Annotated in this window: 53 protein-coding genes, 1 tRNA gene, 1 rRNA gene and 2 riboswitches (1 of these 57 running past the window's edge); of the genes, 36 read left to right on the top strand and 19 right to left on the bottom strand. The window is 54.5% G+C overall.

Translation table 11 applies throughout. From position 1 onward, the window contains the following. Positions 1-31 precede the first annotated feature (31 nt). The 10 genes from rrf to thiH all read left to right on the top strand — a co-directional run bounded on the left by rrf (position 32) and on the right by thiH (position 9,045). Positions 32-147, top strand: a 5S ribosomal RNA gene (rrf, locus tag EIZ48_RS20580). A 298-nt stretch (positions 148-445) separates the two neighbouring features. Further along, complete coding sequence (locus tag EIZ48_RS29775; protein ID WP_275690384.1) at positions 446-571, top strand: hypothetical protein; 126 nt, start codon at positions 446-448, stop codon at positions 569-571. Positions 572-764: 193 nt separating this feature from the next. Then, positions 765-841, top strand: a tRNA-Trp gene (locus EIZ48_RS20585). Positions 842-1,141: 300 nt separating this feature from the next. After that, positions 1,142-1,205, top strand: a riboswitch (Fluoride riboswitch). Positions 1,206-1,290: 85 nt separating this feature from the next. Next, positions 1,291-2,661 carry a voltage-gated chloride channel family protein gene (locus EIZ48_RS20590; RefSeq protein WP_160655638.1) on the top strand — a complete coding sequence of 457 codons (1,371 nt, stop codon included), beginning with the start codon at positions 1,291-1,293 and terminating at the stop codon, positions 2,659-2,661. A gap of 103 nt (positions 2,662-2,764) precedes the next feature. Continuing rightward, positions 2,765-2,862, top strand: a riboswitch (TPP riboswitch). A gap of 138 nt (positions 2,863-3,000) precedes the next feature. Next, entirely contained in the window at positions 3,001-4,923 is a 1,923-nt protein-coding gene (gene thiC, locus EIZ48_RS20595; RefSeq protein ID WP_160655641.1) for a phosphomethylpyrimidine synthase ThiC, read from the top strand. Next, positions 4,923-6,173 carry a thiamine phosphate synthase gene (locus tag EIZ48_RS20600; protein ID WP_160655644.1) on the top strand — a complete coding sequence of 417 codons (1,251 nt, stop codon included), beginning with the start codon at positions 4,923-4,925 and terminating at the stop codon, positions 6,171-6,173. The genes thiC and EIZ48_RS20600 overlap by 1 nt, the downstream gene beginning before the upstream one ends. Then, entirely contained in the window at positions 6,163-6,924 is a 762-nt protein-coding gene (locus EIZ48_RS20605; RefSeq protein WP_160655858.1) for a HesA/MoeB/ThiF family protein, read from the top strand. Before EIZ48_RS20600 ends, EIZ48_RS20605 begins: the two co-directional genes overlap by 11 nt. Positions 6,925-6,930: 6 nt before the next feature. Then, a complete protein-coding gene (thiS, locus tag EIZ48_RS20610; RefSeq protein ID WP_160655648.1) occupies positions 6,931-7,152 on the top strand; it encodes a sulfur carrier protein ThiS in 222 nt (73 codons plus the stop codon). Continuing rightward, positions 7,153-7,923: a thiazole synthase gene (locus EIZ48_RS20615; RefSeq protein ID WP_160655651.1), complete on the top strand. Its 771-nt coding sequence runs from the start codon at positions 7,153-7,155 to the stop codon at positions 7,921-7,923. A 9-nt stretch (positions 7,924-7,932) separates the two neighbouring features. Further along, a complete protein-coding gene (gene thiH, locus EIZ48_RS20620; RefSeq protein ID WP_160655653.1) occupies positions 7,933-9,045 on the top strand; it encodes a 2-iminoacetate synthase ThiH in 1,113 nt (370 codons plus the stop codon). A gap of 135 nt (positions 9,046-9,180) precedes the next feature. On the opposite strand, the gene EIZ48_RS20625 is transcribed toward thiH, so the two are convergent. Together EIZ48_RS20625 and EIZ48_RS20630 are read right to left on the bottom strand one after the other, a co-directional pair. Then, positions 9,181-10,968, bottom strand: coding sequence for an aminopeptidase P family protein (locus tag EIZ48_RS20625; protein WP_160655655.1), 1,788 nt, complete (start codon positions 10,966-10,968; stop codon positions 9,181-9,183). A 156-nt stretch (positions 10,969-11,124) separates the two neighbouring features. Beyond that, positions 11,125-12,081, bottom strand: a complete 957-nt coding sequence (locus tag EIZ48_RS20630) for a LysR substrate-binding domain-containing protein (protein WP_160655658.1) — start codon at positions 12,079-12,081, stop codon at positions 11,125-11,127. A gap of 116 nt (positions 12,082-12,197) precedes the next feature. Here EIZ48_RS20630 and EIZ48_RS20635 point away from each other — a divergent pair, with 116 nt between their 5' ends. Continuing rightward, entirely contained in the window at positions 12,198-13,400 is a 1,203-nt protein-coding gene (locus EIZ48_RS20635; RefSeq protein WP_160655661.1) for a multidrug effflux MFS transporter, read from the top strand. 75 nt (positions 13,401-13,475) lie between these two features. On the opposite strand, the gene EIZ48_RS20640 is transcribed toward EIZ48_RS20635, so the two are convergent. Further along, positions 13,476-14,369, bottom strand: coding sequence for a DMT family transporter (locus EIZ48_RS20640; RefSeq protein ID WP_160655861.1), 894 nt, complete (start codon positions 14,367-14,369; stop codon positions 13,476-13,478). A 311-nt stretch (positions 14,370-14,680) separates the two neighbouring features. Here EIZ48_RS20640 and rmuC point away from each other — a divergent pair, with 311 nt between their 5' ends. The 9 genes from rmuC (at position 14,681) to hemB (ending at position 22,703) form a co-directional block, all read left to right on the top strand. Beyond that, entirely contained in the window at positions 14,681-16,231 is a 1,551-nt protein-coding gene (rmuC, locus tag EIZ48_RS20645) for a DNA recombination protein RmuC (protein WP_240153046.1), read from the top strand. 73 nt (positions 16,232-16,304) lie between these two features. Beyond that, positions 16,305-17,060 (top strand): bifunctional demethylmenaquinone methyltransferase/2-methoxy-6-polyprenyl-1,4-benzoquinol methylase UbiE, encoded by a 756-nt coding sequence (gene ubiE, locus EIZ48_RS20650; protein WP_075762130.1) that lies wholly within the window; start codon positions 16,305-16,307, stop codon positions 17,058-17,060. 7 nt (positions 17,061-17,067) lie between these two features. Beyond that, positions 17,068-17,673: a ubiquinone biosynthesis accessory factor UbiJ gene (locus EIZ48_RS20655; protein WP_160655664.1), complete on the top strand. Its 606-nt coding sequence runs from the start codon at positions 17,068-17,070 to the stop codon at positions 17,671-17,673. Between the two features lie 6 nt (positions 17,674-17,679). Next, positions 17,680-19,314 (top strand): ubiquinone biosynthesis regulatory protein kinase UbiB, encoded by a 1,635-nt coding sequence (gene ubiB, locus EIZ48_RS20660; RefSeq protein WP_160655864.1) that lies wholly within the window; start codon positions 17,680-17,682, stop codon positions 19,312-19,314. A 68-nt stretch (positions 19,315-19,382) separates the two neighbouring features. Continuing rightward, a complete protein-coding gene (gene tatA / locus EIZ48_RS20665) occupies positions 19,383-19,631 on the top strand; it encodes a Sec-independent protein translocase subunit TatA (RefSeq protein WP_160655667.1) in 249 nt (82 codons plus the stop codon). A 3-nt stretch (positions 19,632-19,634) separates the two neighbouring features. Next, positions 19,635-19,973 (top strand): Sec-independent protein translocase protein TatB, encoded by a 339-nt coding sequence (gene tatB / locus EIZ48_RS20670; protein WP_075762133.1) that lies wholly within the window; start codon positions 19,635-19,637, stop codon positions 19,971-19,973. A gap of 11 nt (positions 19,974-19,984) precedes the next feature. After that, on the top strand, positions 19,985-20,740 hold the full coding sequence (gene tatC / locus EIZ48_RS20675; RefSeq protein WP_160655670.1) for a Sec-independent protein translocase subunit TatC: 756 nt from the start codon (positions 19,985-19,987) through the stop codon (positions 20,738-20,740). A gap of 70 nt (positions 20,741-20,810) precedes the next feature. Next, positions 20,811-21,605: a 3'-5' ssDNA/RNA exonuclease TatD gene (gene tatD, locus EIZ48_RS20680; RefSeq protein WP_160655672.1), complete on the top strand. Its 795-nt coding sequence runs from the start codon at positions 20,811-20,813 to the stop codon at positions 21,603-21,605. Positions 21,606-21,656: 51 nt separating this feature from the next. Next, on the top strand, positions 21,657-22,703 hold the full coding sequence (gene hemB / locus EIZ48_RS20685) for a porphobilinogen synthase (protein WP_160655676.1): 1,047 nt from the start codon (positions 21,657-21,659) through the stop codon (positions 22,701-22,703). A 58-nt stretch (positions 22,704-22,761) separates the two neighbouring features. Here the strand turns inward: hemB and asnC are convergent, their stop codons facing one another. Further along, on the bottom strand, positions 22,762-23,223 hold the full coding sequence (asnC, locus tag EIZ48_RS20690; RefSeq protein ID WP_075762137.1) for a transcriptional regulator AsnC: 462 nt from the start codon (positions 23,221-23,223) through the stop codon (positions 22,762-22,764). A gap of 163 nt (positions 23,224-23,386) precedes the next feature. Here asnC and EIZ48_RS20695 point away from each other — a divergent pair, with 163 nt between their 5' ends. The 3 genes from EIZ48_RS20695 to EIZ48_RS20705 all read left to right on the top strand — a co-directional run bounded on the left by EIZ48_RS20695 (position 23,387) and on the right by EIZ48_RS20705 (position 27,921). Further along, entirely contained in the window at positions 23,387-26,524 is a 3,138-nt protein-coding gene (locus tag EIZ48_RS20695; RefSeq protein WP_160655679.1) for an EAL domain-containing protein, read from the top strand. Between the two features lie 77 nt (positions 26,525-26,601). After that, positions 26,602-27,372 carry a class I SAM-dependent methyltransferase gene (locus EIZ48_RS20700; RefSeq protein ID WP_160655682.1) on the top strand — a complete coding sequence of 257 codons (771 nt, stop codon included), beginning with the start codon at positions 26,602-26,604 and terminating at the stop codon, positions 27,370-27,372. Between the two features lie 90 nt (positions 27,373-27,462). Then, the gene (locus EIZ48_RS20705; RefSeq protein WP_160655685.1) at positions 27,463-27,921 is read left to right on the top strand and encodes a hypothetical protein; all 459 of its coding nucleotides are present in this window, start codon (positions 27,463-27,465) and stop codon (positions 27,919-27,921) included. Between the two features lie 369 nt (positions 27,922-28,290). On the opposite strand, the gene EIZ48_RS20710 is transcribed toward EIZ48_RS20705, so the two are convergent. From EIZ48_RS20710 to hemC, 4 genes are read right to left on the bottom strand one after another with little or no spacing between them, the layout of a single operon-like run. Further along, on the bottom strand, positions 28,291-29,478 hold the full coding sequence (locus EIZ48_RS20710; RefSeq protein WP_160655688.1) for a heme biosynthesis protein HemY: 1,188 nt from the start codon (positions 29,476-29,478) through the stop codon (positions 28,291-28,293). Beyond that, positions 29,475-30,689 (bottom strand): uroporphyrinogen-III C-methyltransferase, encoded by a 1,215-nt coding sequence (gene hemX, locus EIZ48_RS20715; RefSeq protein WP_160655691.1) that lies wholly within the window; start codon positions 30,687-30,689, stop codon positions 29,475-29,477. Before hemX ends, EIZ48_RS20710 begins: the two co-directional genes overlap by 4 nt. 4 nt (positions 30,690-30,693) lie before the next feature. Continuing rightward, complete coding sequence (locus EIZ48_RS20720; RefSeq protein ID WP_160655694.1) at positions 30,694-31,455, bottom strand: uroporphyrinogen-III synthase; 762 nt, start codon at positions 31,453-31,455, stop codon at positions 30,694-30,696. Then, a complete protein-coding gene (gene hemC / locus EIZ48_RS20725; RefSeq protein WP_160655697.1) occupies positions 31,455-32,387 on the bottom strand; it encodes a hydroxymethylbilane synthase in 933 nt (310 codons plus the stop codon). The genes EIZ48_RS20720 and hemC overlap by 1 nt, the downstream gene beginning before the upstream one ends. A 412-nt stretch (positions 32,388-32,799) precedes the next feature. Between hemC and EIZ48_RS20730 the strand changes: the two genes are divergently transcribed. Next, entirely contained in the window at positions 32,800-35,364 is a 2,565-nt protein-coding gene (locus tag EIZ48_RS20730) for a class I adenylate cyclase (protein WP_160655700.1), read from the top strand. Between the two features lie 88 nt (positions 35,365-35,452). Here EIZ48_RS20730 and cyaY read toward each other — a convergent pair whose 3' ends face one another. Continuing rightward, a complete protein-coding gene (cyaY, locus tag EIZ48_RS20735; RefSeq protein ID WP_075762146.1) occupies positions 35,453-35,767 on the bottom strand; it encodes an iron donor protein CyaY in 315 nt (104 codons plus the stop codon). A 78-nt stretch (positions 35,768-35,845) separates the two neighbouring features. Between cyaY and lptM the strand changes: the two genes are divergently transcribed. The 6 genes from lptM to yigB are packed head-to-tail and all read left to right on the top strand — an operon-like array spanning position 35,846 to position 40,456. Further along, positions 35,846-35,959, top strand: a complete 114-nt coding sequence (lptM, locus tag EIZ48_RS20740; protein ID WP_160655703.1) for an LPS translocon maturation chaperone LptM — start codon at positions 35,846-35,848, stop codon at positions 35,957-35,959. Between the two features lie 30 nt (positions 35,960-35,989). Continuing rightward, complete coding sequence (gene lysA, locus EIZ48_RS20745; protein WP_160655706.1) at positions 35,990-37,243, top strand: diaminopimelate decarboxylase; 1,254 nt, start codon at positions 35,990-35,992, stop codon at positions 37,241-37,243. Positions 37,244-37,257: 14 nt separating this feature from the next. Further along, positions 37,258-38,088 (top strand): diaminopimelate epimerase, encoded by an 831-nt coding sequence (gene dapF / locus EIZ48_RS20750; RefSeq protein ID WP_160655708.1) that lies wholly within the window; start codon positions 37,258-37,260, stop codon positions 38,086-38,088. Beyond that, positions 38,085-38,786, top strand: a complete 702-nt coding sequence (locus EIZ48_RS20755; protein ID WP_160655711.1) for a DUF484 family protein — start codon at positions 38,085-38,087, stop codon at positions 38,784-38,786. Before dapF ends, EIZ48_RS20755 begins: the two co-directional genes overlap by 4 nt. Beyond that, the gene (xerC, locus tag EIZ48_RS20760; protein ID WP_075762151.1) at positions 38,783-39,697 is read left to right on the top strand and encodes a tyrosine recombinase XerC; all 915 of its coding nucleotides are present in this window, start codon (positions 38,783-38,785) and stop codon (positions 39,695-39,697) included. Before EIZ48_RS20755 ends, xerC begins: the two co-directional genes overlap by 4 nt. Before the next feature lie 42 nt (positions 39,698-39,739). Beyond that, positions 39,740-40,456 (top strand): 5-amino-6-(5-phospho-D-ribitylamino)uracil phosphatase YigB, encoded by a 717-nt coding sequence (yigB, locus tag EIZ48_RS20765; RefSeq protein ID WP_160655713.1) that lies wholly within the window; start codon positions 39,740-39,742, stop codon positions 40,454-40,456. Between the two features lie 89 nt (positions 40,457-40,545). Here the strand turns inward: yigB and EIZ48_RS20770 are convergent, their stop codons facing one another. From EIZ48_RS20770 to EIZ48_RS20790, 5 genes are read right to left on the bottom strand one after another with little or no spacing between them, the layout of a single operon-like run. Beyond that, a complete protein-coding gene (locus EIZ48_RS20770) occupies positions 40,546-41,001 on the bottom strand; it encodes a DoxX family protein (RefSeq protein ID WP_160655716.1) in 456 nt (151 codons plus the stop codon). 2 nt (positions 41,002-41,003) lie between these two features. Further along, positions 41,004-41,789: an HvfC/BufC N-terminal domain-containing protein gene (locus EIZ48_RS20775; protein ID WP_160655719.1), complete on the bottom strand. Its 786-nt coding sequence runs from the start codon at positions 41,787-41,789 to the stop codon at positions 41,004-41,006. Beyond that, positions 41,767-42,603 carry an MNIO family bufferin maturase gene (gene bufB, locus EIZ48_RS20780; protein ID WP_160655867.1) on the bottom strand — a complete coding sequence of 279 codons (837 nt, stop codon included), beginning with the start codon at positions 42,601-42,603 and terminating at the stop codon, positions 41,767-41,769. Before bufB ends, EIZ48_RS20775 begins: the two co-directional genes overlap by 23 nt. 24 nt (positions 42,604-42,627) lie before the next feature. Further along, positions 42,628-42,891 carry a BufA1 family periplasmic bufferin-type metallophore gene (locus EIZ48_RS20785; protein ID WP_160655722.1) on the bottom strand — a complete coding sequence of 88 codons (264 nt, stop codon included), beginning with the start codon at positions 42,889-42,891 and terminating at the stop codon, positions 42,628-42,630. A gap of 44 nt (positions 42,892-42,935) precedes the next feature. Continuing rightward, complete coding sequence (locus EIZ48_RS20790) at positions 42,936-43,202, bottom strand: BufA1 family periplasmic bufferin-type metallophore (RefSeq protein ID WP_075762156.1); 267 nt, start codon at positions 43,200-43,202, stop codon at positions 42,936-42,938. A gap of 337 nt (positions 43,203-43,539) precedes the next feature. Between EIZ48_RS20790 and uvrD the strand changes: the two genes are divergently transcribed. Then, positions 43,540-45,711 carry a DNA helicase II gene (gene uvrD, locus EIZ48_RS20795; RefSeq protein ID WP_160655725.1) on the top strand — a complete coding sequence of 724 codons (2,172 nt, stop codon included), beginning with the start codon at positions 43,540-43,542 and terminating at the stop codon, positions 45,709-45,711. Positions 45,712-45,804: 93 nt separating this feature from the next. On the opposite strand, the gene ggt is transcribed toward uvrD, so the two are convergent. The 4 genes from ggt to rarD all read right to left on the bottom strand — a co-directional run bounded on the left by ggt (position 45,805) and on the right by rarD (position 50,269). Next, complete coding sequence (gene ggt / locus EIZ48_RS20800) at positions 45,805-47,571, bottom strand: gamma-glutamyltransferase (RefSeq protein WP_160655729.1); 1,767 nt, start codon at positions 47,569-47,571, stop codon at positions 45,805-45,807. 116 nt (positions 47,572-47,687) lie between these two features. Beyond that, positions 47,688-48,344, bottom strand: a complete 657-nt coding sequence (locus tag EIZ48_RS20805; protein ID WP_160655732.1) for a LysE family translocator — start codon at positions 48,342-48,344, stop codon at positions 47,688-47,690. 82 nt (positions 48,345-48,426) lie between these two features. Next, a complete protein-coding gene (locus EIZ48_RS20810) occupies positions 48,427-49,215 on the bottom strand; it encodes an AraC family transcriptional regulator (RefSeq protein WP_160655735.1) in 789 nt (262 codons plus the stop codon). A gap of 142 nt (positions 49,216-49,357) precedes the next feature. Next, positions 49,358-50,269 (bottom strand): EamA family transporter RarD, encoded by a 912-nt coding sequence (gene rarD / locus EIZ48_RS20815; RefSeq protein WP_160655737.1) that lies wholly within the window; start codon positions 50,267-50,269, stop codon positions 49,358-49,360. A gap of 293 nt (positions 50,270-50,562) precedes the next feature. On the opposite strand from rarD, the gene recQ reads away from it, so the two are divergent. From recQ to EIZ48_RS20835, 4 genes are all read left to right on the top strand, one after another. Next, on the top strand, positions 50,563-52,407 hold the full coding sequence (gene recQ, locus EIZ48_RS20820) for an ATP-dependent DNA helicase RecQ (protein WP_160655740.1): 1,845 nt from the start codon (positions 50,563-50,565) through the stop codon (positions 52,405-52,407). Between the two features lie 305 nt (positions 52,408-52,712). Continuing rightward, positions 52,713-53,018 (top strand): DUF3630 family protein, encoded by a 306-nt coding sequence (locus EIZ48_RS20825; protein WP_160655743.1) that lies wholly within the window; start codon positions 52,713-52,715, stop codon positions 53,016-53,018. 171 nt (positions 53,019-53,189) lie between these two features. Next, positions 53,190-53,867, top strand: coding sequence for a 7-cyano-7-deazaguanine/7-aminomethyl-7-deazaguanine transporter (locus EIZ48_RS20830; protein ID WP_160655746.1), 678 nt, complete (start codon positions 53,190-53,192; stop codon positions 53,865-53,867). A 74-nt stretch (positions 53,868-53,941) separates the two neighbouring features. After that, the gene (locus EIZ48_RS20835; protein WP_160655870.1) at positions 53,942-54,379 is read left to right on the top strand and encodes a GNAT family N-acetyltransferase; all 438 of its coding nucleotides are present in this window, start codon (positions 53,942-53,944) and stop codon (positions 54,377-54,379) included. Between the two features lie 244 nt (positions 54,380-54,623). Here the strand turns inward: EIZ48_RS20835 and elbB are convergent, their stop codons facing one another. Then, positions 54,624-55,274 carry an isoprenoid biosynthesis glyoxalase ElbB gene (gene elbB, locus EIZ48_RS20840; RefSeq protein ID WP_160655749.1) on the bottom strand — a complete coding sequence of 217 codons (651 nt, stop codon included), beginning with the start codon at positions 55,272-55,274 and terminating at the stop codon, positions 54,624-54,626. 324 nt (positions 55,275-55,598) lie between these two features. Between elbB and polA the strand changes: the two genes are divergently transcribed. Then, a protein-coding gene (polA, locus tag EIZ48_RS20845; RefSeq protein WP_160655753.1) for a DNA polymerase I crosses the window boundary here: on the top strand, positions 55,599-56,795 show its 5' end (the start). It continues 1,575 nt past the right edge of the window; the window shows 1,197 of its 2,772 coding nt (coding positions 1-1,197); its start codon is at positions 55,599-55,601; its stop codon lies off the right edge, out of view.

Consider the following 56,795-nt stretch of genomic DNA (forward strand, 5'->3'; position numbering starts at 1 on the left):
ACTTGCTACGGCAGGTAATAAAACGAATTTGCTTGGCGACCATAGCATTATGGACCCACCTGATCCCATGCCGAACTCAGTAGTGAAACGTAATAGCGCCGATGGTAGTGTGGGGTCTCCCCATGTGAGAGTAGGACATCGCCAGGCTCCAAATATAGAGAGAAGGCCACCTGAAAAGGTGGCCTTTTTTCGTTTCTCTATGCGGTACTGAGATATACATCAGCCTTTCCCTTCGCATCCTCATCATAACCGTGTATTAGCAACGCTGCTAATTTATACAATTCTATATATTTATCTTTGGTCTATTCATATTTATGCTCGGTCTGTTAATTGTTAACCGATTGTTTTGTTTGTTTTTCTTGTTATCATTTTGTACCTGTAACGTATAAATAACAGGCTCTGAATAAAGGCCGATAACTACAAAGTAAAGTCAATGAGGTTCAATATGTCTGAGTTCGAAATGTTGGTAATGACAGCACTTGCCTGTCTGGGAATGGGAATGCTGGTTGTCGGTCCTGCAGTTGTGGCGTTCGCCGTCTACAAGAAGAAAAAGGCACAAGCGGCACTGTAGCCTGTGGATGAGTACCTTGAGAAAAATCAGAGATTGAACGCTAAATGAATGATTTGATTGTTATCCGTGCATTTGGATGTAAATTTTAATTATTCTTGAATTAACTCTGGTAATTCTCGGCTAGCTGTATAAAATACTCATCACTTCCTAAGGAATGAGTTAAATTCTGGGAAGTCGCTGAAAACAGCACTACAGGGGTGTAGCTCCAATTGGCAGAGCAGCGGATTCCAAATCCGCGTGTTGGGAGTTCGAATCTCTCCACCCCTGCCACATTCAAGGCTCTAGCAGAAATGCTGGAGCCTTTTTCGTATATGCAGTATCGAAGTTTGATTTACTTCGTAATTTCATCTGTTGCTTCTGCGAAGCAATGTTGGGAGCTGGATCGCCAGCCCGGTCGAATCTCTCCACCCCTGCCACATATAAAAGCCTCGACAGAAATGTCGGGGCTTTGCTGTATCTGGACGATGTGAAAGTTGTTCAAGGTCAACCCAAATGGGTAAACATGCATTTTACGCTTGTTGCATCTGGGAATTACCGATAGCATACGACAGTTGTTGCTAACAGCCACTGTTAGTAACGGGTGATGGAGTTCCACCTTTAACCGCTCGACTGAGATGATGACTCCTGCTGTAGTAGGATAGATCCGTCTATGGTGGGGCCCGGTCATTTGCCATAGCATCTATCCTTGAACATATTCCCAAATGAGATAGAAACTTGGTATGGCACACCCACTAAGCGCTAATCCTAAAACTTTTGTCCAGATCCTGAGATGGACGCTTCTTATTATCCCTGTTGCCGTTATTGTCGGCTCTCTAAATGCCTTTTTCCTGTGGATCCTTAGCCTCGCCACTGAAACACGAATCGATAATGCGTGGTTGATTTACCTATTGCCGCTAGCAGGCATTGTCATTGTGTATTGCTACCGTAACCTCGGTAAGAACTCCGAAGGTGGAAATAACCTGATCATGGACGAAATCCATGAGCCTGGCGCAGGCATCCCTACACGTATGGGGCCGCTGGTATTAATCACGACAGTGATCACTCATTTGTTTGGCGGTTCAGCCGGGCGTGAAGGGACCGCAGTGCAGATTGGCGGGGCGACAACACATTGGCTAGCCCGAGTGTTTAAACTGAACGAAGCCGATACGCGTCTGATATTAATAGCCGGTGTCGCTGCTGGCTTTGGTGCGGTGTTTGGTACACCGCTGACAGGGGCTATTTTTGCCCTTGAAGTATTGGCGATTGGTCGCTTGCGCTACGATGCTATTATTCCTGCTCTATTTGCTGCCATTCTGGCAGATGTTGTATGCAGCGCGTGGGGGGCGCACCATACGCATTACCGGATAGACTTCCTGGAGACCATCACGCTGTTCGAGCATGCCATCAAAGTCGATATCGTGATGATCGCGAAGATTGTGCTGGCGGCCATTGCTTTTGGTTTGGCTGGGTACCTGTTTGGTGAGCTGACCCATGTGTTTAAAGACATTTTCAAAGCGACGCTGAAGAACCCTTACCTGATTGTTGTCGTGGGTGGCTTGATCGTGATTGGCGCAGTGCAGTTGATCGGTAACTATGACTATATCGGCCTCGGTGTTTATTCGAGCCGGGAAGGGGGAGTCAGTATCCTTAGTGCATTTACCGAAGGCGGCGCGGAATGGTATAGCTGGTTGCTAAAGCTACTGCTGACGGCGATTACTCTGGCTGCCGGTTATAAAGGCGGTGAGGTAACCCCGCTGTTCTTTGTCGGGGCGACACTCGGCAATACCATGGCTTGGCTGCTGGGTGCTCCTGTCGATCTGTTTGCAGCACTAGGGTTCCTGGCTGTGTTTGCTGCGGCCACTAATACACCGCTGGCTTGTACCATTATGGGGATCGAGCTGTTTGGTGCCGACCATATGCTGTATTTCGCCATTGCCTGTTATACCGCCTATTACTTTAGCGGTCATACCGGTATTTATTCTTCCCAAAGAGTGGCTGTGCCGAAATTGTTTGACCTGGATGGAGCGCCGACAATCACCCATAAGTTAGGTGAGTTACGAGATACGCATTCGTCCTTGCTTAAAACAGTGGTGAAAAAGTACACCAGATAATTATCGGGCCGCATGACAGTGCGGCCCGAATTGTTTTTACATCCGCTAAACATTTTCTGTCGATTGCTCTTGCTGCTGATAGCCTGCTTACCTATACTCTTCTCTCAACTTGTCGGAGTGCCAACTGGCTGAGACCGCATTGCGGGATCCGTAGAACCTGATCAGGCTAATACCTGCGAAGGGAACAAGAGAAAAATCTTCTGTTTAGCTGCACCTTTATGAACCATAAAACTGTAGCTGCGGTACCAGATGACGCTGCACACCCTACGTGTACGCCTCTTGTTTAAGCACCAATCCGTCAAGCAACTTCCCCCTATATGGAATATAAAGGAAATTGCTATGTCGAGTCGCAAACAAGCGAGACTGGAAGCTAAACAATTTATTGATTCACTGACTGCCCAACCTTACCCCAACTCCCAGAAAGTCTATGTGCAAGGGAGCCGTTCTGATCTCCAGGTGCCAATGCGCGAGATATCGCTGTCGGATAGTTTGGTCGGCGGTACAAAACAAGAGCCTGTCTTCGAGCCGAATGAGCCGGTGCGTGTTTATGACACCTCGGGCTATTACACCGACCCGGCGCAAGCGGTTGATATCTATGCCGGGCTACCGAAAGTACGCGAAAACTGGATTGCCGAGCGTGCCGACACCGAGTTACTCGATGAGCTCAGCTCCGCTTATTCCAAAGAGCGCCTGGCCGATGAAACGCTGGATGAACTGCGTTTTGCCGAGGCGAACCGTATACGCCGTGCCAAAGCGGGTAAGTGCGTAACCCAATTGCACTATGCTCGCCAGGGGATCATTACGCCGGAAATGGAGTTTATCGCGATCCGAGAAAACATGGGCCGGGCCAAGTATCGTGACGAAGCCCTGAACCAGCAGCACCCGGGGATCAGCTTTGGGGCCAACTTGCTGGAAGAGATCACGCCGGAATTTGTTCGCCGGGAAGTGGCAGAAGGTCGCGCTATTATTCCTGCCAATATCAACCACCCGGAAATCGAGCCTATGATCATTGGCCGTAACTTTCTGGTAAAGGTGAATGCCAATATTGGTAATTCCGCCGTGAGCTCGTCTATCGAGGAAGAGGTGGAGAAGCTGGTATGGTCGACCCGCTGGGGCGGCGATACGGTGATGGATCTGTCTACCGGTCGTAACATCCATGAAACCCGAGAGTGGATCATCCGCAATAGCCCGGTACCGATCGGTACGGTTCCTATGTATCAGGCACTGGAGAAGGTGAACGGGATCGCCGAGAACTTGAACTGGGAAGTCTTCCGCGACACGCTGCTGGAGCAGGCTGAGCAAGGGGTCGACTACTTTACGATCCATGCCGGTGTCTTGCTACGTTATGTCCCGATGACAGCCAAGCGAGTCACGGGGATTGTCTCCCGTGGTGGTTCTATCATGGCCAAGTGGTGTCTGGCTCATCATCAGGAAAGCTTCCTGTATGAGCATTTTCGCGAGATCTGCGAAATCTGTGCCCAGTACGACATTGCCTTGTCACTGGGTGACGGCTTGCGTCCGGGCTCGGTGGCTGATGCCAATGACGAAGCTCAGTTTAGCGAATTACGCACTCTCGGTGAGCTAACCAAAATTGCCTGGGAATATGATGTGCAGGTGATGATTGAAGGCCCGGGTCATGTCCCGATGCACATGATCAAAGAAAACATGGAAGAGCAGCTCAAGCATTGCCATGAAGCGCCCTTTTATACCCTTGGTCCGCTGACTACCGATATTGCGCCTGGCTATGATCACATCACCTCGGGGATTGGTGCGGCGATGATTGGCTGGTACGGCTGTGCCATGCTTTGTTATGTCACACCGAAGGAACATTTGGGATTACCTAATAAAGACGATGTAAAAGTGGGTCTGATCACGTACAAGCTATGTGCTCATGCGGCAGACTTGGCAAAAGGTCATCCGGGTGCCCAAGTTCGTGATAATGCATTGTCTAAAGCGCGCTTTGAATTTCGCTGGGAAGATCAATTTAACCTAGGTTTAGACCCGGATACGGCGCGCGCCTATCATGATGAAACTCTACCTCAGGAGTCCGGAAAAGTGGCTCACTTCTGTTCAATGTGTGGACCCAAATTTTGTTCGATGAAGATCTCGCAGGAAGTGAGGGATTATGCCAGCGATCTGGAAAAGAACGAGGAGCAGGCCATCAAGCTGCTTGATGATCCTCTCGAAGGTATGCAGCAGAAAGCCGATGAATTCCGGGCTCGAGGTAGTGAGTTATATCACCCTGTTCAAGAGGATAGTTAATGAGCTCTTTATGTTTACCCGATAGTTTAACGCCACTGCTGATGCATGTGGAACCTTTGCTTGCCGCGGCTGATAAATATCAGCTGGGCGAGCAGGTGAGTGTGGAGTGGAGCGAGTCGGAGACTGTCGATATTCAGATCGAAGAGCGTCAGTTCAGCCTGGTGTTTAACCAGGCTGAGGCTGATATTGCCGGTTATAAGGTGCTGGATCAGTGGATTGCACCTTATCCGGAACTTTGCGAGATACAGCAGCAAGTGGCTGCTGACCCGTCTTTGGTGATTTGCGGTTTGCCGACCGAAAAGGGCTGTGTCGATATCTGGCACCACAATGGCGAGGCGAGAGCCGTCTATTGCCACCATGCCGGTGCCAGTGAACCACAGCGTGCCATGTTGCTGGCCGCGTTGGCGCTGGATTATCCGTTGGAAGATGCGGTCACGCTGTCTCGTGCCCATGCCCGCGGTTACTTTGAAAGTCATGCGGATGGCTATGGTGAAACGGGCTGGCCAATGAACCGTGAGTTGTTCCCGCGTCCGCTCACCGCCAATCATCAGGAAGTGGATAAACTCGGCTGGAGTAGCAAGGAAGTGGCGGTAGCACCTTTTGCCGCGACAGATCCTGCCAAGCTGGCACTGTATCCGGTAGTGGATTCGGCGGAGTGGGTGGAGCGCTTGCTATCGATGGGAGTGACCACCACTCAGCTGCGGATCAAGGATCCGGCCGAGCCGACTCTGGAAGCCCAGGTTAAGCAAATCATTGCTGCCGGAAACCAGCATCAGGCCCAGGTGTATGTGAATGATTACTGGCAGTTGGCTATCAAGCATCAGGCCTACGGGGTCCACCTTGGGCAGGAAGATTTGGAAACGGCTGATTTGCAGGCAATCCAGCAGGCCGGTTTGCGCCTGGGGCTGTCGACCCATGGCTATTATGAAATTTTGCGGGCGGTCGAGTTCGCGCCGAGTTATATCGCGCTGGGACATATCTTCCCGACTACGACCAAAGAGATGCCGTCCAAGCCACAGGGGCTGAATCGTCTGGCGCTATACCAGAAGCTGATTGGTGATCAGTTCCCTACCGTGGCCATTGGCGGCATTGACTTGGCTCGGGCTGAAAAAGTCTGGCGCACCGGTGTCAGCAGCGTGGCGGTGGTTCGCGCGGTGACTCAGGCCGACGATACCCAGGTTGCGGTTGACGCCTTTAACCAGTTGTTGGTTCGCCATGAGCATACCAAGGGTGGCGATGATGCTCAGTGATCAGGCGTTTCTACGCTATAACCGCCAGATCATGCTGCCTGAGATCGGCGAGCAGGGTCAGCAGTTATTGGTTGAAGCGCAGGTGTTACTGGTCGGTGCCGGCGGGCTGGGTTCGGCGGCTGCGCTGTATCTGGCCGGGGCCGGTGTCGGCAATATTATTATTGCTGACGATGACGAGGTCGACAGCTCGAACCTGCAGCGTCAGGTGATCTACCGTGACAGCCACAAGGGGCAAAGCAAGGTACAGGCGGCGGCAGAACAGCTCAAGGCGCTGAATCCGGAAATTCGGGTTCGTCCGGTCCAGGTTCGGCTTGCCGATCAGAGACTGGCGATGGAAGTAGCGCTGGCAGATGTCGTGCTTGATTGCTCCGATAACCTTGAAACGCGCCATGCGGTTAACCGCGCCTGTTTTCGTGCCAACAAAGCCTTGATATCAGGCGCCGCGATTCGCTGGCAGGGACAGTTGATGGCCTTTGATTTTCGTCAGGGCCAGGGGCCTTGTTATCACTGTCTGTTTCCATGGCAGCCAGATGCGCCGCAGGAGCCGCAGAACTGCAGCAACTCCGGTATTGCCGGCCCGGTTGTTGGCATGATGGGAACCATGCAGGCGCTGGAGACGATTAAGCTGATCACCGGTGCTGGCGAGGTCGCTTTTGGTGCCCTGCAGCAGTTCGACGGGCTGACGATGGCATGGCAGAGGTTCAACCTCGCTCAAGATAAACGGTGCCCGGTATGTGGCACAGGAGAATAACGAATTATGACAGACACAACATCCGTCATTCAGGTACAGGTCAATGACAAACCTGTGAGATGCCCGGAAGGACAGAGCCTGACAGCGTTGCTAACCATGCTGGAAATGCCGTTGCAGGCAACGGCGGTGGCGCTGAATGACGATATTGTTGTCCGCAGCGAGTGGGACAGCACATTACTTAATACGGGCGATCGTATTGCCTTATTCCAAGCTATTGCCGGAGGCTAAATGCTTACTATTGCAGACAAGACGTTTTCATCCCGCCTGTTTTCCGGCACGGGAAAATATGCCAACAGTCAGGCAATGGCGGACTCTATCATAGCCTCCGAGTCAGAGCTGGTCACCATGGCCTTAAAGCGGGTCGATATCGAAAATCGTGATGATGATATTTTGGCTCCGCTTGTGGCTGCCGGGGTGAACTTGCTGCCTAATACCTCGGGTGCAAAGAATGCAAAAGAAGCCGTCTTTGCCGCAAAACTGGCGCGCGAAGCGCTGGGAACAAATTGGCTGAAGCTGGAAATTCACCCGGACCCGAAATACCTGATGCCCGATCCGATTGAAACTCTGGCAGCTGCTGAAGAACTGGTGCGTGAAGGCTTTATCGTATTGCCTTATTGCCATGCCGATCCGGTGTTGTGTAAACGGCTGGAAGAGGCCGGTTGTGCGGCGGTGATGCCGCTTGGGGCTCCAATAGGTTCCAACAAGGGACTGGCATCGCGTGACTTTCTGGAAATCATCATCGATCAGGCGCGGGTGCCGGTAATAGTCGATGCCGGTATTGGTGCTCCTTCCCATGCCGCCGAAGCGATGGAGATGGGGGCCGATGCGGTGTTGGTCAATACCGCGATTGCGGCCGCGGCCGATCCGGTTGCCATGGGCAAGGCCTTCAAGCTGGCTGTTGAAAGTGGTCGCATGGCCTATGAAGCAGGGCTGGCCGGTACGGTTAACCATGCGATAGCCTCCAGCCCGCTGACGGCTTTTTTGGATCAGAGCGCATAGGGGAACGGCATGAGTTACGTTGATGTCTGGAAGCAGCTTGAGTGGGATGATATCCGGTTGTCGATTTACAGTAAAACGGCGTCGGATGTCGAGCGTGCCCTGCGCAAACCCAAGCGCGATTTGGAGGATTTTAAGGCCTTGATCTCGCCTGCGGCCGAGCCCTACCTGGAACAAATGGCGCAGCAGTCGGCTGCGCTGACCCGCAAGCGGTTCGGCCATACGGTTTCCTTTTATGTGCCGCTCTATCTGTCGAACCTGTGTGCCAATGCCTGTACCTATTGCGGTTTTTCGATGGAGAACCGGATCAAGCGCCGGACATTGACTAAGTCTGAAATCGCCCGAGAATGTCAGGCTATCAAAGCGATGAATTTTGACAGTGTGCTGCTGGTGACCGGCGAGCATGAGCGCAAGGTCGGGATGACGTATTTCCGTGAAGCGGTGCCGGCGGTCAAAGAGCAGTTTAGCTATCTGGCCATGGAAGTTCAGCCGCTGGACCAGGATGAGTACGCCGAGCTGAAAACCTTGGGGCTGGACGCGGTGATGGTCTACCAGGAGACCTACAGCGCATCAACCTACGCCGAGCATCACTTGCGGGGCAACAAGATGGACTTTGAATACCGGCTGGAAACACCGGATCGCCTGGCGAAGGCCGGGATTGACAAGATAGGCATAGGTGCCCTGATCGGGCTGGAAGAGTGGCGCACGGACTGTTTCTATGTCGCCAGCCACCTCGACTACCTTGAGCGCACCTACTGGCAGACCCGCTATTCCATCTCGTTTCCGCGGCTAAGACCTTGTGAAGGGGGCTTGCAGCCCAAATCCGTTATGGATGATCGCCAACTGGTACAGCTGATCTGTGCCTACCGGCTGTTTAACCCGGAAGTGGAGTTGTCGCTATCGACCCGTGAGTCGCCACAGTTTCGAGATAATGCGTTGCCGTTAGGGGTAACCAGCATGTCGGCCGGATCGAAAACACAGCCGGGCGGCTATGCCGATGACGAGCCGGAACTGGAGCAGTTCTCGATCAGTGATGAACGTTCGGCTGCCGCTGTGGCGGAGGCGGTCAAAAAGCATGGCTTCGAGGTGGTGTGGAAGGACTGGCACCATGCCTACTCGGGTTAGCGGACAGTTGTTATTTGGCTCTATATCTATAAACTCCGCGCTTCCTCTTTGTACTAGAGCCAAATACTGAACAGTCTATATAAGAACGCCCGCGAGAATGCGGGCGTTGTGGTATCTACAGCTTGAGATGAGCTGTTAGCGCTTAAGCGGTGCAGTTGCCTGTGCCAGCCAAGCTAGATCATCACCTTCCAGTGCCGGGCTGATAACCTCGAACACTGCCTTGTGGTAGTTGTTTAGCCATGCCAGTTCGACATCTGTCAGCAGGCTCATATCGACTAGGCGGCGATCGATAGGGGCGCGGGTCAGTGACTCAAAGCCCATGACTGTCATATCGCCAGCAGTTTCTACTTCAACAACCAGTTCTAGGTTCTCGATACGGATACCAAAGGCATCGGCGCGGTAGTAACCCGGCTCGTTCGATAGCACCATACCCGGTAGCAGGGCGGTTGGGTTGTGTACTTTGGCAATGCGCTGCGGGCCTTCGTGGACACTCAGGAAGTGACCGACACCGTGACCGGTACCGTGGTCATAGTCAAAACCGTGTGCCCATAGGTGCTGGCGAGCTAGTGCATCGAGCTGGGAGCCGGTGGTGCCTTTCGGGAACCGGGCCGTAGCCAGGGCAATATGGCCTTTCAGTACCAGGGTGAAGGTTTGTTTGACCTCGTCACCCGGCTGGCCGATAGCGATGGTACGGGTAATATCTGTTGTACCGTCTGGGTACTGGCCGCCTGAATCAACCAGGTAGACATTGTCCATTTCCAGAACGCTTGGCTCCGGCTGGTTCAGGTGGTTGTAGTGGCACATGGCAGCATTGCCGCCGGCGGCCGAAATTGTATCGAAGCTCACATCTGTACAGCTGGTGTCCTGAATACGGAACTGCCACAGCTTGTCAGACAGCGTACCTTCGTCCAGTAGGTTACCTGCTGCAACCTGGGCATCAACCCATGCCAAGAACTTGGAGACAGCGACACCATCGCGAATATGGCAGGCTTTCATGCCGGCAATTTCTGTCGGGTTTTTCGCCGCTTTAGGTAGCAGGCATGGATCGGCTGCTTCAATCAGGCTGGCACCGGCATCACGCAGTACCTGAGCGGCCCAGGCGTTGCTGGTGGCCGGGTCAATTAATACCGGTTTGCCGTTCAGAGACTGAAGGCCCGCTTCCAGTGCTTCTGGCTTATGGATACGGACACCTTCACCGACATGGGCGGCAAACTCTGCAGGTAGACGCGCCGGGTCGATGTAGAAGTCAACGCTCTCGTCAGCATGGATGATTGCTGTTGATAGCAATACCGGCAGGCTAGGTACATCGCTGCCGCGGACATTCAATAGCCAGGCGATGCTGTCTACCTGAGTCAGCAGGGCCGCTTCGGCTTTTTGTTTTTTTAGCTCGGTTGCAATGTTGCTGCGCTTGTCGGCGCTGCTCTGGCCCACGAAATCCAGACCCATCAGTTTGGCATCGGACAGGGTCGCTGCCGGACGGTCATGCCACAGGGTATCGATAGGGTTGGCATCAACACAAACAAGCTCAAGGGCTCCGGCCTGGCTTTCGGTGGTTCGAGCCAGCCAGGCGCCGCTGTGCAGGCGGGCATCAATAGCCACTTTGCTGCCGGCAGCCAGATTATCCTGGGTCCACTGGACCGGTGGCTCGTCAATCAGATGGCGGTATTCGAAAACGTCGCCCGGTACCTGCTTACGGACCTGAACAACATAGCGACCGTCAACAAATACAGCTGCTTTTTCACGCGTGATCACTGCCATACCGGCCGATCCCGTAAAGCCTGTTGCCCACAGCAAACGTTCGTTATGGGCCGGGATATATTCGCCGAGGTATTCATCTTCATGAGGAATAAGCAAAGCGTCTAGCTGGTTGTCGGCCAACCACTGGCGGATCTGCTCAACACGTTGTGAGATAACTTCTTGCATGTTTTGAGGTTCCTTGTTTTTGCCGCCGTCTGAATGACGGAATGAATGCCAACCTGAAGAAATCAAAGCAAGGCGACGAGTAATGAGACAGGTTGCCTTGCACTGAGTTGTTCAGGCTGCGGCCATAACGTTAGCGCTTTTGCAAGTCGGCTGCAATTAGGTGGTAGACAAATCACGACATCGGCTGATGATTAACTCCCTTAACCAACTGTGTCCAAGGTCTTTTTCTTGATGTTGATGCCAGAAAAGCGTGTATGCCATAGCAGGAAGTTCTGGTGGAAGCGGTAATACCACGAGATCGAGCTGGGCGGTGATGTAATGGGCAAAGTGGCTCGGGGCGGTAAATACAAGATCGGTATGGGTGCATAAACTGGCGGCACTGTTGAAATCGGGCACGTACATCGCGATGTCACGGTGCAGGCCTTTCTCGGCCAGTTTGTAGTCCAGCAGCCAGCGATCGTCCTGCCCGCAGCGGACCTGGATATGGCGTTGTTCGAGGTAGTAGTCCTGATCCCACTCCCTGTCGGTCTGGCACAGGATAGGGTGGCCCTGGCGGACAATACAGCGCTGGGTATCACGGCATAACTCCTGGAACACAATTCCTTTCGGCGGCATCAGGGTCAGCATCGCGTCCTTGGGGTTGAGATCCTTGCCGGTGATCCCGAAATCAATTTCGCCCCGCTGGAGCCGATCAAAGGTATTGGGCTCCCATGCCTGGGTATCGAGAATGATATTGGGTCCTTTGGCAAAAATCTCCCCCAAGAACTGCGGCAGAAAAAGCGGGTAGGCGCTCTCGACCAGGGCCATTTTGAAATGGCGCTCGCTGGTCTCGGGAATAAACTCTGCCGGGGCGGTGAGCAGTTCGACTTCTCGCAGCAGGTGATCGAGCAGGGGAAGCAGCGCCTGCGCCCGGGGAGTTGGTGCCATACCGTGGGCGGTACGGGTAAAGAGCGGATCGCTAAACTGCTCGCGCAGGCGTGTCAGACTTTTGCTGACCGCCGACTGACTGAGGTTAAGCCGTCTGGCGGCATGGGTCACACTGCGTTCTTCCAGCAGGACATGGAGGCAAACCAGCAAGTTGAGATCGATACGGGCAAGTTTTTCAAAAGACACAACAAAACCTCAGGCAGAGTGATATTCCAGAATGGAAATTCTGATTTGAATATAAACCATTTCTGTTCATATCTCTAAGGGCTTAGACTGCCGCCATAACAAGAGAGGAAAGTCACATGAAGCCTGAAAACACGCAGTCCGGAACAAGGTTGGTTGCCCTGATGGTCACCCTTGTCCTGTTTAGCCCACTGGCTATCGATATCTACCTGCCCGCCCTGCCGGCGATGGCTGAGACCTTCGCGGTTGACGCCACCCGGGTTCAGGATACGGTGACCTGGTTTATGTTTAGCCTCGGCCTGGGACAGCTATTGGCAGGCCCGCTGGCTGACCGTTTTGGACGTCGCCCTATTGCTCTGGGCGGAGTAAGTATTTATGCCCTCAGTGCGGCGATGGCGTACTGGGCGCAGACACTGGATTTATTGCTGGTGGCTAGACTGCTGCAGGGGTTCGGCGCCTGTGCAACCTCGGTGGCTGCCTTTGCCGCCGTTCGCGACAGCTTCGGGCCTGAGCGTAGCGGCCGAATGATCAGCTACCTCAATGGGGCGATCTGCTTTATTCCGGCATTGGCACCGCTGCTGGGTTCGTGGCTGACCCATGAATTTGGCTGGCGTTCGAACTTCAGCTTTATGGCTGGTTTTGCCCTGGTAGCCGGTACCTTCCTGACCGTCTTTTTCAAGGAAACACGCCCGGCGGAAACCAAGGTTGATGGTGTGCTGTTCAGTGCTGAACGCTATATGTCGGTGCTGCGCGAGCCGGTGTTTTTGTTCCACGCTACGCTTTGTATGCTGTCGATGGCGGTGATTCTGGCCTATGTGACCTCGGCACCGGTATGGCTGATGGTGGAGCAGGGACAGAGCATGGGACAGTTTACAATGTGGTTCGGAGTGAATGCTGCCCTGAATATTCTGGCCTGTATGGTAGCACCCAAATACATGGATAAGTTTGGTACCCGCAACACCCTAAACCTCGGTTTGCTGATGCTGATTGGCTCCGGTGCGGCGATGCTGGTACTGAGCAGTATTCACCAGGCATGGGCCTTTATGGTGCCTATCTTTATGTCGTCTTTTGGTTTTGCCTTTGTTTTGGGCTCGGCGGCAGGTAAGGCGCTGGCACCGTTCGGTGACCGTGCCGGCACGGCGGCGGCATTGCTGGGGCTGTTCCAGATGAGCGGTGCCGGCATGATGGTGAGCCTGACTCAGCGTCTGGATTTAACCCCGCCGATGCTGCTGACGCTGCAGATGTGGTTATTGGTTCCCGGTCTGTTGATCCTGTGGTCAAAGCTGGGTCGCCGCTGGCATGCTGTCGCAACAACCAGCTAAGAACACTGAATTTATAACTAGACGCCTTTTCCCTGCAGGGCGCTGGGTCTCGACAACCCTTCTATGATTTGCCTGTCACGCTGTGGCAGGCTTTTTTTTGCCTTTCCATTGTTGGATCAGCAGTCCGCAGACAATCAGCACCAGTCCGGCAAGGGTCGAGGGGTGGATTTCTTCGCCGATGATGGTTGCCAGCAACAGCAGGGAGATAAATGGCGAAATGAAGATCAGGTTGCTGATCCGGGCTGTGTTGCGGGTGAGCCTCAGGGCATTGAGCCACAGGACGAACGTCACGCCCATCTCAAACAGTCCGACATAGCTGACAGCAAGCCAGCCTTGCCACGGCACGCTTGGCCAGTTGCCGAGATAGAGGCTGAGGCCGACAGAGAAAGGCAGCGAGACCAAAAAGCCGAGCAATACGCCCAGTACGGGATCGGCCTGGTTCTTGGCATTGAGGATCCAGTACATGGCCCACAGCAGGGTGGATAACAGTGCCAGCGCGACCCCGGCAGGGTTATCAAACTGCAAGGCCATGATATCGCCTTTGGTCGCGATCACCACCACACCCAGGTAGCCTAAGCCACAGGCGACCCAGTCCTGTTTGCGAATTTTCTGGCCGAGAAACACCGCGGCCATCAGAGTCAGGGTAATGGCCCAGCTGTAGTTGAGGGGTTGGGCCTGCGAGGCCGGCAATAGGTCATAGGCTTTGAACAGGATCAGATAATAGGCAAAGGGATTGATCAAGCCGAGCAGCAGATAATAGAAAGGGCGGGCCATGAACGTGCGGCCCAGCAGATGTAGCTTGCCCTGAAAGAAAGCAATAATTATCAGTGCGATAGCGGAGACCACACTGGCAGCCACCATCATTTGGATCGGGCTGAAGAAATCAAGGGTGATCTTAAATGCCGTGGCAACCGTCGACCAGAGTAGAACTGCTGCCAACCCATATCCGAGAGCGTAACGTTCGTTCATCATTCATCCATCATCTTTTTGTCTGCTTTTATATCAGAAGTCGCAGCACGGGTTATTCATAATATTTAGGTCAATAGGCCTAGAGCGCAGTCTATTCGATTGTCGATAGCCCGACCAGATCGCGGTTTCTCAGGCTGTGACAGCAAGCCCAATCATTCTGCCTGACGGATTGCAGCTCCCGTTCCTGGCCGCTTTACTGGCCATAATAGCTGGACATTTATCCAGTATCCACTTAGCCTTTAGCACAGAATAAATCGAGAATGAGCTCGTCTGACAGTCATCATTCTCGCTATTAATTAGGGTTGGAAATCATGATAACTGAGTGGCTCACAGGAGCGGAGCTGGCTGTTGTTGCAGCACTGTCCGGAGCAACCGTAGCCAGTGTGATCACGGCATTATGGATGAAAGGCCGCTGGCAGCAACAAGCGCAATTGCTCCGCCAGCAGGCAGAAGCGGATGCCCGCCTGGCCCAAAGTCAGGAACAGCATTATCAGGCTCAGCTTGCAGAGCGAAACCAGGATCTCGATGAACTGGATGTCGAGCGGGACCGCCTGACGTCCGAGTTGCGCCAGATGCATGCCCGTCTGGCGGCGGCATTGGAAAAAATGCGCCATTTCGAAGCGCTGAAAAATGAGAAACAGTACCTGACCGAACAGCTGGAGAATGCCCGGCTGGCCAATGCCGGGTTAGAGGCGGATCTGCGCGAGCAGGAGGCCCGTCATTTCGAAGAGCAAAGAGCAGCAGATGACAAGATTGCCTTGCTGGAAAATGCCGAAGAGCGGTTGCGGGTCCAGTTTGAAAGTCTGGCCAACCGGCTGTTCGAACAGAAAACCCGAACCGTCGACGAGCAGAACAAGCTCAGCCTGGAGCACCTGCTCAGCCCGCTCAAAGAGCAGCTGGAGGGCTTTAAAAAGCAGGTGACCGACAATTTCAGCCAGGAAGCCCGTGAGCGCCACACTCTGGTGCATGAGATCAATAACCTGAAGCAGCTCAACGAACAGATGGCCCGTGAGGCGATCAACCTGACCCAGGCCCTGAAAGGGGACAACAAGGCGCAGGGGAACTGGGGCGAAGTGGTGCTGGCCCGGGTACTGAGCGAATCCGGGTTGCGGGAAGGCCATGAGTACCAGACCCAGATCAGCCTGGAAAACGAAGAGGGTAAGCGCTACCAGCCGGATGTGGTTGTGCGCCTGCCACAGGAGAAGGACGTGGTGGTCGATGCCAAGATGTCGCTGGTTGCCTATGAACGCTTCTTCAATGCCGAGACAGCGGCCGAGCAGGAGTTGGCCCTGAGCGAGCACGTGGCATCGGTGCGAAGTCATATGCGCGGCTTGAGCCGTAAGGACTATCACCAGCTGCATGGTATTCGCAGCCTGGACTACGTACTGATGTTCATCCCGGTCGAACCGGCCTTTCAGGCGGCAGTCGAAGCCGACCCGAGCCTGATCCGTGATGCCATGGATCAAAATATCATGCTGGTCAGCCCGACAACTCTGCTGGTGGCTCTGCGTACGATCAATAACCTGTGGCGTAACGAGCGGCAGAACCAGAATGCCAAGCAAATTGCCGAGCGGGCCGGCAAGCTCTATGACAAGCTGCGCCTGTTCGTGACGGATATGGAAGCGGTCGGGGCATCGCTCGACAAAGCGAACCTGAGCTACCAGGGAGCAATGAATAAATTGGCGACAGGGCGCGGCAATGTGATCCGCCAGGCTGAAAGCTTCAAGTTGCTGGGCGTCGAGGTCAAGCGGGATATCAGCCCTGCTCTGGCCGAGCTGGCACAAGCAGCGGTCGCTGCCACGGAAGAAAACATACCGTCGGTATTATCGCCCGTGGCCTCGGTTGCAAATGATTTACCGTAGTGCTTTGAGCAAACCGCAGCCATCAAGTACACTAAGCCGGATAATTAAACACATATAGTATGACGGATATAGCATGACGGACACCACACAAGATACGACCCATTTTGGCTATCGTACTGTAGCCAAGGAAGACAAAGCGGATCTGGTCGCGGAAGTATTTCATTCCGTAGCCGCGAAATACGACATTATGAACGACATGATGTCGATGGGTATCCATCGGGTATGGAAGCGCTTTACCATTGATTGCAGTGGTGTTCGCCGTGGCCATCGTGTGCTGGACCTCGGTGGTGGTACGGGTGATCTGACAGCTAAGTTTTCCCGTATCGTCGGCGAAGACGGCCAGGTTGTACTGGCGGATATTAATAACTCGATGCTGAAAGTCGGCCGCAGCAAGCTGCGTGATATCGGCATCGTCGGTAACGTCGGTTATGTGCAGGCCAATGCCGAAGAGCTGCCGTTCCCGGATGATTACTTTGACTGTATTACCATTAGCTTCTGTCTGCGTAATGTGACTGACAAAGACAAGGCACTGCGCTCGATGTTCCGGGTACTGAAGCCGGGTGGCCGCCTGTTGGTGCTGGAGTTTTCCAAGCCGCAGCTTGAGCCGCTGTCTAAGGTCTACGATGCCTACTCTTTCCATCTGCTACCGAAAATGGGCGAACTGATTGCCAATGATGCGGAAAGCTATCGCTATCTGGCCGAGTCTATCCGAATGCACCCGGATCAGGATACGCTGGAAGGTATGATGAAGGATGCCGGTTTCGAGCAGACCCAGTACTACAACCTGACGGGCGGTATTGTTGCCCTGCACCGCGGCTACAAGTTCTGAGGACATTATGCCATTCGATGCTTTTGTTACCGGCGCGGTAGAAACCTCGCTAAATACCCTGTTAAAGGACGACGCCGAGAGTCAGCGTCGTCTGGGACGTCTGCGCGGCAAAGTCATTAGCGTAACCATTAATGAGTTTGGCAAGAAGCTGATCTTTATTTTCAGTCAGCAAATCGACGTACTGGCAGTCTATGAAGGTGAGGTGGACTGCGAACTTGCACTGAACCTGACCGTGCTGCCGGAGCTACGTCAGCAGGCCAACCTGACTCAGATGATCAAGGCCGACAAGCTGGCGCTGGAAGGCGATATCCAGCTGGCCCAGCAGTTCTCGGCATTGCTGAGCGGGCTAAAGCCGGATGTGGAAGAGAAGCTGTCGCAATATACCGGTGATATTGTTGCCCACACTTTGGTCAGCGGGCTGAAAACTGGCGCGCAGCGTATTCGTCAGGGAGCCAGGCGACGTCAGCGCGATTTGGCAGAAGTGATCACCGAAGAATGGAAGCTTGCGCCGCAGGCGCTGGAGATAGCCCACTTTGCCGATCTGGTCGATGATTTGAAATCGGATGTTGCCCGCTTCGAGGCCCGCCTTGATCAGCTGCTGGGGCGACGCTAAATCATGATGACCTATTCGGAGTTTAAACGCCTCTATCAAATTACCACAGTGAAGCTACGCTACGGGCTGGATGAGTTTCTGCCTGACGATCCGCGGGTTAAAGCACCGAAAATGGCTCGCAAGTCACTGTTTTGGATCAAGAACCAGCATGCCGACAAACCGCTGGGTGTCCGCCTGAGGCTGGCGCTGCAGGAGCTGGGACCGGTGTGGATCAAGTTCGGCCAGATGATGTCGACCCGCCGGGATTTGTTTCCGCCGCATATCGCCGATCAGCTGGCGATGCTACAGGATCAGGTTGCCCCGTTTGACGGTAAGCTGGCAAAGCAGCAGATGGAGCAGTCGCTGGGCGGACCGCTGGAAACCTGGTTTGACGATTTTGACGAAACGCCGCTGGCATCTGCCTCTATCGCCCAGGTTCATACTGCGACGTTGAAGTCGGATGGCCGCAAGGTCGTACTTAAGGTGATCCGTCCGGATATTTTGCCGGTGATCCAAGCCGATATTAAGCTGATGTACCGGATGGCGCGTATTTTATCGCGGGCGTTGCCGGAAGCCCGCCGCCTGCGCCCGGTCGAGGTGGTACGGGAGTACGAGAAGACCCTGCTGGACGAGCTGAACCTGATGCGCGAGGCGGCTAACGGTATTCAGCTGCGCCGCAACTTTGAAGACAGCGATATGCTGTATGTGCCGGAGGTATATACCGATCTCAGCAGCGAGCGCTTGCTGGTGATGGAGCGCATCTACGGTATCCAGGTCTCTGATGTCGATGCATTGGTGGCTAATGGCACAGATTTGAAGCTGTTGTCCGAAAATGCGGTGAATATCTTCTTTACCCAGGTGTTCCGCGACAGTTTCTTCCATGCCGATATGCACCCGGGTAATATTTTTGTTGCACGAGAAAACCCGGAAAATCCGCAGTGGATTGCGCTCGATTGTGGTATCGTCGGCACCCTCAACCGGGAAGACAAGCGCTACCTGGCTGAAAACTTGCTGGCCTTTTTTAACCGAGACTATCGGAAAGTGGCCGAGCTGCACGTTGATTCCGGCTGGGTACCGAAAGACACCAACATCGATGACTTCGAGTTCGCGATCCGCACGGTGTGCGAGCCTATTTTTGAAAAGCCGCTGGCTGAAATTTCGTTTGGCCATGTGCTGCTGAACCTGTTTAATACCGCGCGCCGCTTCAACATGGAAGTACAGCCGCAGCTGGTGCTGCTGCAGAAGACCCTGTTGTATGTAGAAGGATTAGGGCGCCAGCTCTACCCGCAGCTGGACTTGTGGGATACGGCCAAACCCTTCCTGGAAGACTGGATGTCCCGTCAGGTTGGACCACAGGCCGTGATTGATGGTGTTAAAAGTAGGGCTCCGTTCTGGGCTGAAAAATTACCGGAGCTGCCGGAATTACTGTATGACAGTTTGCGCCAGGGCAATGCGCTGAACCAACGGATTGATACACTCTACGACAACTTTATGGACAGTCGGCGTTATCAGGGCCTGGCAAGGTTCTATTTTGGTATAGGTGCAACCTTGGTTGTATGTTCTGCCATACTTTTTAGTAATCATGTTGAAACTTATCCAGCGGTCTCGGCCGTTACGGGGGTCACGTTTTGGTTACTTGGGTGGCGTGCTTGCCGCAAATAGCAGGTAAAGTATGCAGCCTAAACATATCGTTTTTGTTATCAACCACAATTAGCTGAGGTAAAACAAGCATGGGTGGTATTAGTATCTGGCAATTGCTTATCATTGCATTGATCATTGTGCTTCTTTTCGGTACCAAGAAACTTCGCTCGCTGGGCGGTGATCTGGGTTCTGCCGTGAAGGGCTTTAAGAAAGCGATCGGTGAAGATGACTCGGCAGCCAAGAAAGACGCTGACGCGGATTTCGAGCAAAAGAAACTTGCTGATGATCAGCAGGGTGAGCAGGCTCAAAAGAGCCAGAAAGACAAAGAGCAGGTTTAACGCGTGTTTGATATCGGGTTCTGGGAGTTAATACTGATCTCGGTGGTGGGATTGGTAGTACTGGGGCCGGAACGTCTTCCCGTCGCGATCCGTTCGGTATCGCGCTGGGTTGGCGCTGCTCGTAATATGGCTAATTCGGTGAAAGATGAACTGTCGCAAGAACTGAAAATTCAGGAATTGCAGGAAAATCTGAAGAAGGCCGAGCAAATGGGAATGAAGGACTTGTCGCCTGAACTGCGTGATTCGGTGGAAGAGCTGAAACAAGCCGCCGCGGATGTGCAGCGTCCCTATGCTGAGAAAAACGAGCACACCTCAGCAACGACTTCTCAAAAGCAGGATTAAATTACATCACTATGTCTACAGTCGAAGAAACGCAACCGTTATTCAGCCATTTGGTAGAGCTGCGTAATCGGCTGCTGCGTTCCATTTTGAGTGTCTTAGTGGTTTTTCTTGGTCTGGTCTGGTTTGCCAACGACATTTATGCGTTTTTGTCGGCACCTTTGGTCGAGCGTCTGCCCGACGGGGCGACGATGATTGCAACGGATGTGGCATCGCCTTTCTTTACACCAATAAAACTCACTTTGGTTACCTCAGTGTTTGTTGCTGTACCTATGATTTTGTATCAGGTGTGGGGCTTCATTGCACCGGGCCTGTACAAACACGAACGTAAGCTGATCATGCCGTTGCTGTTTTCCAGCTCGTTGCTGTTCTACGCCGGGGTGTCTTTTGCTTATTTTGTTGTGTTCCCGCTCGTGTTTGGTTTCTTTACCAGCATTGCGCCGGACGGGGTACAGGTTGCAACAGACATTGCCAGCTACCTCGACTTTGTTCTGGCACTGTTTATGGCCTTCGGTATCGCCTTTGAGATCCCGGTTGCCATTATTCTGCTGTGCTGGACCGGGGCGACCGATCCGCAGAGCCTGAAGCAGAAGCGGCCATATATCATTGTGGCTGCCTTTGTGGTGGGGATGATGCTGACGCCGCCTGACATTATTTCGCAGACATTGCTGGCCATTCCGATGTGCTTGCTGTTTGAGGTTGGCTTGTTCTTCTCTCGTTTCTATATTCGTGACGGAGAAGAGGAAGACGCGGAACATGACGAGCAATAAGCGTAATGCATGACAGAAGAACCGGCCGCTGGCCGGTTTTTTTATACAAATTTCAGAGATGGATGATCACATGATAGATATCGGGGTCAACTTGACCAATAGTCGTTTTGACAAGGATCGCGAGGCGGTGGTTGAACGGGCGAAGGAGGCTGGCGTCAAAGGCTTAGTGCTGACCGGAACCTGTATCGAAGAGAGCCGTCAGGCGCAGGCGATGGCCCGCCAATGGCCGCAGTATTGCTACAGTACGGCCGGGGTACATCCTCACGATGCCAAAACGGTCTCTGATTTGGCCCTGCCGGCTATCCGCCAGCTGGCGGCAGAGCCGGAAGTGGTGGCAATCGGTGAATGCGGGCTGGACTTCAATCGAGACTTCTCGCCGCGGCCGCAGCAGGAAGCGGTCTTTGAGGCGCAGCTGGCCTTGGCGGCGGAGCTCAATATGCCCGTGTTCATGCACTGCCGTGATGCCCATGAACGGTTTCTGGCGATCCTGAAGCCGTGGCGTGACCGCCTTCCAGCCGCGGTCCTGCACTGCTTTACCGGCACCGCGACCGAACTGAAGGAGTGCCTGGCGATGGACCTGCATATCGGTATTACCGGCTGGGTATGCGACGAGCGGCGGGGGACCGAGCTGCGCGAGATCGTGCACCATATTCCGGATAACCGCCTGATGATCGAGACGGACTGTCCGTATTTGTTGCCGCGGGACTACCGGCCGAAGCCCAAGTCCAGCCGAAACGAACCTAAGTTCTTGCCGCATATCGCGTCTGTGATTGCCCAGTGCCGCAATCAGGAACCAACTGAAGTGATTGCCCGTTCTTACACGACGACTCAGGCATTTTTTGCAATCGGATCGCCCGAAGCCTGACAGAGTGGTATCATCAGCAAAAAGCGAACCAACCCATACAAGGAGTATGCAGTGTCTGTATCTATCCAGGGCGCGTTTCCAGCCCGCCGTATGCGTCGCATGCGTAAGCATGATTTTAGCCGTCGTCTAATGGCAGAAAACCAGATTTCTGTGAATGATCTGATTTACCCGATGTTTATCCTGATGGGTAAAAACCGCCGTGAAACGGTTGAGTCAATGCCTGGCGTTGAGCGCCTGTCTATCGATCTGATGCTGGAAGAAGCGGAGTATCTGTCAAAGTTGGGTGTGCCGGCGATTGCATTGTTCCCGGTGATTTCGCAGGATTTCAAAAGCACCTGTGCCGCAGAGGCGTATAACCCGGAAGGCCTGGTACAGCGTGCCGTTCGTCTGCTGAAAGAGCATGTGCCGCAGATGGGGGTGATCACGGATGTGGCACTGGACCCGTTCACCATTCACGGTCAGGACGGCATCATTGACGAGACCGGCTACGTGATGAATGACGTAACGACCGAGGTGCTGATCAAGCAGGCCTTGTCGCATGCCGAAGCCGGTGCCGATGTGGTTGCACCGTCCGATATGATGGATGGCCGTATCGGCGCGATCCGTGAAGCTCTGGAAGAGGCGGGTTACATTCATACCCAGATCATGGCCTATTCTGCCAAGTATGCCTCGAACTACTATGGCCCGTTCCGTGATGCGGTCGGCTCGGCGGGTAACCTCAAAGGTGGCGACAAGAAGACCTATCAGATGGATCCGGCCAACAGCGATGAGGCCCTTCACGAAGTGGCCATGGATGTCAACGAAGGCGCGGATATGGTGATGGTGAAGCCGGGCATGCCGTATCTGGATGTGGTACGCCGGGTGAAGACTGAGCTTCAGGTACCGACGTTTGCCTATCAGGTATCAGGCGAATACGCGATGCACATGGCGGCAATCCAAAACGGCTGGCTGAAAGAGCGCGAGACAGTATTGGAATCGCTGTTGTGCTTCAAGCGTGCCGGTGCCGACGGTATTCTGACCTACTTTGCCAAGCCGGTTGCCGAGTGGCTGGCTGAAGAGGCAGCCGCCCGTCAGGCAGACAGCGACAATAAAGCCTAAGACTCCACGGAGTCTTGGCTAGCCACAGGGGCGGGATAGGACTATCTCGCCTCTTGTTTTATGGCTGTACGTTGCGGTTGATGGGGTTCTGCAGCGAAATCAGGGTCTCGGTAGACTGCACCTCATCAATCGCCTGCAGCTTGTCGATCAGCACATATTGCAGCTCCTCAATCGACTTGCACATCAACTTGACGAAAATATTGTACGCACCGGTGGTGTAATAGGCTTCGACGACCTCGTCCAGCTCGTTGAGCTTGGCCAGAGCCGAATGGTAGTCACGGGCGGCGTTTAGATTGATACCGATAAAGCAGCAGACGTCATAGCCGAGCAGCTTCGGGTTTACGACCACTTCGGTACCGGTAATTATTTCGGCTGCCCGCATTTTTTCCACCCGGACATGCACCGTGGCGGGACTGACATTGAACCGCTTGGCCATTTCTGCATAAGGGATCCTGGCATCATTCATCAGGGCGTTGAGGATATCGCGATCTAAATCGTCTATCCGTGGTGGCTGGGTCATGGTTTTGTCTTATCCCTTGTTTATCCGATACAGCTCATATCTTATACTGAGCTGGCTTCAGTATCGAATAATCAGACTTAATTGCGCTGTATTTAGACAGCTGCGCCGGCAGCTAGGCCTGCGCATACGATGGACTTTGACGATAGGGATATTTCTACGTTCTATGCGCTTTCTCGCTTTATTTTTGGTGCTGCTGGCGGCACCGGCCTATGCCCAGGTGAAAGATACCCTGGTTATCCATTCCTATCACCAGGGAATGCGATGGACAGATTCGTTGCAGGCCGGGCTGGAGTCGGCCTCGAAACCTCATGATATTCCCCTTCATGTCAGCTATATGGATAGCAAGCGCTATCAGTCGGCTAGCTATCTCAACGAACTGCTTGATATCTACCGGGCCAAGCTGACCCGGGAAAAATACCGGGCGATTGTGGTGACGGATGATAATGCCCTGTGGCTGGTGAACCAGCTCTCCGAAGAGGTCGGGGAGACGCCGGTGTTGATGGTGGGGATCAATAACTACCAGCCCGAGAAGCATGACCAGCTGTCGCAGGTTGCGGGTGTGCTGGAGGTGAACAACCCGGTAGACAATATTTCCCTGGCCCTGTCGCAGCAGCCTGACTTGAAGCAAATCTATGTGATAGCAGACGAGACCTATACCGGACAGGCGATGTGGCAGGAGATCAATGACTACCTGACACTGAACCCCTCCGAGCTGGTTGTACACCGTTTTCCGCCCGGACAATTTAGCGATGTTTTTGCCCGGGCCGCACAACTGCCTGAGCAGTCAGCGATTATTTTCCTGAGTTATTATTTTGACAGCAGCGGCGACTATATGGGGAGCCGCCCTTTTGTCGAGGCGCTGACCAAGGTTGCCTCTGCGCCTGTATATGCCTCTTACCGGTACCTGCTTGAGCAAGGCGTAGTCGGTGGTGTGATGAACAGTGGCTATGAGCAGGGGCAGCAAATCGGCCAGATGCTGGTGGCGGTTATCGATGGCGAAATCAGCGAGCTGCCGACGTTTACCTATAGTGCAAGTAAGGAGATGTTTAACCATCAGATATTGCAACGCTGGGGGCTGGCCGTGCCGGATGATGTGGTGGTGATCAATAAACCGCAGAGCTGGTTTGAGCGCTATAACAAAGAGCTGCGGGCGATTACTGTGGCCGTGGTGATTATGGGCGCAATCATTGTTTTTCTTAGCCTGATTATCCGCCGGCTGCGCAAGAGCGAGCGCAAGCTGCAACAGAGCCGGGCCCTGTTTGAAGGGGTGTTTGATCAGAGCTTTCAGTATATCGGTATCCTCGATTACAACGGGGTGTTGATTTCGGGCAACCTGGCCCTCCAGAACCTGGTCGGTCGCTCAATTATCAAATATGACAGCCCGATGTGGCGCTGGCACTGCTGGGATCATGAAACGGTATCTCGCCTGAGCAAGGCCTTTTATGCCGCCTGGCAGGATCAGCGGGTCCGCTTTGAGGTCGAGGTCCAGAGCAGCGAGGACGGCCGGCGGGTATTGGATATTGCAATGAAGCGCATGCCGGAGTCGGTCGGTGAGGCGGAGCAGTTGCTGTTTGAGGCCCGTGATGTGACCTCCCGTCATCAGATGGAAGAAAAGCTGCGCGAGCGGGAAGTCAGCTACCGCCTGCTTTACGAGCAGCAGCCGGTCATCCTGCTGGCTGTTGATAGTCAGGCCCGTATTCAGTCGGTTAACCAGTTTGCGGCCGATCTGCTGGGTTACAGCAAGCGCCAGATGCTGGGGCATAAGGTAACGGATTTCTATTTCGATGATGTGCCGTTGCCGCAGCAATACATCTCGGGAGTGCACGAGAGCAATGCGCAAAAGGTCTGGCGCCGGCAGCTCAGGTACAAATGTGCCGACGGTCATACCGTCTGGATCCGCGAGACGATTCGTCCTACCCAGTCAAAACTTCAGCTGCTGCTGGTTGGCGAGGATATTACCTCGACCCGTGAGCTGGAGGCACAGCTGGAGTATCAGGCCTGCCATGACTATCTGACGGACTTGTTTAACCGTAACCATTTTGAGCAGCAGCTGGAAGAGGTGTTGCTCGAAGCCAGGGAGCAGGAAGCCCGCCATGCCATGCTGTATATCGACCTTGACCAGTTCAAGGTGATTAACGATACCGCGGGCCATGAAGCCGGTGATGAAGCGTTGAAGCAAGTAGCCCTGTTGCTGCGGGGGATCACCCCGGAGAAGGCTACGCTGTCTCGGCTGGGGGGCGATGAGTTTGCCATCATACTGCGCCATTGCAGCTCGGCTGAGGCGGTGCAGTTTGGTAATGAAATTCTGCACCTGCTGGAAGAGGCTGAGTTTTACTGGCAGAACTCCCGGTTTAGCTTTAGCGGCTCGATTGGGATCCGGCTTATCGACGAGACGGCCGGTTCGACACAGCAGGTTCATGCCCAGGCGGATACCGCGTGTTATGCGGCCAAGGACGAGGGACGAAACCGTCTGCACCTTTACCATCCGGATGACGAAGAGCTCAAGCGCCGTGAGCTGGAAATGGAGTGCGTTAACCTGATCCGCAAGGCACTGGCCGAGAAGCGGCTGGAGCTGCACGCCCAGCAAATAGCCCCGCTAACCTCCACGAGCAACAAACAGCATTACGAGATCCTAGTCAGGATCCGCGAAAGTGACGGCTCCATGATATCCCCCGGGCTATTTATGCCGGCGGCTGAGCGTTATAACCTGGCACACCTGATTGACCGCTACGTGGTCAATGCTGTTATTGACTGGCTTGTCGCCCATCCCGAGGCGGTAGAGCAACTGGAGCTGTGCTCGATTAACCTCTCGGGGCAGTCGATGGGCAACCGGGACTTTATCCAGTTCATGGTGGAGAAAATCAGTAGCTCCGGCCTGCCGACCAACAAGCTGTGTCTGGAAATCACCGAAACGGCGGCCATCGGCAACATGAGCGAGGCGATACTGCTCTTTACCCAGCTGAAGGCATTGGGCTGTCTGATTTCGCTGGATGATTTCGGATCCGGGCTGTCTTCGTTTGGCTACCTGAAGCGGATGCCGGTGGATATTATCAAGATTGACGGCATGTTTGTGCGTGACATCGCTGACGACGAGATGGATTATTCCATGGTGAAGGCCATCAATGAGCTGGCGAAGAAAATGGGCAAGCAGACTGTGGCCGAGTTTGTCGAAAACGAAGCTATCCTCACGAAGCTTGATGATCTCGGTGTCGACTATGCTCAGGGGTATCTGTTTGGCAAACCGCAGCCACTGGCCGATCTGGTGAGCGAGTTGCGCCAATCCTCGGAGGCAGTGGTATAATCTTGCCCCTTATATCCCCAGATCGCTCGGTGCGAGCCGTATCGCCGGGGCTTATTGATTGATTACCGGAGAATTTTGTGCAACTCGCTTTAATCTGTGACACGCCTGACCGTCAGCATGAACTGGATGAATTGGCCCTGCGCTGGGGGCTGAGCCATGATGAAGACAGTACTTTTGCCCTGGTACTGACGAGCGAAAGGCTTGAGCTGCACAAACGTGACGAGCCGAAACTGGGCGCGGTGTACGTTGATCTGGCGGGCGGGGCGGCCTCCCATCGCCGTAAGTTTGGTGGCGGCCGGGGCCAGGCCATCGCCAAGGCGGTCGGGCTGAAGGGCGGCGTGACGCCGACTGTGGTTGACGGTACGGCCGGGCTGGGCCGTGATGCCTTTGTGCTCGCTTCCCTGGGGTGCAAGGTGCAAATGGTCGAGCGCCACCCGGTGGTGGCAGCGCTGCTTGATGACGGTCTGCGCCGGGCACAGCAGGATCCCGACATTGGCGGCTGGATCAGCGAGCGGCTGACCTTGCTCCATGCCTCGAGCCATGATGCCCTGGAGAAGCTGGCCGCGGATCCTGAGTTTGCCGCGCCGGATGTGGTCTATCTCGATCCTATGTACCCGCACAAGAAAAAGTCGGCGTTGGTGAAGAAGGAAATGCGAGTGTTCCAGACCCTGGTTGGCGCAGACAACGATGCCGATAGCTTGCTGGCACCGGCGATGGCACTGGCAACCAAACGGGTGGTGGTCAAGCGTCCTGACTACGCCGAATTCTTGGCCGGTCAAAAGCCGTCAACGGCGATAGAGACCAAGAAAAACCGTTTTGATGTCTATGTGCTGGCAGCGATGAAATAGGGCCGCTCGGGCTCTATCTTTTGCTCACCGTAATGTGGTGATACTCTTAGAAAGAATAATAATCATTGGCTTTGGCTGAAGGAGTGGTTAATGGCAAAGTCTTTATGTAAATATCGCCGAGTTGAAATTGCCGATCAGTTTGCCAACATCAGCAAAATAGTCAGTACGCCTAATTTTGTCTGCAGCAGCTGTGCACGATCAGCCAGCAGCAAGGATTACCTGTGCAAACCCAGCGCCCTTAAGAAAGCTGCGTCATTAGCCCCTGTTCCCAAAGAGGCTCCTGCTCCAATAATGGCTTCTGAGGCAGAAAGGCTGGGTACCAACGTCAGGCCGCTCCCGGCGCTGCCTGCTGTGGCTCGCACTCAGTTGGATGCGGTTGCCACCGTTGAGCAGGAGAGTGTGGCTTTGTTGCCGGCAGTGACCAAAAAGCAGGTTAAGCGCCTGAAGAAGCTAGCTAAGAAGAAAAACAAGCGGTTGAAGAAAGCTGCCAAGGCGGTTAAGCGCTATGAGAAGGCGCTGCAGAAGACCAAAAAAGCGTTAAAGCTCTAGCCGCCTGTAATACCAATCGACACATAACACCATTAAAAAAGCCTCCGAGTACGGAGGCTTTTTTAATTTCCGGCCGATTATGATTCTTTGATCAAAACCGCTGTCATCAGGCAAGTGATCACAGAAACAACAATCCCAGAAACGATTAACCAAGGAAGCATATCCATAGCTAGTTATCCACCTGTTAGCGACTAGAGGTGGCATTGAATAACTTTTACATAATGCTAGCAATAGGTCAGATATAAGATGAAATGCCTGTTAACACTTGGATACAAATCATCGCGATCAGACACATAAACATATGAATTTAAGAATAAAAAAGCACCCAAATGGGTGCTTTTTGTCTCAAAATATTATGTTGCTATAATGTTAATTTTTGGCCGGCAGAGCCAGTGTCAGGGCCTGGCGGGAAAGATCGGCGGCAGCCTGGCTGTCGTTCAATTTTTCCATTACATCAACCAGGTAGCCGTAGTCAGCCATATTCGGTCGTAGCTCGATAGCCTTCTCGAAGTGCTGCTTGGCTTCCTCCCATTTTTCCTCGCGCATATACAGCTGCCCCAGTGCACTGTAGGTGCTTGGGTTGCTGCTGTCATAGCGAAGCAGATCGGTCAGGCGGACAATGGCCGGATGGTAGTCAGCCAGGTTCAGTGCAGGTACCAGCTCAATCAGATCTTCGTCGTTGTTTTTCTTCAGTGCGTCACGAAGCACGGTGTAGGCCTCGCTGTCGGCACTGTGGCTGCTCATTAGCCTTACAAAGCAGGCAATAAGCTCAGGACGTTGCTTGGTTTTACGGTTGAGGCTGTTCCAGTGGCCCATCAGGCCTTCGCTGCCGCTTTGCTGGGTAATGTGGGTCATCAGCCCGCATTCGGCTTTGATTTGCAGTTCAGCCGCTTCCTCGGCAGTGATCACGCCAAGCTTCTCAAGCTGAGGAAGCTGTGCCAGTAGCGGTTTCCAGTCTTCCAGTTTCAGGTAACAGTCTTTCAGCAGCGCCAGCAGTACCGGGTTGCGGCTGTGCTCGTGCTGGATATCCTGCAAAGTGGCCACGGCCTGCTCGTACTGCTGCTGACGGAACTGCAGCTTGGCGCGAGTCAGGGCTACAGCCAGATTCTGACCATCGATATCGGCAGCCAGCTTCAGGTACTCGTCACGCTGGTTGGCGTCGCCCTGGCTTTGTGCGGCTTCTGCGGCGGCCAGGTAGTTAAGCAATGGCGCGTCGCTGTGTTTGGCGGCTTTGACAACCAGTTTCTCGGCCTGTTTCCAGTCGCCCTCGATGACCTTCATCAAGCCTGTCGAGGTCAGCAGGCGTGCTTTACGGGCTTTGCGGCCAGACAGCCAGCCGCGGGTCGAGCTGCCGACAGACAGAACGCGCTTGAGAATGGTTTCCAGCAGGAAGAAAGAGCCAAACAGGATCACGACAATCAGGATCAGGGTGGTCAGGCTCATTTCCAGAGTCTGGTTGGCCACGGAAATCAGCACATAGCCCTGATTGCCCGCCAGCATCGGGCCGGCAACAATACCGGCAATCAGCGCAGCAACCAGCAATAATAGTTTGATCATGCTGGGTTCTCCTCTGTGCTAAGTGGCTTCACTTGCTGGCGCAGGCGCTCGCTGATGGCATTGGTGATCAGGGGCTGAGACTTCAGCGTGCTTGGGTAGCTCGCTTCAATATTTTCCTGTGCAAGTTTATCCAGGGTGCTGATGAAGCTTTGCGCGGCAGGATCTTCCATGTCGTAAAACTGCTCGGCCCACTCTTTGGCCATCATCAGTGACTTGGTGTATAGCTCGCCCTGCTCGCGATAGACCGACTTGATCGCGGTCTCAAGCTTCGACTTGATGTTTTCCTGCAGGTAGAAGTCCTGCTTCGGTGAAAGTAGCGGGATCACGCTGCCGTCGCGGGTACGGTAGGTAACAAAGTGCTCGCTGAAGTTTTTCAGGGATGTCTTCAGGTTTTCTTTCCAGTCGTCAACAGAAGTTGACACTGTACCCGATTCAGTCGCTGTCGCTTCCGGCACGATGGCATTGGCCAGTGGTAGCGTTGCAACGGCTTCCTGCAGGCTGGTCAGGCGTAGCACCAGGCCGTCGCGGTCAACACGGGCAACGGCTTTCAGGGCGGTGATGTCACTGTGCATGGCTTCGCGGATCGGCGTCATGCTTGGATCGTTCAGCTCGGCAATACGGTGATCGGCAGATTCAAGCAGGATGGTAGCACTGGCCGTGTCATGTTCCAGCCACAGTTTGCGACCGGCCATTTTGACCAGATAATCCGCTTCGGCCAGCAGCCAGTCGTTCGGGCGGCGTCCTTTCATTTCCGACAGTGCCATTTGCAGGCCGGTGATGGATTTGCCCTGCTGCGAGATAGAGACATCGGTGCGCTGCAGGCTCTTCTCTACCTGGCTGAGGGTTTCTTGTTTGGTCGCGGCAATGCTGTTGGTCAGGTTGCTCTTTACACCCGCCAGCTGCTGCTGAAGCGCAGCCATTTTTGCGTTCTGGGCCTGGGTTTGCTGGTGACCGTGGTAATAGAGGCCGGCACCGAGTGCGATGACGAGGGCAATGGCGATAGCCCCCATTTTGCTGCCGCTTTGTTTTTCGGCTGGCTGAGGAGCAGGTGCTGGCTGGCTGGCTTCCGCCTTGGCTGCTGTTTCCTTCGGTGCAGAGGTTTCAGGTGCCTGGGCTTTGGCACTTGATTGACCTTGCTTGTCCGTTGTTTTTGACACTGCCGATTGTTTGTTATCTGCAGAGGTTTCGTTATTGGTTTTTTTGTCAGTCATCCGATTATCCCATCGTGCCTATCTTGCTTAGGGTCGTGAAAAGGCAGTTGTTGGCCGCACTCCCCACGGTGGAAATTGTACAAAAACCAAGCGTTTTAGCCTGGTCCGCGATTCGTTGGCTTGGTACGAAAAGGTGGCGCTGAAGAAACCAAGCCTTGTTGTCATCAGGAATTAAACTACTTAGGTATGACAGCTGCTCGCCACTGGTGACAACCAGTGCCGATATCTGCCTCGACTGCCATATCCGGCACAGCTGCTCGCCATCGAGTGGGATCCAGCTGCGCAGGTATGTCTCGCAGTAGCTGACCTCGGCCTTGCGTTGTTGCAAGGTTTGGTAGATCAATTCACGACCGCCGTTGCCGCGTAAAATCAGTATCCGGCGGTTTTGTATCCGAGCTTGAGCCAGTGCCGGTAATTCCAGTAATCCTTCACTGTCACAGCGCGACTGAGGTGATTGCACGTCGCTGCCGGTACACTCGGAGAGTGCTGCGGCAGTTTTGTGCCCAACGGCCATATAATGCACGTTTTTTGGCCAGCTGGCACCTTGTGTTGTTAAGTAATTGTGCGCCAGGTTCACTGCATGAACACTGACAGCAATCAGAAAATCGTCTGATTGCAGCTGATTTAGCTGGGAAATCAACATAGGAAGTTGTTTTCCCGGCTGAATATCGAGCAGTGGTTGAGCAATAGCACTGATCCCCGCTGCATTGAGCTGCTGTGCAAGCTGGTGGCATTCCGGGGCCGGACGGGTGATCAGTATGCTCATCAGGCGTTGCCGTATAGCTTATCCAAGATGTCCTTGGCACCATCGTCGAGTAGCTGCTCTGCCAGCTGGGTGCCCAATGCTTCTGCATCGGCGGCCGGTCCGCTGATCTCGCCGCTAACAATCTTGCTGCCGTCAGGCTCGCCAACTAGGGCGCGTAGCCAGATTTGATCGCCTTTGAGTTCCGAGTAGCTACCGATAGGGACCTGACAGCCGCCCTGCAGGCGGTTGTTCATTGCACGCTCACAAAGAACACGGGTCGCGGTTTCCTGGTGGTTCAGGGCGCCAAGCAGCTTACGGACACGGGTGTCATCCAGACGGCATTCAATGCCGACAGCGCCTTGGCCGACCGCTGGCAGGCTGGTCTCTGGGGCGATGGCATCACGGATGCGGTCGTCCATTTTTAGTCGCATAAGGCCGGCGCAGGCGAGGATAATGGCATCGTATTCGCCGTCATCGAGCTTGCGCAGACGGGTATTGACGTTGCCGCGCAGGTCTTTGACAACCAGATCAGGGCGCTGGGCACGAAGCTGGCATTGACGGCGCAGGCTCGAGGTACCGACTACGGCACCGGCCGGAAGTTCGTCAATCGTATTGAAAGTGTTGGAGACAAAGGCATCACGCGGGTCTTCGCGCTCGCAAATAGTGACCAGTCCCAAGCCTTCGGGAAACTCGACAGGGACATCTTTCATCGAGTGTACGGCGATGTCGGCACGGCCTTCGAGCATCGCCACTTCGAGCTCTTTCACGAACAGACCTTTACCACCGACCTTGGCGAGCGGGGTATCCAGAATGATGTCGCCTTTGGTAACCATAGGTACCAACTCGACAATCAGGCCTGGATGAGCCTGCTCCAGTGCATCTTTTACAAATTCTGCTTGCCACATTGCCAGCGGGCTTTTGCGGGTGGCAATGCGGATCGGTTTATCGGTCATAGAATCGGGTCCATTAAATCGCTTGCATTTATACACGGTAATCGTATCACTACTGCGCCATGATGGTAATTCACTTGTTGCCCTCAGTGCGGTGAAGCAGTATTGTCTTGATATGTGTTGTAATTAATGTGATATTTCTCACATAACCTTTAAGTGAAAAATTCATTACAATACCGTCGCTGGCGGTTTATTGAGTTTGTACTAGCTTGAGGGAATCAGGACAAGGATGGGCTGTATCGCCAATTTGCCAAAAAGCGAGCCATTCATAAGCTGTCATAAATCGTCACTATCTTTACGGTTAAAGCAAAAACTGTTACATTGATCACGTTTTTGCTCGCGTGTAGGACACTATCTACACTAATAATGACAAGATTTGGGCCGCTCTCTAGCTGGTAGCTCTTGGAAGAGTAATTTGCATAATTATATCGAGACGCTTAAAAGTAGACTGGATCAGCACAACCAGCTAAGGCTGGAGCGTGCCCGCGCAGCCATGAATGCGCAGTCCGAGCAGGTATTCAACCTGCTGACCGTGTTACTCCACTATAATCACCCGGCGGTACCTGGCTATCTTGATCAGGCTGTGCCTGTGGGCATTGCCGCGTTTGACGTTTCCGAGCAGCAGCAACAGCTGATCGACGATTGTGCGCTTACCAGCCAGTCGACCATTACCCCTCCTCAGCTATCTAACGGCGAATACCCGATCCTTGGCCTCTATGCCATGGGCAGTACCTCTTCGCTGGGCCAGAGTCTGACCAGTGATCTTGATATCTGGGTCTGTATCCGTACCGATATGGCGGCGGACGATCGCAAGGCGCTTGAGAGCAAGTGTTCGCTGATCTCCGACTGGGCGATGGCACAGGGTGTCGAGGCCAACTTTTTCCTGATTGACGAAAATCGTTTCCGCGATAACTTTTCCGAGCAGATGACCGGTGATAACTGCGGCTCGAGCCAGCACCTGCTGCTGCTTGACGAGTTTTACCGCTCGGCGGTCCAGCTTGCCGGCCAGCGCCTGATGTGGTTTATGGTGCCGCCGGAAATGGAAGAGTGTTACGACGAATATATCGATTACCTTGATTCGAGTGGGTATATCCGTCGTGAAGAGTGGATTGATTTCGGTGGCCTGACCCGGATTCCGGCCGAGGAGTATTTCGGCTCTAGTCTGTGGCAGCTCTACAAGAGTATCGACTCGCCGTATAAATCAGTGCTGAAAGCGATTTTGCTCGAGGCATACTCATGGGAATACCCGCACACCCAGCTGCTCAGTGTCGACGGCAAGCGCCGCTTCTTCTCGGAAGATCGCACCGAGTTTTGTATGGATGCGTATTACCTGATGCTGGAGAAGGTGACGCGTTACCTGGAGCGTATTGACGATCATCGTCGCTTGGATTTGGTCCGTCGCTGCTTCTACCTCAAGACACATGAGAAGCTGACCCGTGAGCCGGCCTCCGGCTCGGTGGCGTGGCGTCGTGAGGTTCTGGGCAAGCTGACGTCGGACTGGCAGTGGTCGCAAGAGGTGCTGCTTGAGCTGGACAACCGCCGTGACTGGAAGGTAGAGCAGGTCAAGCGGGCGCACAACGAGTTGCTTGATGCCCTGATGCTCAGCTACCGTAACCTGATCCGCTTTGCCCGCCGCAATAACATCACCTCGGCGATTAGCCCGGAAGATATCAGTATTCTGGCGCGTAAGCTGTATGCGGCGTTTGAGGTCCTGCCGGGCAAGGTCACCTTGCTTAACCCGCAGATCTCCCCAGACCTGCACGAGCCGAACCTGAGTCTGATCCAGGTACCGGCCGGGCGTACCAATGCTGCTGGCTGGTATCTGTACAAGCATTCGCTCGACCCGTACGCCATTTTGGGCCAGCCGTCGCTGGAGCATAACCGTTACCTGAGCAAGCTGGTTGCCTGGGCATACTTCAACGGCCTGCTGACCGAATCGACCTGTCTGCATAATGTGGTACGTGATGCCGCGATGGATATCGATAAGCTCTATCAGCTGGTCAGCGATATCCGCAATACGTTCCCGATCCGCCGTCCGCAGCCGGGGCTGCAGGCGCTGTCGAGCCCGTGCGAAATTCGCCAGCTCGGGTTGTTTGTCAATTTGGAAAATGATCCGACGACCGAGCTGAAAAACCGTTCGGTCCGTTTTGACTTTAAAAATACCGATATCTTTAGCTATGGCCCCGAGCAGACCTGCCTGGTCGGCAGTGTGGATCTGGTCTACCGTAACTCGTGGAACGAGGTGCGTACCCTGAATTTCAGCGGCGAAAATGCCATGCTGGATGCGCTGAAAACGGTGCTGGGCAAGATGCACCAGGATGCAATCCCGCCGGAGTCGGTGGATGTGTTCTGCTATAGCAAACACATGCGCGGCCTGATCCGTAACCTGGTCTATCAGCTGGTAGCCGAGTGTATCGAGATGCGCCTCAAGCCGGTTGAACAGGAAAAACGCCGTCGCTTCAAGGCGATTCGCATTGGCGAACAGACCCATGGCCTGTTTTTCGAGCGCCGTGGGGTGTCGGTCCAGAAGCTGGAAAACTCGGTTGATTTCTATAGCTGTATTTCGACCAACAAGCTGTTTGGCTCGGCCAATCTGGTGATGGGTAAGGCTGATGAGCCGCACCCGCCGGAAATTGTCGATGCCTATGCCAGCGAAGGCCTGATCCAGTTTTTCTTCGAAGACTGTGATGCCGGCTACAATATCTATATTCTCGACGAGTCGAACCGGGTAGAAGTCTATCGCCAGTGCAGCGGTGACAAGGATGAGATGGTTCACGGGGTAAACCGTTTTTACACCTCGGCCCAGGACCGTTTCAGCTATAGTGCCAATTTTATTAATTTTAACCTGCCGCAGTTTTACGACATCGTGCACAACGATGGCGGTGAGCCGCAGGTGATCCCGTTCAAGAGTGGCCAGCAAATCCCGCGACCCGCGGCGGCTGGAGCCGCCCCCAACATGATGTCACTATCGACACGGTAGCTGGGTTTTGGGACCGAATAACAAAAAGCGAGAGTCTGTCGGCTCTCGCTTTTTCGTTTTGGGCTGTTTACCTACTCGTCGTGCAGGCCTATGACCAGTCCACCGGCTCTTCGGCATGTAGCGAGCATTCCTGCTTCACCAGCGAAATCAGCTCGGCCCCGCTGCGGGTACAGTGCCACAGGCCGTCTTTGTATTTGAAGTGGTAACCGCCTGATTTTGAAGCCAGCCAGATTTCGTGCAACGGCTCCTGGCGGTTAATGACGATTTGGCTGCGGTTCTCGAATTCCAGTGTCAGTACGTTGCCGGTCGTCTCATATTCAATGTCTGCACCGGATTCGTCGATGCCTTCCTCGATGCTCATAAGAACCTCATCGGCTAACTTATGAAATTCTGTATCATTCATCCCATTGCGTCCTATTGCTTTTCCTAGTGTTGGTGCGATTATAGAGGGCAATGAAATGATAATCACTGGCTTTGAAAAATGCGTAAAGGTTTATTGGCAATTTTAGTACTGGGTGTATTGGCACTTAATGGCTGTGGTCAGAGCGGGCCGCTATATATGCCGGACGACTCCGAGCAGCAGCAACAACAGTAACGACAGCGATCAGACAGGGAAGAGACAACTTTGGATTATTTTAACTACCAGCAAGACGGCCAGCTTTGGGCCGAAGACATTGCACTTACCGACCTCGCTGAGCGTTACGGTACCCCTTTGTATGTGTACTCCAGGGCAACGCTGGAGCGACACTGGAATGCGTTTGATCAGGCGGTGGCCAACCACCCGCACCTGATTTGTTATGCCGTGAAGGCCAACTCCAATATCGGGGTACTCAATGTGCTAGCCCGGCTGGGTTCCGGGTTCGATATTGTCTCGCAGGGCGAGCTGGAGCGGGTTATCGCCGCCGGTGGCGATCCGGCCAAGGTTGTTTTCTCCGGTGTCGGCAAGACGGCCGCGGAGATGAAGCGGGCGCTGGAGCTGGGTATTAAATGCTTCAATGTTGAATCCGAGCCTGAGCTTGAGCGCCTGAATGAGGTGGCAGGCTTGCTGGGCAAGGTGGCGCCGGTATCCTTGCGGATCAACCCGGACGTCGATGCCAAGACCCACCCGTATATCTCGACCGGTCTGCGTGACAATAAATTTGGTATTGTGTTTGACCGCGCGCCGGAGGTTTACCGCCTGGCACAGAGCCTGCCGAACCTGAAAGTGACCGGTATGGACTGTCATATCGGCTCCCAGCTGACCGATATCGAACCGTTTATCGATGCCACCGACCGCCTGCTGGCCCTGATTGATACCCTCAAGGCTGAAGGCATTGAAATCGAGCACCTCGATGTCGGCGGTGGACTGGGCGTGACATACAGTGACGAGCAGCCGCCGCAGCCTTCTGACTATGCCACCGAGCTGCTGGCTCGCCTCAAGGACCACCCCGAGCTGGAACTGGTTTTTGAACCGGGTCGTGCAATTGCCGCCAATGCCGGTGTGATGTTGACCCGAATTGAGTACCTCAAGCACACCGAGCACAAAAATTTTGCTATTGTCGACGCGGCAATGAACGATCTGATCCGTCCGACCCTCTATCAGGCATGGCAGGACATTGTGCCGGTATGCCCGCGCGAGGGTGAGAAGCAGACCTATGATTTTGTCGGCCCTATCTGCGAGACCGGCGATTTCATCGGCAAGGAGCGTACCTTGTGTCTCGAGCCGGGCGATCTGCTGGCGGTACGTTCGGCAGGAGCCTATGGGTTTGTGATGGCGTCAAACTATAATACCCGTACACGCGCTGCCGAAATCATGGTTGACGGCCAAGATGCCCATGTGGTCCGCGAGCGTGAAACGCTGGAGCAATTGTGGCAGTCTGAGCACCTGTTGCCAGAATAACAAGAAGGGACATCATGCAGATCAATTTTTCAAAAATGCATGGCTTAGGCAATGATTTCATGGTGGTGGATTGCGTGACACAAAACGCATTCTTCTCGCCTGATGCCATCAAGCGGCTGGCCGATCGCCATCGGGGGATCGGTTTTGACCAGCTGCTGGTGGTCGAGCCGCCCTATGATCCGGAGACTGATTTTCACTACCGGATCTTCAATGCCGACGGTAGCGAGGTTGAGCAGTGCGGCAACGGTGCCCGCTGTTTTGCCCGTTTTGTCTGGATGAAAGGGCTCACCAATAAATACCATATTTCCGTCAGCACCAAGGGCGGAAAAATGATCCTGAAGCTGGAAAATGACAACCAGGTGACGGTCAATATGGGGGCGCCGGAGTTCGAGCCGGGCAAGATCCCGTTTCGTGCCAAGCAAAGTGAAAAAACCTATATTTTGCGAGCCGGCGATAACACGGTATTCTGTGGCGCGGTAAGCATGGGGAATCCGCATTGCGTGACTGTGGTGGACGATGTCGATACGGCTGACGTCGAGACGATGGGTCCGCTGCTGGAATCCCACGAGCGGTTTCCTGAGCGGGTCAACGCGGGCTTTATGCAGATAGTGAACCGTCGCGAAATCAGGCTGCGGGTCTACGAGCGTGGCGCCGGTGAAACCCAGGCCTGTGGCAGTGGCGCCTGTGCCGCTGTCGCCATTGGTCAGCAGCAGGGGCTGCTGGATGAAAATGTAAAAGTGAGCCTTCCGGGCGGCGATTTGCATATTCGCTGGGCCGGAGAAGGCAAGCCATTGTATATGACTGGCCCTGTAGCACATGTCTTTGATGGACAAATAGTATTATGACAGATGTATCCCAACTGGGTGAGCTGCCGGTAGTGGCAGACACCCCGTTGTCCGATCAGGATGTGGCTGAGTTTCTGCTCGACAACCCTGATTTTTTTATCCGACAGCCGGAATTACTGACCCAGCTGCGCGTGGCCCACAGTGAGCGTGGTGCGGTGTCGCTGGTGGAAATTCAGCTCGACAGGCTACGAGGCCGGGTGCGTGAACTCGAGGGGGAAATTAATACCCTGGTAACCGCCGCCGGCAAGAACAGCGAGCTGTTTGAAATCTTTGCCCGCGCCCAGCAACAGTTGTTTCAGACCCACAATATCTACCAGGCGCTGGTGATCCTTGAAGAGCTCAGCAGCCAGCTGCAGCTGGACTTCAGCCTGAAGCTGTTTGATAGCTTTGATGATAACCTCTATTTACCACGTAAGGCTTTTGAGGGCTTTCGTGTTGCCCACCTGTCGCATCGGCCGGTTTACATGGGCCGGTTGCGCAGGCAAGAGAGTGAGCTGCTCTTTAGCCATCCGCCGCACCTGGGCTCCTATGTGGTGCTGCCGCTGGGGATCGAACATCCTATCGGGGTGTTGAGCTTTGCCAGTACGGATGGTGGTCATTTCCAGCCTGCGATGGATACCTTGTTTGTCGAGCAGTTGGCCCTGGTGCTGACTCGCCTGATCCATCACTGGGAATATACCCGCGAGGTAATTGATTGAGCCAGTTGCCTTCCGGGCTGGACAAGCCCCTGCAGCGTTTTTACGAGTACCTGCGTAGTGAACGCGAGCTCAGTCTGCACACTCAGCAGAACTACAAGCGTCAGCTGACAACGCTGGCCGAGCAGCTGGTTGAGCTGGAGGTCACGGACTGGCGGGTGGTCGATGCCGGCTGGGTACGTCAGCTGGCGAGCAAGGGGATGCGTGACGGCCTGAAGGCCAGCAGTCTGTCGATGCGCCTGTCTGCGCTGCGCAGCTTTTTTGATTATCTGGTACGCCAGGGAGTTTTGAAGGCCAACCCTGCCAAGGGGGTCTCTGCGCCACGCAAAGCGAGGCCGCTGCCCAAGAACCTCGATGTCGACGAGATGGATCAGCTACTTAGCGTTGATGAGGATGATCCGTTGTCGATTCGGGATCGGGCGATGATGGAATTGATGTACGGGGCCGGACTGCGCCTGTCGGAGCTGGTAAACCTGGATGTGCGCGATATTAGCCTGAGCAAGGGTGATATCCGGGTGATCGGTAAAGGGGACAAGGAGCGAATTGTTCCTTTTGCCGGGCTGGCTCGCGACTGGGTTGGCCATTGGCTCAAGGTCCGCGGACAGCTGGCGGCCAGCGGTGAACCCGGTCTGTTCGTCTCCAAGCTCGGGCAGCGGATTTCCAACCGCAACGTCCAGAAACGGATGGCGGAATGGGGCCAGAAGCAGGCCGTATCCAGCCATATTAACCCGCACAAGCTGCGCCATAGCTTTGCCACCCATATGCTCGAGTCGAGCGGGGACTTGCGGGCGGTACAGGAGCTACTCGGCCATGCCAACCTCTCGACCACCCAAATTTATACCCACCTCGATTTCCAGCACCTGGCACAGGTGTATGATGAAGCGCATCCGAGGGCAAAACGAAACAAACGCTAGTGCGTCTTGCCACCTATTCTGCTGATGTAACCGAGGGCTGATATGCAGTTTTATCGCAACCTCCAGTCGCCTAAGGCGCTGACTTTTGATTTGGATGATACCCTGTATGATAACCGCCCGGTGATCCGGCGGGCCGAGCAGGCGATGCATGACTGGCTGGCTGAGTACCATCCGTGCAGCCACAGTATGGCCCGGGAAGACTGGCTGCGGCTGAAAATGCGTTTGGCGGAGCAGACGCCTTATTTGCGCCATGATGTCAGCCTATGGCGCTATGAGGTGCTTAAAGTCGGACTGATGCAGCTTGGTTATTCACAGGAAAAGGCCGAGCTGGCCGCCCGGGAAGGACTGGAGCGGGTACTGGTTGTCCGCAACCAGGTTGATGTCCCGGAGGAAACCCATCGGGTACTGGCCGAGCTGGGTCAGAAGCTGCCCTTGCTGGCTATTACCAACGGCAATGTTGATGCGGACAAGATAGGTCTCGGCCAGTATTTTTCTCGGGTGCTGGTGGCAGGCCGGGACGGCTTGGCGAAACCCGAGCCGGATATGTTTGCTCAGGCAGCGGCGCTATTGGATATGGCGGCACAGGACATTCTCCATGTCGGCGATCACCTGATCACCGATGTCGGCGGCGCGAAACGAAACGGCTTTCAGGCCTGTTGGTACAACGACCAGCAGCGCCAGCTGCATAGTGAGCCCAAGGCAAAATGGCTGCCGGATGTCGAAATCTGTCGCCTGTCGCAGTTGCTTGAGTTGGTTTAGTGCTGGCTGGGAAGAACAAAAAGGCGATCACGGTGATCGCCTTTTTTGATCCGGTTGAAACCGGTAAATCTATTGTGACTCTAGCCGCGCTATTCCAGCAGGCTCTGCTTCGGCTCGTTGCTGATCAGCCTGTCGACCGAGATCAGCCCCGCACCCCAGAACACATTGACCAGCATCATCATGCCCCATAACTGGTGGTCGAAGAAGCCTTTCTCCCACAGCAACGGGTAGGACACCACGGCAATAATATTGAAGACGAACAGTACCAGTGCCATCGGACGGGTGAATAAACCCAACGCCAGAAAAACTGGCAGGATCAGCTCGGCGGCTGTCCCCATGTAGGCGGCAAGCTGCCATGGCAGCAAGGGCACCTGATACTCGTACTCGAAGAGGTAGAGGGTGCTGTCCCAGCTGGAGTATTTAACCATGCCGGATTTGAAGAAGACCCAGGCCACCCAGAGCCGGGTGAATAGCAGCAGCAACGGGATCAGAGGCTCCGTAATACGCTGTGCCAGGCCGTCGATTTGTTTGATAAAACTCAGCATGCTCACTCTCCCTCTGGCAAACCATGAATGTCGGTAAAAATGTGTCGCTGGACGAGCTCGCCGAGCATCGCCAGCATTTCCTCGGAGGCTTCACCAAGACTGCCTTGCTGCTGGCTGAGCCGGATCAGTCCTGTGGCGCCCGGATTCGTGCCCAATACCATCATTTGATCCGGGCGTCGCTGGATCACCGCAGATTCCGGCTGGCTAAGATCAATCTCTTCAACGGCGTTGTCAGTGATCATCTGCCAGATGGTAGCGACTGGGTAGTCGGAATCGATACAGAACGTTGGTTCGGGTACCTCAAGCCGGAGCTGGGGTAAATTGGCTTCGGTCAGTTGCCCCAGCTTGGCAAACGGGAACTGGCTGTCGATGGCCGGCGCATGGGCGGCGCGATCGAGGTACCACTCCAGGCTGGCCAGATCTGCCAGATACGGCACGGCTTCTGTCAGTGCCGGTTGGCTGTTGACCGTATCACATAACCCTTCCCCGTAATGGCTGACATCGCCCTGCTGCAGCGGTTGGGTCAGGACATGCTGGCGCGCAAGCTGGCTAAAGCACTCGTCACCGACCACGGCTTTGACGCAGGGGTAGACCACCTCAAGGATTTCCGACAGGCTGATAATAAAGTTGTTGCGGTAAATCTGGATCAGCTGTTCGGCCGGAAACTGGCCATCGGCAATGTCTGCTGCCACGGTGCTGGGCTGGTAGTGCAGGGCTGCCGCAAAGTCTTGCTGCAGTTGGTGCAGCTTGCCGTCTTTGTCCCGGTCAGGGGGTAAGGATTTGTCCATCTTGCGCCTCCTGCATGATAATGTTGCGTGCCTTGTCGGCTTCCCCGAGCAGGACCGAGAGTGGCGGAATATCCAAATCCCACTCAATCAGGGTCGGTGTCCTGCCGTGCTGCTGGACCCAACGGCGATAGAGTTGCCATACCGGTTCGCTGACGGGTTTGCTATGGGTATCAATCCAGATCTCGCCGTCTTCGAATTGCTTGACGGTAAAGCCGGCCAGGTGGATCTCTTTGACCGCCGAGGCATCCAGCGCAGCAATGTACTGATCACAGTCAAAGCCATGGTTGAAGGCGCTGACGTAGATATTGTTCAGGTCGAGCAGCAGGCCACAGCCGGTGCGCTGTTGTACCTGATGAAGAAATTCCCATTCCGGAATCGCCGAGTGGGCAAAGCTCAGGTAGCTGGACGGGTTTTCGATCAGCATCTGGCGACCGAGATACTCCTGTACTTGGTCAACCTTGCGACAAAAGTGCACCAGCGCTTCCTCGGTGTAGGGCAGCGGCAGCAAATCATTGAAAAACTGCCCGTCGACAGAGCTCCAGCTAAGGTGATCCGAGACGGCAATCGGGTTGATTTCATCAACCAGTTGCTTGAGCTGGCTCAGATGCTGGCGATCCAGGGGATCGGCCGAGCCGAGGGACAAGCCGATACCGTGGCAGCTAACCGGGTAGTGCTCGGCAATCTGCCGTAGCTGCTGCCGGGCGGTAGAGGTTGTGATGAAGTAGTTCTCACTGTGGACCTCCAGCCAGCCGATATCCGGTTTCTGCTCCAGAACCTGGGTGATGTGGGGGGAGCGCAGCCCCACCCCAACCATCTGGTGCTGTGTCAGGCCGCCCACTTATTTTGCCTCTGGCGAACTGCCGGCCAGGCGGTCACACAGGCCTTTTGGCACCATGATAAAGGCATCTTTCTGACCGTCGACCTTGGAGGTGCCGGCACATGAACTGGTTTTGGTGGCACAGTCGTTCTTGCCGGCTTTGGCAACGCCGTAGCATTTTTCTTTGGCCTCGGCGGCAACAGCGGTCGAGGCTGTCATCGCGGTACCGGCCAGGGCAATCAGGCCGGTAACGGCAGTGGCAAGGGCTACGTTGGTTTTCTTCATAATCATTCCTTAGATTGAGCTAGCAGTACAAGATGTCGTAGTGATTAAGACGATGAAGTAGAACCACCGGCCAGGCGGTCACACAGGCCTTTTGGCACCATGATGAAAGCGTCTTTCTGGTTGTCCGTTTTGGAGGTGCCGGCACAGGAGCTGGTTTTGGTTGCGCAGTCGTTCTTACCGGCCTTGGCTACGCCGTAGCATTTCTCTTTGGCTTCGGCAGCCACAGCGGTTGAGGTGGTCATTGCGGTACCTGCAAGCGCAATAAGGCCGGTAACGGCTGATGCTAGAGCGATATTGGTTGTCTTTTTCATAATCATTCCTCTTTAATTCGCTGACTGTTGCTGCATGGAGCAACGTTTCCTTTTGTTATTGTTGGCGCTTCTTATTGCGCTCTCGGAACATAAGAAAGGGCGAGCAGGTTTTTTATTTCACTCTTTCTTAACTTTTTTTTCTGGTGTGTAACATCCTGCCATTTCCAAGCATAGAACAAATAATAAAAGGCAAGCATTTGAAACTGGTTAATTATCAAACTGCTGTGCGACTGGAAAGCCGGTTTGTCTGAATCTCCGGGGAGGGTGAAGATATCGAGGCATTCTTGAATTGAGCTGGTATAATCACCAGCATTGTATAAATAACCAGTAGGTAACGATGGACGCTTCACTCCTGTTAGATGGCCTTAATGATAAGCAAAGAGAGGCGGTGGCTGCGCCGCTAGGTAATCACCTGGTTCTGGCGGGTGCGGGCAGCGGCAAGACCCGCGTACTGGTCCATCGTATCGCCTGGTTGATGCAGATTGAGCAGGCCTCGCCGTATTCAATCATGTCGGTGACCTTTACCAACAAGGCGGCGGCCGAGATGCGCGGCCGGATCAACGAGCTGATGCAGGGTTCCTCGGCCGGCATGTGGAACGGTACATTTCATGGCCTGTGCCACCGTATGCTGCGTGCCCATTATCTGGATGCCCGCCTGCCCGATGATTTCAATATCTTGGATTCGGACGATCAGATGCGTCTGCTCCGTCGTCTGATCAAGGCGCAGAACCTGGACGAGAAACATTGGCCGGCGCGCCAGGCGGCCTGGTATATCAACGGCAAGAAGGACGAGGGGCTGCGACCTGCCAACATCGAGACCTTCAATGATCCCGTCGAGCAAACCTGGCTGCGGGTGTATACCGCCTACCAGGAAGCCTGTGATCGTGCCGGGCTGGTGGATTTTGCCGAACTGCTGCTGCGGGCCTTCGAGCTGATCCGCGACAACAAGCACATTCGCGAGCATTATCAGGCGCGCTTCAAACATATCCTGGTCGACGAGTTCCAGGATACCAACAACATCCAGTTTGCCTGGCTGCGCCTGATGGCCGGTCCAGACTGTAACGTGATGATTGTCGGCGATGATGACCAGTCGATTTACGGCTGGCGTGGTGCCCAGGTCGAAAACATCCAGCGTTTCCTGCGGGATTTCACCAATGCCTCGTCGATCTTCCTTGAGCAGAACTACCGCTCGACCGGCAATATCCTGAATGCAGCCAACGAACTGATCGCCAACAACAACGAGCGAATGGGCAAGAACCTGTGGACCGAAGGGGTCGAGGGTGAGCCGATCTCGCTGTATTCGGCCTTTAACGAGCTGGACGAGGCGCGCTTTGCGGTTGGCAAGATCAAGGAATGGCGCGATCAGGGCGGCACCCTGAACGAGACTGCCTTCCTGTATCGTAGTAATGCCCAGTCGCGGGTACTGGAAGAGGCGCTTATTCAGGCAGGACTGCCATACCGCATCTACGGTGGAATGCGCTTCTTCGAGCGTCAGGAAATCAAAGATTCGCTGGCTTACCTGCGCCTGATGTCGAACCGCAATGATGATGCCTCTTTCGAGCGGGTGGTCAATACCCCGACCCGAGGCCTGGGTGACCGGACGCTGGAAACCATTCGCATGGCGGCGCGCGATCGCGGTGCGACGATGTGGCAGGCCAGTGTCGCCCTGCTGGAAGAGCAGGTACTGGCAGGCCGAGCGGCCAATTCGCTGCGCCGTTTCATTGAGCTGATCAATGCCCTTGAGGATGATACCCGTGATCTGCCGCTGTTCCAGCAAACCGATGAGGTGATCCGCAATTCGGGTTTGCGGGCGATGTATGAGCAGGAAAAGGGCGAGAAGGCACAGGCCCGCATCGAAAACCTCGAAGAGCTGGTCACTGCCACCCGTCAGTTTGAGGTGCCGGAAGAAGCGGAAGAGATGACCCCGCTGGCAGCCTTCCTGTCGCATGCGGCGCTGGAAGCCGGTGAAGGGCAGGCTGATGATTTCGAGGACGCGGTGCAGCTGATGACGATGCACAGCGCCAAGGGACTGGAGTTTCCTGTCGTCTTTATGGTCGGTGTCGAGGAGGGGATGTTCCCGAGCTCGCGGACGACCGAGGAGGTAGGACGCCTGGAGGAGGAGCGTCGCCTGTGTTACGTGGGGATGACCCGCGCAATGCAGAAGCTGTATATCACCTATGCGGAAATGCGCCGCCTGTACGGCAAGGACAATTTCCATAAACCGTCACGCTTTATTCGTGAGATCCCGACCGAGTACGTCGAGGAAGTCCGGATGAAGGCCCAGGTCTCGCGACCGGCGAGCAGCGGTCGTTTTAGCCAGACCCAGGTGAATGACAATTTCAACCAGACGGGCTTCAGCCTCGGCCAACGGGTGCAGCATCCGAAGTTTGGTGAAGGGACGATTATCAATTTTGAAGGCAGCGGTGCCCAGAGCCGGGTCCAGGTCGCGTTCAATGGCGAAGGGATCAAGTGGCTGGTAACCCAGTACGCCAAGCTGGAGCCGATGTAATAGCCCACTGCTGACAGGCCGTTAAAGACAAAGCCCGCCATGCTGATGCATTGGCGGGCTTTTGTTATTGGGGGCAGGTTAATACTCAGTAACCTACTGGGCGATGACCTTGCCTTCCCGGCGTGGATCGGCTGCCCCGGAAAGCTGCTTGTCGTCAATTCTGATCGCCTGGATACCCGAGTTGAGTTCCTTGACTTTTATCTCGAACCCGAGCTGCTCCAGCTTGGGGGCCCACTGTTCTGCACTGGTGCCTTTTTCCAGCTCGAAGGCACCAAAGCGGTTGTTCATATTGGGCAGATTGATGGCCTGCTGCAGATCCAGCCCCCAGTCGAGATGGCCCACAAGGGTTTTGGCGACATAGCCGATAATTTGGCTGCCGCCCGGCGAGCCGACGGCCAGATAGGGCTGCTCGTCCTTCATCACTATGGTCGGGGCCATTGACGAGCGCGGGCGTTTGCCCGGTTCAATCCGGTTGGCAATCGGGTTACCGCCGATATGGCTGCGGAAGGAAAAGTCGGTCAGCTCGTTGTTGAGCAGAAAGCCGCGCACCATCAAGCGCGAGCCGAAGCCATTTTCGATGGTGGTGGTCATTGAAACGACGTTGCGATCACGGTCGACAACGGAAAAGTGGCTGGTAGAAGGCAGTTCCAGCGACTCGTCCATGGCGTAGCGCAGGGCATGGGACCAGACCGGCAGGCCCGGTTCGGCTGTGGCAAGGGCTTTGTCGCCCTTCAAGAGCTCGGCACGTTGCTTGAGATAGCCGGGATCGAGCAGGCCATCGGTCGGCATCGGTACATAGTCACTGTCGGCCATGTAGCGGCCGCGATCGGCAAAGGCCAGGCGGGAGGCATCACCCAGCAGGCGCCAGCTGTTGACGTCATTCGGGCCCATTTTGTCGATAGGGTATTGGTTCAGCATCCCCATGATCTGGCCGAGGGTCAGGGCGCCGGAGCTTGGTGGTCCCATGCCGCAAACCTCAAACTGGCGGTACGGCGCACAGATCGGCTCTCGTTCCTTGACCTGATAGGTGGCCAGATCCATCACGCTGAGTACGCCGGGGTTCCCCTCGGCATTGCGGACGGCTTTGACAATGTCCTTGGCAATGTCGCCATGGTAGAACGCGCTGGCGCCACGCTCGGCAATTTGCGTAAGGGTGTCGGCATAGGCCGGGTTGGTCAGGCGCTGTCCGGCCCGGATAGGGCTTTCGTCGTCATTGAAGAAATAGGCTTTGGTGGCCTGCCAGCGCTGGAGGTTTTTCTGATCTTTGGCGACCAGTGCCGCGAGGCGCGGACTGACCGTAAAGCCTTCGGTGGCGAGCTTTATTGCCGGGGCAAACAGATCGCTCCAGGGCAGCTTACCGTGGCGCTGGTGGGTATACCACATCAGCTTGACCGTACCCGGGGTTCCGACTGAGCGGCCGCCGACTACGGCATCGTAGAAGGCCAGCGGCTTGCCGTTTTGATCCTGGAACAGGCGTGGCGTCACCGCAAAAGGGGCGGTTTCACGGCCGTCAAAAGTGGTGAGGGCCTCTTTTTCTGCATCCCAGTACACCATAAATGCCCCGCCGCCGATGCCAGAGGACTGCGGCTCGGTCAGCCCGAGGACCAGCTGGGTGGCCACCATGGCATCAATCGCATTGCCTCCCTGGCGAAGCATGGCTGCTCCCGCCTCGCTGGCATACGGATTGGCACTGGCGACCATCCAGTCTTTGCCGCTCACTTGCTGCTGTTGGCTGATCCCGGTAGCTGCTTCGGGGGCAATCTGATCGGCCGTTTGCTTGCTGGTATCCTTGCTCAGGGCGGCTGGAGCAAGCAGGCAGGCTGCCAGTGCCACAGCCAGACGGGATGAATTCCACTCCATGGTTTATTCCTCTTTCGCATGCGGGGTGCTTCGATAGCGTAAGAGCAGAAGTGTAAGCTGTCTAATTGTTGAGCAGGTTTTGTGCTCGTAATCAACAATTTATTACAGGCTTTCCATCAGGCTGGCAGGACCAGGCGGAGCAGGATCATACTGCCGATACTGACAAACAGCAGGCCGCAAAGTCCGTCGATAAACGGTGTCCATTGCTGGACTTTCTGCTGCAGCCGCTGTCCGGTTAGCAGCCAGGCCAGCGTGGCAAACCACAGGAAGGAGGTTACCCACAATAGGCTGATGGCCGTGGCTTTTCCTGCCACGGACATGTCTGCCGGCACCAGGGTCGACAGCAGGCTCAGGAAGAATACCAGTGCCTTGGGGTTGAGGATGTTGGTGGTAAAGCCCTTGGCCAGCGCCTGCTTGCGGTTACCGATCAGCTGCCGGGCAGGGACCTGGGAGCTGTCGGCTCCGCCCTTGTGCCAGACAAGCTGCAGGACGCTTTTGATAGCACCGATGCCCAGCCAGAGCAGGTAGCCGCCGCCTGCAGCCTGTAACATGGCGAACAGGGCGGGCTGTTCGCGGATCAGCAGGCTGGCACCGGTAATGCTCAGGATGGAGTGAAGCAGGATCCCCAGCGATAAACCGAGTGCAATGGTGACACCGGTCTGGCGTCCGTAGCGCCCTGCGTTCTGCACCACGAGGGCAAAGTCCGGCCCCGGGCTCAGCAGGGCAATGACATGGACGGTCAGCAGGGTGATAAAAGGGGTTAGTTCGTGCATTTCATTTTATCCGGTGGTGGTATAACACGGACTAGCATGCCTGGGTGAGCGTGGGAGCGCTTGTAAAATATTGACAGGCTGGCTAGATTTCCGAGGGCGCGACGCCAAAGGCTTGTTTGAAGGTCCGGGTGAAATGGGCCTGATCATAAAAACCGACATAATAGGCGACATCGGTACTGCAGTAGCCAGCTTTGAGCAGGGCCATGGCATGTTCCAGACGCAGGCGGGCCAGCCAGGCATAGGGTGTCATGCCGGTGGCTTTCTTAAATTGGCGCAGCAGCTGGGACGGGCTCAGATCACATAGCCTGGCCAGGTCGTCGAGGCTAATTTTCTGATCCAGGTTGGCCATCAGGTAGTCCCGGAGCTGGTGAAGATTTTTACTCCCCAATGCGACCACTGGGTGGGGGCGGAGCTGGCTGTATCGGCCGAGCAGCTGCGAGAAGTACTCGATCGGCATGCAGTCCTTGGCGAGCTGGGGAAAGTGCGGATTGCCCAGCTGGGCGTGTAGCTGGCTAAGCTGAACAAAGAGCTGGCTGTCGGTCACGTTGTGCTGCGGAAAGTGAACCTGGCAGTTGCCCGATAGTTCGCAGGCCTGGTGATCGAGCCATTCCGGGGCAATGCTGAAGACTTTGACCTTGTAGCCTTGCTGATGTGGCTGGCCGTCATGAATTTCATCCGGCGGCATGATCACCAGCTGGCCGGCACCGGCCTGGTGACGGGCACCGTTGAAATAGTACTGCTGCTGTCCGTCGGTGATCAGTCCCAGATGGTAATCAAGATGGTAATGGCGCTTGAAGGCAAAGCTTTGGTAATGCGCATCAATCAGGTTGATGTCATCAATGCCGGATTTTCGGTGGTTGACTTTGTTCATCCTGATCCTTCTAACCGCCGGCAGGCTGAGAGTGCACATTGCCGTCAAAAAATATGGCTATCAGTAGAACATAAATGACAGATGGCGGCTTGTAAAAAACTGACAAGCCGCCAGTTGCCCTTGTCGCCGGTCGCGAGCCGGACTAGCTTGCCTGAATGCGTTTTTTGGCCCGGCGATGGCCCTTGATGCCATCGAAGCTAAACAGCACCAGTGCTCCCCAGATGAAGGCGAAGGTATAGCCTTTATCAGCAGTAAAGCTTTCGCCATAGACCGTAATGGCCAGCAGGAACATCAGACTCGGGCCGATATACTGGAAAAATCCCAGAGTGGATAGTTTCAGTTTGGTGGCGGCTCCGGTAAAGCACAGCAGCGGAAGCGTGGTAACAATCCCGGCGGCCATCAGCAGCAAGTTGGTCGAGGCTGGATTGGCGGCCCAGTCAGCCGTCGGGCTGTCGGCGATCAGCAGGACGTAGATAGCCGCCAGCGGTAGCAGAATACAGGTTTCCATGAACAGGCCGGTTTGGGCATCCAGGTTGACTTTTTTCCGCAGCAGCCCGTAGAGACCGAAGCTGCACGCCAGGGCCAGGGCAATCACCGGCAGGGAGCCGAACTGGATCAGCTGCACGGCAACCCCGCAGGCTGCCAGCGTGACGGCGAGCCACTGCAGCGGGCGTAGCCGCTCTCCCAGAAAGAACATTCCCAGAAGGACATTGAGCAACGGGTTGATGTAATAGCCCAGGCTGGCATCAAGCATATAGTTGTTGTTCACGGCCCAGATAAAAATCAGCCAGTTGCCACCAACCAGCAGGGCTGTAGCCGTCAACACCAGCAGTGTTTTGGGCTGGCGAAGCACAGCCCTGACCTTGCCCCAGCGCTTGCCGATGAAGATCAGTGCTGCCAGAAAAAAGAATGACCAGATCACCCGGTGGCTGAGAATCTCCAGCGGACTGACATGCTGGAGGGACTTAAAGTAAATCGGTGCAATGCCCCACATGGTGTAGGCGCCAAGGGCGAGCATGACCCCTCGCTGGGTATCTTTGGCTTGCTGGTCCATCTTATCCTTAGGTTTATTTTATAAAATATTGGAAAAATAATGATATTTTCTAAAAAGGTATGCGGGAGCAGTATAAATCGTGTTCAGGTTGGATGTCATCCAGAACTTTTGATGATTTTGTTAGCACCGGACATGATAAGAAAATCCTGCCCGAAGGCAGGTGGGGATTTGCGAGAAGTTTTCCAGGAAACAACATTTTGCCGGCTTGGCCGGGGGAAGTCGCTGTAAGTGTCGTTCACATCGGCGATCTGATTGGTATAGAATAGCCAGCTCGTCAACTACAGAGTCGATTTATGTCATCTTGCAGCGCCGCCGTTTGTCAGCCAGCTTCTCTCGCGACCAGCGAACAGATCTTACAGGATGTGTTCGGCTACCAGGCATTTCGTGTTGGCCAGCAAGAAGTGATCGAGGCGATAGCGGAAGGCCGCGACAGCCTGGTGATCATGCCGACCGGTGGCGGTAAGTCGCTCTGTTATCAAATTCCGGCCCTGATGCGTGACGGGCTGACCCTGGTGATCTCGCCGCTGATCTCGCTGATGAAGGATCAGGTGGACCAGCTCAGGGCTAACGGGGTGGCGGCCGACTACCTCAACTCGACCATGTCCCGCGAGGCCATGCAGGATACCTACCGCGCGATGCAGAGCGGCGAGGTTAAGCTGGTGTATGTCTCGCCGGAGCGGGTACTGACCCGTGACTTTCTTGAGCGTCTTTATGACATGCCGCTAAGCCTTGTTGCCGTTGACGAAGCGCACTGTATCTCCCAATGGGGGCATGATTTCCGCCCTGAATATGCGGCCCTGGGCACGCTGAAACAGCACTTTGACCAGCTGCCGATCATGGCCCTGACCGCAACGGCAGATGAAACGACCCGCAATGATATTGTCTCCCGGCTCGGCCTGGTCGACCCGCATGTCTACCTGGGCAGCTTTGACCGCCCGAATATCCGCTACACCCTGCAGGAGAAGTACAAGCCGATGTCGCAGCTGACCCGCTACCTGGGCGGCGTCCGCGGCCAGTGCGGGATTGTATATTGCAACAGCCGCAAGCGGGTGGAGCAAATCACCGAAAAACTGTGTGATAACGGGATCCGGGCAGCGGCGTATCATGCCGGTCTGGAGCATGCCGAGCGAGTGAGGGTGCAGGAGGACTTTCAGCGGGACGATATTCATATCGTCGTCGCCACCGTGGCGTTCGGGATGGGCATTAACAAGCCCAATGTCCGTTTTGTGGTGCATTACGATATCCCCCGTAATATCGAGTCCTATTATCAGGAAACCGGGCGGGCCGGTCGTGATGGTCTGCCGGCAGAAGCGGTGATGTTCTACGATCCGTCGGATTTGGCCTGGCTGCGTCGTTGTCTGGATGAAAAAGAGGAAGGGCCGCAGAAGCTGGTGGAAAGCCACAAGCTCAATGCGATGGGGGCGTTTGCCGAGGCGCAGACCTGCCGCCGTCAGGTATTGCTCAACTATTTTGGTGAATTCCGGGAAGAGTCGTGTGGCAACTGCGATATTTGCCTCGATCCGCCCAAGCGCTTTGCGGCGGTTGAAGCTGCCCAGAAGGCCCTATCCTGCGTCTATCGGGTCAACCAGAGCTTCGGCATCAACCATGTGGTGGATGTGATGCGCGGGATGCAGAACCAGCGTATCCGCGAGCACGGCCACGATAAGCTGAGTACCTACGGCATTGGCCGTGAGCACAGTCACGAGTTTTGGGTCAGTATTTTGCGCCAGCTGATCCATCGGGGTTTTCTTACCCAGAGTATTGTCCGCAGCTCGACACTGCAGCTGACCGAAAAGGCCAGAGCCGTACTGCGCGCCGAAGTGGAGCTGGAACTGGCGGTACCGAGGTTGGATATTGCGACCCGCAGTGCGAAAAATGACAAGCTGGCCAACCGTCATTATGACAAAAAGCTGTTTGCCAAATTACGCAAGTTGCGCAAGGCCATTGCTGATGAGGAAGACTTGCCGCCGTATGTGGTGTTTAACGATGCCAGCCTGATGGAAATGGCGGAGATGCTGCCGACCTCGGCCGGTGAAATGCTGGCGGTGAACGGTGTTGGTCACCGTAAGCTGGAAAAGTACGGCAATGTGTTTTTGAACGTAATCGAAGACCACCTGATGGCGGGTGCCGGCGAGTAAGAGATAAAAAAATACCGGACATTCCGAGTCCGGTATAAATGCGTTTAAGAAACATAACGAGTATGTTCTGTTCGCTACAAAACAGCTTGCGTATTTGGTGAGAATGTTAATATCACCTGTTGCTAGGGAATCGGAAACCGACGGGATGTGTTTCCAGTGACTAGGCAACGAGCTTATAAAAACATGGATCGGCAGGGCTGGCTATAGCCCCTTTATTGCTTGATACGCATAGAAACACTTGGTTACAGGAAAGCCGCCTAGGCCGTATGTGAGGTGGGCTTGTCATAGATAAAAAGGAATATGTAATGACCGTCTCTTCCACGTCGTTTGTTTGTCGGGAGCTTGATTTGGAGCAGGGGCTGTTGCTGATCGGTGGCCCTGAATTCGATTTTGATAGTTTTCCTGCGCTAGCTGAGCAGTTCCTGAAACAGATCGATGCGACGGTTGTCGAACGTGAGCTTAATGCCGATCTGCATGTGTGGCTGGTTGATTTTGAAGGCTGTCGGCTGATGCTTAAGGGTGAGCACTATGCTGGATCCCTGTGGCTGGAGTGGCTGTCGCCCGATGATAGCGAGACGCTAGCGTTCCTGGCTACCCTGCTTACAGGCTGAACAAATTGCTTTTTTTGTCAGCAAACGATTGCACAAATTGAAAGCCATGATCAGGGCTAGGCAACCCGGGCGGTTAATGTATAATCGCCGCTTCGGTTGCTGCGGGCAGGTATGAGAGCCTGGCTGCAGTGTTTTGGGTTCCCTCTCCCCCAATGACAAAAAGGTCTGACAATGACTGTATCTCAATTTTCTCTCGCGCAGCAGCGCAAAGCCTTATCGTTCCTTGTTGTATTCCACCTGCTGATCATTGCCTCGAGCAATTATCTGGTACAACTGCCGTTTACCATTTTTGGCTTCCATACCACCTGGGGTGCCTTTACCTTTCCGTTCATTTTTCTGGCCACTGATCTGACTGTCAGAATTTTTGGCGCGGCGATGGCCCGGCAGATCATCCTGCGGGTGATGCTGCCGTCACTGGCGATTTCCTATGTGCTGTCGGTGCTGTTTTATCAGGGTGAATATCAGGGCTGGTCCCATTTAGGTGAGTTCAACTTGTTTGTGGCCCGTATCGCGATCGCCAGCTTCATGGCCTATCTGCTGGGGCAGATCATGGATGTCTCGGTGTTTAACCGCCTGCGCCAGACCAAGCAGTGGTGGGTGGCACCAAGCTGTTCGACTATTTTTGGTAATGCCCTGGATACGGTGGCGTTCTTTGCTATCGCGTTTTACAACAGTCCGGATCCGTTTATGGCTGAGAATTGGGTCGAGATTGCCTTAGTGGACTACAGCTTCAAGCTGATCATCAGTCTTGGTCTGTTTGTGCCTATGTACGGGGTATTGCTCAATTACCTGATCAAGCGCCTGACGACGATAACCCCCAAGCTGGAGTCTCAGCAGGGGCTTATCTGATACAATAAAGGGTATAGACTTACAGCCGACGCCATGTCGGCTTTTTTGTACCCTAAGAAGTAGGAGCGGGAGTGATGAAGATACGCCAGGCAAGTTTGACTGAAGCCGCACAGGTGCTGGCTCAGATCCGTGAGTTCGCCCAGCCTGCCGATGAACATGCGCTTGAGATTCGATTGAAAGGCAGAGCACCGCTGATCCTCGTGGCTGAGCTGGATGAGCAGTTGGTCGGGGTAAAAATCGGCTACCGCCTGTCCGAGACGTGTTTTTATAGCTGGCTGGGGGGCGTGGCACCCGAGGGGCGGTGTAGCGGGGTCGCGCAGGCGCTGTTGGAGGAACAGGAAACCTGGGTGAAACAGCAGGGCTTTGAGGAACTGCGGGTCAAATCGCGTAACCGTTTCCCGGCGATGTTGAGGTTATTGCTCAGAAATGGCTATCTGATTGAACATATGGAGAAAAAAGACGGGCTTGAAGACTACAGGCTGCATTTTGTGAAGAACCTGGCAATTAAATGACAATTATTCGCGATAAAATACTTGCATCTCAAATGAGAATGGTTATTATTAACTTGCACTCAGCGAGGGGGAACAGCAAAAGGCTCCCTTGTTTGAAGGCACGACATTGCTCACATTGCTTCCAGTGTACTTCAGCGACGGTCTGTGTTTTTAGTGTAGGGCTGAAAACGAACACCAATTCTGCTGAGCGGCGCTTACCGGGTACTCATAACCTCAGGTAACGCCGCTTTTTCTTTTCTGGCGCCTAGGCCAGCTTCACCAGTTCCTTCACCAGCTTGTTGATACCGCTTGCCGCCTCCGAGATACTGCCTGCCAGCATATAGGCCGGGGTCGTCAGGATACGTCGCTTTTGATCCAGTACGAAGTCGTTAACCGGACAGTTGATGTGTTCGCCTCCCATCTTGTTGAAGGCGTTGGCGGTATCCTGATCGGTACCAATGGTCCCTTTGGCACCCGGGCCGTAGATCGTTGGGATCAGGGTCGGGGCAATACACAGATAGGCGGCAGGCTTTTCTTCCTTGGCAAAGGCCTGGCAGGCTCTTTTCACTTCCGGATTCACTTCGCAACCGGCCCCGGTGAACGCGAAATCGGACAGATTTTTAGCGGCGCCAAATCCGCCCGGCAGTAACAGGGCATCGTAGTCTGTGGCATTGAGGTTGACGATATCGTCAATATTGCCGCGGGCAATACGGGCAGCCTCGACCAGTACGTTGCGGGTTTCATCCATTTCTGCGCTGGTGATATGGTTAATGACATGGTGCTGGGCAATATTGGGGGCGAAGCAGTGCCAGGTTGCGCCTTCTTGCTCGATGGCATGCAGCGCCAATACGGCCTCGTGGATTTCAGCTCCGTCAAATACTCCTGAGCCGCTTAAAATAACTGCGATTCTCTTCATTTTGGCTTCCTTTATGGTCAGATATGCCTGTTTTTGCATTCAGATATTCTTATTTCAGATCGATCTGTTAACTTTTTCCACAATTAATGATCATTTTAGGATCGAGGATTCATTTTTGCTTAAGATCTTAAGTTGTTGATTTATATTGAGTTGAATGGAAATTGCATAATTTTCATGTTTTTTGATCAACTGTTTGATTTTAAATACTAACAAAGTTATCCACAGATAATGGTGGCTTGGTGGAAAACATCAGTTAACACTTGCGGGCTGTCATGGCATTCTAGTGCCCTAACTCTTTCATCCCCCGGATATAAGAATATCGTTATGGCAACTATCCCTGAAAATCCACTTATCCTGATTGATGGATCCTCTTATCTCTATCGCGCCTATCACGCAGCACCGAACTTCACAAACTCTGACGGTGAGCCGACGGGAGCAGTATTTGGTGTCGTGAATATGTTGCGTAGTCTTCTGCGCCAGTTTTCAACCGAGCACATTGCGGTGATCTTTGATGCCAAGGGCAAAACCTTCCGAGATGATATGTATCCGGAGTATAAGGCCAACCGCCCACCGATGCCGGATGATCTTCGGGGGCAGATTGAGCCGCTGCATGCCGTGATCAAGGCAATGGGACTGCCGTTGATCTCGATTTCAGGGGTTGAGGCGGACGATGTGATCGGCACCCTGGCCACTCAGGCATCGAAAGAGAACATGCCGGTATTGATCAGCACCGGTGATAAAGACATGGCCCAGCTGGTGGATCAGAACGTTACCCTGATCAATACCATGACCGATGTCGTGATGGATCCGGCCGGTGTTGTTGATAAGTTCGGGATCGGCCCTGAGTTGATCATCGACTACCTGGCTTTGATGGGCGATAAGGTGGATAACATTCCGGGCGTACCCGGGGTCGGTGAAAAGACGGCCAAGGCGCTGCTTACCGGGATCGGTGGTCTGGATGCATTGTATGACAACCTAGATGCGATCCCGCCATTGGGTTTCCGTGGCTCGAAGACGATGCCGAAGAAACTGGAAGAACATAAAGAGGCAGCTTACCTGTCCTACGAGCTGGCAACGATCAAGCTGGATGTCGAGCTGGATGTGACCCCGGATCAGCTGCGTAAAGGCGAACCTGATACCGACGAGCTGATAAAGTTGTTCGGCAAGCTGCAGTTCCGCCGCTGGCTGGCAGAAATGCTCGATGGCGGTGACGGCAAAATTGTGGCCGAGGAGCACTCTGCTCAGCCTGCTGCCGAAAAGAAAACAGTGGCACCGACTATTGATCGCAGTGGTTATGAAACCGTACTCGATGAAGCGGCGTTTGCTAGCTGGCTGGAGCAGCTTAAGGGCGCTGAGGTCGTGGCATTCGATACCGAGACCGACGGTCTGGATTATATGACGGCCAATTTGGTCGGGTTGTCGTTTGCCGTCGAGGAAGGCAAGGCAGCCTATGTGCCTGTTGCCCATGATTACCTTGATGCACCGGCTCAGCTGGATCGCGACTGGGTACTGGAGCAGCTC

The sequence above is a fragment of the Photobacterium alginatilyticum genome (assembly GCF_009910675.1).
Taxonomy (GTDB): Bacteria; Pseudomonadota; Gammaproteobacteria; order Enterobacterales; family Vibrionaceae; genus Photobacterium; species Photobacterium alginatilyticum.

Excerpts from the sequence above, each read along its gene's own strand:
- EIZ48_RS29775 (WP_275690384.1), top strand. The coding sequence starts at position 446 with ATGTCTGAGTTCGAAATGTTGGTAATGACAGCACTTGCCTGTCTGGGA.
- EIZ48_RS20590 (WP_160655638.1), top strand. The coding sequence starts at position 1,291 with ATGGCACACCCACTAAGCGCTAATCCTAAAACTTTTGTCCAGATCCTG.
- thiC (WP_160655641.1), top strand. The coding sequence starts at position 3,001 with ATGTCGAGTCGCAAACAAGCGAGACTGGAAGCTAAACAATTTATTGAT.
- EIZ48_RS20600 (WP_160655644.1), top strand. The coding sequence starts at position 4,923 with ATGAGCTCTTTATGTTTACCCGATAGTTTAACGCCACTGCTGATGCAT.
- EIZ48_RS20605 (WP_160655858.1), top strand. The coding sequence starts at position 6,163 with ATGCTCAGTGATCAGGCGTTTCTACGCTATAACCGCCAGATCATGCTG.
- thiS (WP_160655648.1), top strand. The coding sequence starts at position 6,931 with ATGACAGACACAACATCCGTCATTCAGGTACAGGTCAATGACAAACCT.
- EIZ48_RS20615 (WP_160655651.1), top strand. The coding sequence starts at position 7,153 with ATGCTTACTATTGCAGACAAGACGTTTTCATCCCGCCTGTTTTCCGGC.
- thiH (WP_160655653.1), top strand. The coding sequence starts at position 7,933 with ATGAGTTACGTTGATGTCTGGAAGCAGCTTGAGTGGGATGATATCCGG.
- EIZ48_RS20625 (WP_160655655.1), bottom strand. The coding sequence starts at position 10,968 with ATGCAAGAAGTTATCTCACAACGTGTTGAGCAGATCCGCCAGTGGTTG.
- EIZ48_RS20635 (WP_160655661.1), top strand. The coding sequence starts at position 12,198 with ATGAAGCCTGAAAACACGCAGTCCGGAACAAGGTTGGTTGCCCTGATG.
- EIZ48_RS20640 (WP_160655861.1), bottom strand. The coding sequence starts at position 14,369 with ATGAACGAACGTTACGCTCTCGGATATGGGTTGGCAGCAGTTCTACTC.
- rmuC (WP_240153046.1), top strand. The coding sequence starts at position 14,681 with ATGATAACTGAGTGGCTCACAGGAGCGGAGCTGGCTGTTGTTGCAGCA.
- ubiE (WP_075762130.1), top strand. The coding sequence starts at position 16,305 with ATGACGGACACCACACAAGATACGACCCATTTTGGCTATCGTACTGTA.
- EIZ48_RS20655 (WP_160655664.1), top strand. The coding sequence starts at position 17,068 with ATGCCATTCGATGCTTTTGTTACCGGCGCGGTAGAAACCTCGCTAAAT.
- ubiB (WP_160655864.1), top strand. The coding sequence starts at position 17,680 with ATGACCTATTCGGAGTTTAAACGCCTCTATCAAATTACCACAGTGAAG.
- tatA (WP_160655667.1), top strand. The coding sequence starts at position 19,383 with ATGGGTGGTATTAGTATCTGGCAATTGCTTATCATTGCATTGATCATT.
- tatC (WP_160655670.1), top strand. The coding sequence starts at position 19,985 with ATGTCTACAGTCGAAGAAACGCAACCGTTATTCAGCCATTTGGTAGAG.
- tatD (WP_160655672.1), top strand. The coding sequence starts at position 20,811 with ATGATAGATATCGGGGTCAACTTGACCAATAGTCGTTTTGACAAGGAT.
- asnC (WP_075762137.1), bottom strand. The coding sequence starts at position 23,223 with ATGACCCAGCCACCACGGATAGACGATTTAGATCGCGATATCCTCAAC.
- EIZ48_RS20695 (WP_160655679.1), top strand. The coding sequence starts at position 23,387 with ATGCGCTTTCTCGCTTTATTTTTGGTGCTGCTGGCGGCACCGGCCTAT.
- EIZ48_RS20705 (WP_160655685.1), top strand. The coding sequence starts at position 27,463 with ATGGCAAAGTCTTTATGTAAATATCGCCGAGTTGAAATTGCCGATCAG.
- EIZ48_RS20710 (WP_160655688.1), bottom strand. The coding sequence starts at position 29,478 with ATGATCAAACTATTATTGCTGGTTGCTGCGCTGATTGCCGGTATTGTT.
- hemX (WP_160655691.1), bottom strand. The coding sequence starts at position 30,689 with ATGACTGACAAAAAAACCAATAACGAAACCTCTGCAGATAACAAACAA.
- EIZ48_RS20720 (WP_160655694.1), bottom strand. The coding sequence starts at position 31,455 with ATGAGCATACTGATCACCCGTCCGGCCCCGGAATGCCACCAGCTTGCA.
- hemC (WP_160655697.1), bottom strand. The coding sequence starts at position 32,387 with ATGACCGATAAACCGATCCGCATTGCCACCCGCAAAAGCCCGCTGGCA.
- cyaY (WP_075762146.1), bottom strand. The coding sequence starts at position 35,767 with ATGAATGATACAGAATTTCATAAGTTAGCCGATGAGGTTCTTATGAGC.
- lptM (WP_160655703.1), top strand. The coding sequence starts at position 35,846 with ATGCGTAAAGGTTTATTGGCAATTTTAGTACTGGGTGTATTGGCACTT.
- dapF (WP_160655708.1), top strand. The coding sequence starts at position 37,258 with ATGCAGATCAATTTTTCAAAAATGCATGGCTTAGGCAATGATTTCATG.
- EIZ48_RS20755 (WP_160655711.1), top strand. The coding sequence starts at position 38,085 with ATGACAGATGTATCCCAACTGGGTGAGCTGCCGGTAGTGGCAGACACC.
- yigB (WP_160655713.1), top strand. The coding sequence starts at position 39,740 with ATGCAGTTTTATCGCAACCTCCAGTCGCCTAAGGCGCTGACTTTTGAT.
- EIZ48_RS20770 (WP_160655716.1), bottom strand. The coding sequence starts at position 41,001 with ATGCTGAGTTTTATCAAACAAATCGACGGCCTGGCACAGCGTATTACG.
- EIZ48_RS20775 (WP_160655719.1), bottom strand. The coding sequence starts at position 41,789 with ATGGACAAATCCTTACCCCCTGACCGGGACAAAGACGGCAAGCTGCAC.
- bufB (WP_160655867.1), bottom strand. The coding sequence starts at position 42,603 with ATGGTTGGGGTGGGGCTGCGCTCCCCCCACATCACCCAGGTTCTGGAG.
- EIZ48_RS20785 (WP_160655722.1), bottom strand. The coding sequence starts at position 42,891 with ATGAAGAAAACCAACGTAGCCCTTGCCACTGCCGTTACCGGCCTGATT.
- EIZ48_RS20790 (WP_075762156.1), bottom strand. The coding sequence starts at position 43,202 with ATGAAAAAGACAACCAATATCGCTCTAGCATCAGCCGTTACCGGCCTT.
- uvrD (WP_160655725.1), top strand. The coding sequence starts at position 43,540 with ATGGACGCTTCACTCCTGTTAGATGGCCTTAATGATAAGCAAAGAGAG.
- ggt (WP_160655729.1), bottom strand. The coding sequence starts at position 47,571 with ATGGAGTGGAATTCATCCCGTCTGGCTGTGGCACTGGCAGCCTGCCTG.
- EIZ48_RS20805 (WP_160655732.1), bottom strand. The coding sequence starts at position 48,344 with ATGCACGAACTAACCCCTTTTATCACCCTGCTGACCGTCCATGTCATT.
- EIZ48_RS20810 (WP_160655735.1), bottom strand. The coding sequence starts at position 49,215 with ATGAACAAAGTCAACCACCGAAAATCCGGCATTGATGACATCAACCTG.
- rarD (WP_160655737.1), bottom strand. The coding sequence starts at position 50,269 with ATGGACCAGCAAGCCAAAGATACCCAGCGAGGGGTCATGCTCGCCCTT.
- recQ (WP_160655740.1), top strand. The coding sequence starts at position 50,563 with ATGTCATCTTGCAGCGCCGCCGTTTGTCAGCCAGCTTCTCTCGCGACC.
- EIZ48_RS20825 (WP_160655743.1), top strand. The coding sequence starts at position 52,713 with ATGACCGTCTCTTCCACGTCGTTTGTTTGTCGGGAGCTTGATTTGGAG.
- EIZ48_RS20830 (WP_160655746.1), top strand. The coding sequence starts at position 53,190 with ATGACTGTATCTCAATTTTCTCTCGCGCAGCAGCGCAAAGCCTTATCG.
- EIZ48_RS20835 (WP_160655870.1), top strand. The coding sequence starts at position 53,942 with ATGAAGATACGCCAGGCAAGTTTGACTGAAGCCGCACAGGTGCTGGCT.
- elbB (WP_160655749.1), bottom strand. The coding sequence starts at position 55,274 with ATGAAGAGAATCGCAGTTATTTTAAGCGGCTCAGGAGTATTTGACGGA.